This window comes from Paenimyroides tangerinum, from assembly GCF_003865405.1.
GTDB lineage: Bacteria > Bacteroidota > Bacteroidia > Flavobacteriales > Flavobacteriaceae > Flavobacterium > Flavobacterium tangerinum.
Genome location: NZ_RQVQ01000019.1, coordinates 1 through 57671 on the forward strand (window position 1 = coordinate 1; position 57671 = coordinate 57671).

General features: G+C 28.9%; 46 protein-coding genes and 1 pseudogene (1 of these 47 running past the window's edge). 19 read left to right on the forward strand and 28 right to left on the reverse strand.

Going from position 1 to position 57671, the window contains the following annotated elements:
• The first annotated feature begins 454 nt into the window (after positions 1-454).
• Positions 455-1159 carry a LuxR C-terminal-related transcriptional regulator gene (locus EG240_RS09515; protein WP_125019164.1) on the forward strand — a complete coding sequence of 235 codons (705 nt, stop codon included), beginning with the start codon at positions 455-457 and terminating at the stop codon, positions 1157-1159.
• Positions 1160-1171: 12 nt separating this feature from the next.
• Here EG240_RS09515 and EG240_RS09520 read toward each other — a convergent pair whose 3' ends face one another.
• A complete protein-coding gene (locus EG240_RS09520; protein ID WP_125019165.1) occupies positions 1172-2503 on the reverse strand; it encodes a beta-propeller fold lactonase family protein in 1332 nt (443 codons plus the stop codon).
• A gap of 472 nt (positions 2504-2975) precedes the next feature.
• Here EG240_RS09520 and EG240_RS17125 point away from each other — a divergent pair.
• From EG240_RS17125 to EG240_RS09535, 4 genes and pseudogenes are all read left to right on the forward strand, one after another.
• Positions 2976-3313: pseudogene (locus EG240_RS17125) on the forward strand (IS982 family transposase); the annotation flags it as partial.
• Positions 3314-3597: 284 nt separating this feature from the next.
• Entirely contained in the window at positions 3598-3930 is a 333-nt protein-coding gene (locus EG240_RS09525; protein WP_125019166.1) for a YARHG domain-containing protein, read from the forward strand.
• A gap of 10 nt (positions 3931-3940) precedes the next feature.
• Positions 3941-4603: an N-acetylmuramoyl-L-alanine amidase gene (locus EG240_RS09530; protein ID WP_125019167.1), complete on the forward strand. Its 663-nt coding sequence runs from the start codon at positions 3941-3943 to the stop codon at positions 4601-4603.
• 17 nt (positions 4604-4620) lie between these two features.
• The gene (locus EG240_RS09535; RefSeq protein ID WP_125019168.1) at positions 4621-4854 is read left to right on the forward strand and encodes a hypothetical protein; all 234 of its coding nucleotides are present in this window, start codon (positions 4621-4623) and stop codon (positions 4852-4854) included.
• A gap of 361 nt (positions 4855-5215) precedes the next feature.
• Here the strand turns inward: EG240_RS09535 and EG240_RS09540 are convergent, their stop codons facing one another.
• Positions 5216-6259 carry an alginate O-acetyltransferase AlgX-related protein gene (locus tag EG240_RS09540; RefSeq protein WP_125019169.1) on the reverse strand — a complete coding sequence of 348 codons (1044 nt, stop codon included), beginning with the start codon at positions 6257-6259 and terminating at the stop codon, positions 5216-5218.
• A gap of 10 nt (positions 6260-6269) precedes the next feature.
• Positions 6270-7703, reverse strand: a complete 1434-nt coding sequence (locus EG240_RS09545) for an MBOAT family O-acyltransferase (protein WP_125019170.1) — start codon at positions 7701-7703, stop codon at positions 6270-6272.
• A gap of 150 nt (positions 7704-7853) precedes the next feature.
• Here EG240_RS09545 and EG240_RS09550 point away from each other — a divergent pair, with 150 nt between their 5' ends.
• From EG240_RS09550 to EG240_RS09580, 7 genes are all read left to right on the forward strand, one after another.
• Positions 7854-9101, forward strand: a complete 1248-nt coding sequence (locus tag EG240_RS09550) for an exonuclease SbcCD subunit D (protein ID WP_125019171.1) — start codon at positions 7854-7856, stop codon at positions 9099-9101.
• Position 9102: 1 nt separating this feature from the next.
• A complete protein-coding gene (locus tag EG240_RS09555) occupies positions 9103-12810 on the forward strand; it encodes an AAA family ATPase (protein WP_125019172.1) in 3708 nt (1235 codons plus the stop codon).
• An 84-nt stretch (positions 12811-12894) separates the two neighbouring features.
• Positions 12895-13740 carry a substrate-binding domain-containing protein gene (locus EG240_RS09560; protein ID WP_125019173.1) on the forward strand — a complete coding sequence of 282 codons (846 nt, stop codon included), beginning with the start codon at positions 12895-12897 and terminating at the stop codon, positions 13738-13740.
• Positions 13741-14673, forward strand: a complete 933-nt coding sequence (locus tag EG240_RS09565) for a transglutaminase domain-containing protein (RefSeq protein WP_125019174.1) — start codon at positions 13741-13743, stop codon at positions 14671-14673.
• A gap of 2 nt (positions 14674-14675) precedes the next feature.
• Positions 14676-15047, forward strand: coding sequence for a DUF423 domain-containing protein (locus EG240_RS09570; protein ID WP_125019175.1), 372 nt, complete (start codon positions 14676-14678; stop codon positions 15045-15047).
• Positions 15048-15116: 69 nt separating this feature from the next.
• Positions 15117-16235: a TlpA disulfide reductase family protein gene (locus EG240_RS09575; RefSeq protein ID WP_125019176.1), complete on the forward strand. Its 1119-nt coding sequence runs from the start codon at positions 15117-15119 to the stop codon at positions 16233-16235.
• Positions 16236-16309: 74 nt separating this feature from the next.
• The gene (locus EG240_RS09580; RefSeq protein ID WP_125019177.1) at positions 16310-17482 is read left to right on the forward strand and encodes a TlpA disulfide reductase family protein; all 1173 of its coding nucleotides are present in this window, start codon (positions 16310-16312) and stop codon (positions 17480-17482) included.
• A 516-nt stretch (positions 17483-17998) separates the two neighbouring features.
• Here EG240_RS09580 and EG240_RS09585 read toward each other — a convergent pair.
• The 3 genes from EG240_RS09585 to EG240_RS09595 all read right to left on the reverse strand — a co-directional run bounded on the left by EG240_RS09585 (position 17999) and on the right by EG240_RS09595 (position 24534).
• Positions 17999-20761 (reverse strand): bifunctional aconitate hydratase 2/2-methylisocitrate dehydratase, encoded by a 2763-nt coding sequence (locus EG240_RS09585; RefSeq protein ID WP_125019178.1) that lies wholly within the window; start codon positions 20759-20761, stop codon positions 17999-18001.
• 358 nt (positions 20762-21119) lie between these two features.
• Positions 21120-22487 carry a peptidylprolyl isomerase gene (locus EG240_RS09590; RefSeq protein ID WP_125019179.1) on the reverse strand — a complete coding sequence of 456 codons (1368 nt, stop codon included), beginning with the start codon at positions 22485-22487 and terminating at the stop codon, positions 21120-21122.
• Between the two features lie 91 nt (positions 22488-22578).
• Positions 22579-24534, reverse strand: a complete 1956-nt coding sequence (locus EG240_RS09595; protein ID WP_125019180.1) for a peptidylprolyl isomerase — start codon at positions 24532-24534, stop codon at positions 22579-22581.
• A 180-nt stretch (positions 24535-24714) separates the two neighbouring features.
• Between EG240_RS09595 and EG240_RS09600 the strand changes: the two genes are divergently transcribed.
• Positions 24715-26307, forward strand: coding sequence for a peptide chain release factor 3 (locus EG240_RS09600; protein ID WP_125019181.1), 1593 nt, complete (start codon positions 24715-24717; stop codon positions 26305-26307).
• A gap of 14 nt (positions 26308-26321) precedes the next feature.
• Positions 26322-26897 (forward strand): hypothetical protein, encoded by a 576-nt coding sequence (locus EG240_RS09605; protein ID WP_125019182.1) that lies wholly within the window; start codon positions 26322-26324, stop codon positions 26895-26897.
• Between the two features lie 161 nt (positions 26898-27058).
• Here EG240_RS09605 and EG240_RS09610 read toward each other — a convergent pair whose 3' ends face one another.
• From EG240_RS09610 to EG240_RS09635, 6 genes are all read right to left on the reverse strand, one after another.
• Positions 27059-27430, reverse strand: coding sequence for a hypothetical protein (locus EG240_RS09610; protein ID WP_125019183.1), 372 nt, complete (start codon positions 27428-27430; stop codon positions 27059-27061).
• Positions 27431-27492: 62 nt separating this feature from the next.
• On the reverse strand, positions 27493-27945 hold the full coding sequence (locus EG240_RS09615) for a PepSY-like domain-containing protein (protein ID WP_125019184.1): 453 nt from the start codon (positions 27943-27945) through the stop codon (positions 27493-27495).
• A gap of 55 nt (positions 27946-28000) precedes the next feature.
• Entirely contained in the window at positions 28001-29284 is a 1284-nt protein-coding gene (locus tag EG240_RS09620) for a sensor histidine kinase (protein ID WP_125019185.1), read from the reverse strand.
• A gap of 1 nt (position 29285) precedes the next feature.
• Positions 29286-29957, reverse strand: coding sequence for a response regulator transcription factor (locus tag EG240_RS09625; RefSeq protein ID WP_125019186.1), 672 nt, complete (start codon positions 29955-29957; stop codon positions 29286-29288).
• An 86-nt stretch (positions 29958-30043) separates the two neighbouring features.
• Entirely contained in the window at positions 30044-31804 is a 1761-nt protein-coding gene (locus tag EG240_RS09630) for an AMP-dependent synthetase/ligase (RefSeq protein ID WP_125019187.1), read from the reverse strand.
• Between the two features lie 90 nt (positions 31805-31894).
• On the reverse strand, positions 31895-32479 hold the full coding sequence (locus tag EG240_RS09635; protein WP_125019188.1) for an NUDIX hydrolase: 585 nt from the start codon (positions 32477-32479) through the stop codon (positions 31895-31897).
• A gap of 949 nt (positions 32480-33428) precedes the next feature.
• Here EG240_RS09635 and pyrE point away from each other — a divergent pair.
• Both pyrE and EG240_RS09645 read left to right on the forward strand, forming a co-directional pair.
• Entirely contained in the window at positions 33429-34070 is a 642-nt protein-coding gene (gene pyrE, locus EG240_RS09640; RefSeq protein ID WP_125019189.1) for an orotate phosphoribosyltransferase, read from the forward strand.
• An 18-nt stretch (positions 34071-34088) separates the two neighbouring features.
• A complete protein-coding gene (locus EG240_RS09645; RefSeq protein WP_125019190.1) occupies positions 34089-34481 on the forward strand; it encodes an SRPBCC family protein in 393 nt (130 codons plus the stop codon).
• 111 nt (positions 34482-34592) lie between these two features.
• Here the strand turns inward: EG240_RS09645 and EG240_RS09650 are convergent, their stop codons facing one another.
• Both EG240_RS09650 and EG240_RS09655 read right to left on the reverse strand, forming a co-directional pair.
• Positions 34593-35006 carry a DUF6691 family protein gene (locus tag EG240_RS09650; RefSeq protein WP_125019191.1) on the reverse strand — a complete coding sequence of 138 codons (414 nt, stop codon included), beginning with the start codon at positions 35004-35006 and terminating at the stop codon, positions 34593-34595.
• A gap of 3 nt (positions 35007-35009) precedes the next feature.
• Positions 35010-35558 carry a YeeE/YedE family protein gene (locus EG240_RS09655; protein ID WP_125019192.1) on the reverse strand — a complete coding sequence of 183 codons (549 nt, stop codon included), beginning with the start codon at positions 35556-35558 and terminating at the stop codon, positions 35010-35012.
• A gap of 125 nt (positions 35559-35683) precedes the next feature.
• Here EG240_RS09655 and EG240_RS09660 point away from each other — a divergent pair, with 125 nt between their 5' ends.
• Positions 35684-36550 (forward strand): esterase-like activity of phytase family protein, encoded by an 867-nt coding sequence (locus EG240_RS09660; RefSeq protein WP_125019193.1) that lies wholly within the window; start codon positions 35684-35686, stop codon positions 36548-36550.
• Here the strand turns inward: EG240_RS09660 and EG240_RS09665 are convergent.
• Positions 36547-40233 carry a metallophosphoesterase gene (locus EG240_RS09665; protein ID WP_125019194.1) on the reverse strand — a complete coding sequence of 1229 codons (3687 nt, stop codon included), beginning with the start codon at positions 40231-40233 and terminating at the stop codon, positions 36547-36549. The two genes, EG240_RS09660 and EG240_RS09665, sit on opposite strands and share 4 nt — an antisense overlap.
• A gap of 26 nt (positions 40234-40259) precedes the next feature.
• Between EG240_RS09665 and EG240_RS09670 the strand changes: the two genes are divergently transcribed.
• Entirely contained in the window at positions 40260-41441 is a 1182-nt protein-coding gene (locus EG240_RS09670; protein WP_125019195.1) for a Pycsar system effector family protein, read from the forward strand.
• 5 nt (positions 41442-41446) lie between these two features.
• Here the strand turns inward: EG240_RS09670 and EG240_RS09675 are convergent, their stop codons facing one another.
• A complete protein-coding gene (locus EG240_RS09675) occupies positions 41447-43798 on the reverse strand; it encodes a GAF domain-containing protein (RefSeq protein ID WP_125019196.1) in 2352 nt (783 codons plus the stop codon).
• 928 nt (positions 43799-44726) lie between these two features.
• Between EG240_RS09675 and EG240_RS09680 the strand changes: the two genes are divergently transcribed.
• Complete coding sequence (locus EG240_RS09680; RefSeq protein ID WP_125019197.1) at positions 44727-45155, forward strand: c-type cytochrome; 429 nt, start codon at positions 44727-44729, stop codon at positions 45153-45155.
• A gap of 292 nt (positions 45156-45447) precedes the next feature.
• On the opposite strand, the gene EG240_RS09685 is transcribed toward EG240_RS09680, so the two are convergent.
• From EG240_RS09685 to mbhE, 12 genes are all read right to left on the reverse strand, one after another.
• The gene (locus tag EG240_RS09685; protein WP_125019198.1) at positions 45448-48177 is read right to left on the reverse strand and encodes a TrlF family AAA-like ATPase; all 2730 of its coding nucleotides are present in this window, start codon (positions 48175-48177) and stop codon (positions 45448-45450) included.
• A 150-nt stretch (positions 48178-48327) separates the two neighbouring features.
• On the reverse strand, positions 48328-48960 hold the full coding sequence (locus EG240_RS09690) for a nitroreductase family protein (RefSeq protein ID WP_125019199.1): 633 nt from the start codon (positions 48958-48960) through the stop codon (positions 48328-48330).
• Positions 48961-48969: 9 nt separating this feature from the next.
• Entirely contained in the window at positions 48970-49926 is a 957-nt protein-coding gene (locus tag EG240_RS09695) for a phosphoribosylaminoimidazolesuccinocarboxamide synthase (RefSeq protein WP_125019200.1), read from the reverse strand.
• A 17-nt stretch (positions 49927-49943) separates the two neighbouring features.
• Positions 49944-51929 carry an alpha-ketoacid dehydrogenase subunit alpha/beta gene (locus EG240_RS09700; protein WP_125019201.1) on the reverse strand — a complete coding sequence of 662 codons (1986 nt, stop codon included), beginning with the start codon at positions 51927-51929 and terminating at the stop codon, positions 49944-49946.
• A gap of 145 nt (positions 51930-52074) precedes the next feature.
• Positions 52075-52857, reverse strand: coding sequence for a glycerophosphodiester phosphodiesterase (locus EG240_RS09705; RefSeq protein ID WP_125019202.1), 783 nt, complete (start codon positions 52855-52857; stop codon positions 52075-52077).
• Positions 52858-52959: 102 nt separating this feature from the next.
• Positions 52960-53349, reverse strand: a complete 390-nt coding sequence (gene mnhG / locus EG240_RS09710; protein WP_125019203.1) for a monovalent cation/H(+) antiporter subunit G — start codon at positions 53347-53349, stop codon at positions 52960-52962.
• On the reverse strand, positions 53342-53617 hold the full coding sequence (locus tag EG240_RS09715) for a monovalent cation/H+ antiporter complex subunit F (RefSeq protein WP_125019204.1): 276 nt from the start codon (positions 53615-53617) through the stop codon (positions 53342-53344). The genes mnhG and EG240_RS09715 overlap by 8 nt, the downstream gene beginning before the upstream one ends.
• Positions 53617-54096, reverse strand: coding sequence for a Na+/H+ antiporter subunit E (locus tag EG240_RS09720; protein WP_125019205.1), 480 nt, complete (start codon positions 54094-54096; stop codon positions 53617-53619). The genes EG240_RS09715 and EG240_RS09720 overlap by 1 nt, the downstream gene beginning before the upstream one ends.
• Positions 54096-55607, reverse strand: a complete 1512-nt coding sequence (locus EG240_RS09725) for a proton-conducting transporter transmembrane domain-containing protein (RefSeq protein WP_125019206.1) — start codon at positions 55605-55607, stop codon at positions 54096-54098. Before EG240_RS09725 ends, EG240_RS09720 begins: the two co-directional genes overlap by 1 nt.
• Positions 55604-55957, reverse strand: coding sequence for a Na+/H+ antiporter subunit C (locus EG240_RS09730; protein ID WP_125019207.1), 354 nt, complete (start codon positions 55955-55957; stop codon positions 55604-55606). Before EG240_RS09730 ends, EG240_RS09725 begins: the two co-directional genes overlap by 4 nt.
• 3 nt (positions 55958-55960) lie before the next feature.
• Entirely contained in the window at positions 55961-56404 is a 444-nt protein-coding gene (locus tag EG240_RS09735; RefSeq protein ID WP_125019208.1) for a Na+/H+ antiporter subunit B, read from the reverse strand.
• A protein-coding gene (gene mbhE / locus EG240_RS09740) for a hydrogen gas-evolving membrane-bound hydrogenase subunit E (RefSeq protein WP_125019209.1) crosses the window boundary here: on the reverse strand, positions 56385-57671 show its 3' portion. Its footprint extends 1038 nt past the window's final position; the window shows 1287 of its 2325 coding nt (coding positions 1039-2325); its start codon lies off the right edge, out of view; it ends in the stop codon at positions 56385-56387. Before mbhE ends, EG240_RS09735 begins: the two co-directional genes overlap by 20 nt.

Here is a 57671-nt window from a genome sequence, read left to right on the forward strand (position 1 = left end):
CGTTGATTTTAAAACTTAAGGTGTAATGTCGTTGACTACGTTTTACATAATTGTTTGATTCTTTCATAACGACTCTTTTTTTTTGTATCGTTATTTCAGGACGGGACATAGAAATAAAAAAAGAAATCTCAATTTAATGAAATTTCTTCTTTTAGTCTCTCTAACAACATTGTTAATGCTCAAAATAATTTTCAAAAGTGTTTTTTTTGGTTAACTTCTTTAAAAATACAATGCTTTTGTAGGTTAGAAAAACTTATTTATTATATATTTGTAAAAAGGCAATGTTTTTTATTTAAAATATCAAAAAATCATTACAAAACATCTTTATTTACTTGAACAAATATCCTGCCTTTTTGCTAAATTTGAAATACCCTATTTGTGGTATTTTTAGAAAAATTTTCACTAACTCTAAGTAACTTATTTATTTTAAATAAATTCAGATAAAAAAAATAAATTGAAAGAAATAGATGTAAAAAAATGGGATAAATTAGTAAAATCCCAAAAATCTCAATCAGAAATCGATAATCAAATCCAAATTCCTGAACAAATTCACAGTTATTTTTTTATTTTTGACTGTTTTCAAAACACTATTTTATTTACAAATTCTGCATTTGAGACAGTAACAGGATATAAATTTGATGAATTGAATTTGGAGTTTTTATTGAAAATTATTCATCCTGATGATTTAGATTATTTTTTAGAATCCGAAGAAAGGTTTTTAAACTTCACTAACAAACTTTCTTTTAATGAACATTTTAAATATACGCATTCATATACCTACAGAATAAAAACAAAATCTGGAGATTATATTAGAGTTTTTCAAGAATGTCAAGCTTTAGAAGTAAACAATAGTGGACATCTTACTAAAACATTGGTAAATCATAAGAAAATTGAATACACTGAAAACGTATCTGTAACAGATTTTAAAATTTATGACAAATCTCAAAATTCATATATCGATGCTGAAAATAGATATAATCTTACAAAACGTGAATTGGAAATTCTAAATTTAATCAAAAATGGTATGAATAGTCAACAAATATCTGATGAACTTACAATCAGCAAGAATACAATTTTGACTCATCGAAAAAATATTTTGAACAAAAGTAATAGCTCAAGTTTTATAGAATTAATTAAAAAATTGAGTTACGTTCATTAAAATAAATTCACATTAATGATATACTACTTCATAAACAGTTATAGTATTTCCTGAATTTGGTGTAGAGCTTTTTCCTTGTGAAGTTACAATTAATTGAGTTTCATCAGGAGAAAGCGACATTCCAACAGGAAAAGAAGCAACATCAATTTCGCTAATTTTTGTCATGGAATTGGCGTCAACGACTGAAATTTTACTTTCGTTATTCACACATGCAAAAATATATTTTCCATTTTTTGTGACGTCAATAGTTCTTACTCCAGGACCTAACTTAACTGATTTCCAATTTGAAAACTCATTAATTTTATTTTCATCAAAATCCTTAGAATTAATTTCATCTAAATTTCCTTTTTGAACGACTCCAAATTTATTAGAACTTAAAATCAAATCGTTATTATTAATTAAAAGATGACGAATATTCAACGAAGATCCAGTAATTGTACCTTCCATTTCTTTAGTCGGAACATCTATTACTGCAATTCCATTTCCTCCCATTTTTGCAACAAATAGTTTTTTGCTATCTGGTGTAAATATCGTTCCTCTTAAACAATTTCCACATTCTGAATCTCGATTTACATTTGAATTGAAATCCATTTTCAAACGATAATCAACTACAATATGAGCAACATATTTAAAATCGAAAGGATTATTACTAGAAACATCAATTAATCCAACCGTATTATCTCCCCAATGTGTAACCGCAACAAATTTATTATCATTTGAACAAGCAATCATTTTAGGCAATGGTCCAGAAGGAATTACTCGAACTATTTCGTCAGTTTTTGTATCGATAATAGCAATTGCGGAAGGAGATTCAGCTTTCGGATCAAAATCTCTTCGATAATAAGTAACCCATAAATATTTACCGTCATGAGATAAACAACTTTCAACTGGTTTTCCTAAAAAATGATTATAATCTTCTTTTTTTTGTTTGAATTTATAGTCAAATACAGAATTTTCATTGTTTTTAAATAGATTATTATTTTTATGAGTGAATTCATGACGAATTTCTTTCAACTTTTCTAAGGTTTTAGAATCAAAAACTATTGTTGTGTAACCTTCTAATGAGTTGACATAAATTTTTTTCCCATCTTTAGAATATGTTGCAGACTTTGGAGAATTTACTGCAGATTCATAAACTGAAAGTTCAGATTTAGGATTTTTTACTTTACTTTGAATTACTTTGATTAATCTTAATTCTTTGAATGAATCTCTTTTGATTTGAGCATTTTTATTCACCGCAGAATCTTGATTTGTAACATTAACAATATCAGGAATCTTCTTGACTCCATCAGAAAAACATGAAGAACAAATTGTGAAAACGCAGAATGCAAAAATGAATATCATATTTCTTTTTTTTAATCTAAGTGTTGGTTTTGGTTTTAATTTCATGTAAACAATAATTAAAATAAATTGAATTAAACGCGTTTAAAATCAATATCTTATTTCGTTTTATAATATAAACTCGTTGCGCATTATAAAAAAATAAACATATTGCTAAAACTAGCAATCAAATACAATTATGAGCAAGTTACAAATTAAATTTAAGAGAATTATGTAAAATATAAGAAATTGAAAATATGTATTTCAAAGCAATAAAACAAAATTATCTGATTTTGAACCAATTAACTTAATACGAATACTGTTAGAGGGTTGTGAAATTTCCGCTCAACAAGTAATAAAATATATAAAGAAACAGAGTTTGTACTTCACAAAACTTCCATTTTACGGGTAAAAATTAAAAGCACTTTGTTTATAAATAGTGTTTTAAAAGTTTTGATTTGTTGGCTACTTCGGTTCAATAATATCCCTTATTTAAAAAACACAAACGTCAGATTATATCTTACTTAAAAACAAAAATATTTTTCTCATATTATTCAGCTCGAATTTTTTAATGGAGTAAATATACAAATGAAAACTCCAAAATATAAAAATCAGAAAGATATCAAACCGTAGTTTTATCCATTCAAAAAATAAATAAAAAGAATTGAAACTTTGTTTGATCAACTTTGTGATCAGTTTTTGATAAGAAGAAAATATACCAAAACTTTTCAGGGATTTAAAACAAGAATTTTGACTAAAATTACAGTTCTTACATCTATTCAATTTATTGATGAATTTGTCTTTTATAGAAATATAAACAATCTAAAAAATTAATCTGGTTGGATAACACAATATTGATAACTTTTATTTCTATCAAAAAAAATTGTGAGAAATCAATATTTCTTTTGCCTGTTGTGTAATTCAAAACGACAATGGTGATAATTAATCATATCAACAATACTTATTAGTTTTTAAAAATTTTAAATTACCAAAAATAATTTAACATAATTATCAAATCAAAAATATAATCTTAAAATATTATTTTTTTAATAATAAATATTTAAATGTATTTGTATTTTTTATAAATTAGCTAAACCAACTTATAAAATCATATTCGAATGAAAAAAATATTCATCTTATTAGTGTTATTTATCATAACTCCTCTTGTTACGCATTCTCAAGTTCATGCGCAAAAACCAAACAAACAATCTCAATATCTACCAGGTTTATACCCAGAAGCATCAAAACGAATTTTGAAAGCAAATGACTTGAAAGGATTAAATAGTTTTGATCTTAAAGTGATGCGGAATGAAATTTATGCTCGTCATGGGTATATTTTTAAAACTCAAGAAATGAAAGATTATTTTAACGAACAAGATTGGTATAATGGTAAATATAAAAATGTTGATAAATTTTTAACTGAAACTGAAAGAAAAACATTGAATTTATAAAAAAGTTTGAATGAAAAATCTAATACTAATGTTATGTTTTATTGGATTTTCAAGTTCTTTACATGCTCAAAAAAATGAAGCCTTTGAAATAATTACAAAACCTATAACTTATGATTCAGAACGAAAACAACTTAGTTTGGAATACTTGAAAAATCATCATGGTTTGATACAAAAAGAACCAACGATTATTCCAAAAATCATTGTTTTACATTATACTGCTGGTGGAACTTTGAGTAGTAATTTTAATTATTTTAACAATACTTATATTGAAAATTCAAGAACATTTAATAAAAAACAAAGTAAATTAAATGTATCATCTCATTATTTGGTTGATAGAGATGGAACTATTTATCAAATAATTCCTGATACATTATTTGCAAGACATACCATCGATTTAAATTATTGTGCCATTGGTGTCGAAAATATTGGAAGTAAAAAACAACCATTAACTAAAAAACAAGTAGAAGCTAATGCTTTTTTAATTCGAAAACTTACTAAAGAATATAATATTGAATATGTTATTGGACATAGTGAATATGGTAAATTTAGAAAAACAAAATTATGGAAAGAATTAGATTCGAAATATTTCACAGGAAAAGAAGATCCTGGTGAAAATTTTATGATTAAAGTACGTGAATTAATTTCTGATTTAAATCTTAAGAAAGAACTTTAACCAAATACTTATAAATTATGACTGATCAAGAATTATTTAAAACCTTAAAAAAATATGTTAGACAAGAAGAACATTTTTCAACTAATATCTTAGAAGTTTTAAAAACATACAAAAATGCAGGAGGAAAAAGAAAAACAGCCGAAAAATTTATACATAAATTATCAGCTGCATATCAAGACGACGAAACAATAAACCAAAGAACTCTTAAAATTAGAGAAATAGTTACAGATTGGAAAAAAACAAAAATGTAAATAAAAAAACAATACCGTTTTCAATAGTATAATTAACTTACTTTTGAAAACGGTTTTTTAAAACACTTAAATTCATTAAAATATAAAATTTAAAAAATCTTAACTTTCATTTTTTTAATCGAAAATATCAATTGTAAAGAATCCTCCGATAAATATTGAAAAAGAAAATTTAATTGTTAATAATGATCAATTTTAAAAAACATTTTAAAATTAAAGCTTCTCTATTATTAGATTTTTGCAAAAAAAATAATTTATTAAGACAGAATCCTTTATTCTAATACATATAAGCATTCATTCTGGAAAACTGAAATATTCACTTTAAGTATAACATAATAATTATAAATGATTTCTAGATTTTAATCTATTTGGTTTCTAAAATTATCTGTTCAGCGACAGCTTTTGAGCCTGAAAATCCCCAATGTGTATCGTCATAAAAATAAAAATCTTTTTTTCCGTTTTTAATAAACTCATTAATACTTTTAATAGGATTTACATAAATGTATTTTTTAGGCGTATTTTCTATTTCTTCTAAAATTACTGATTTTTCAATTGGAGTCTTAGCAACTATCTGATCATAATAAGCGGTAAATTTATTAGGTGCTGGTAAAAAAACTAATTTTACATTTTGCTTTTCTAATTCAATTTGAAGTTCATTTAAAGCATTTTTTAAATTTTGTATATTATTCGGCCAATTCAAATCTGGAATTAAATCAACATCTTCAAAATAACAAAAAACTTCATTTTTATCAACTGAAAACATTTTTTCAGAACTATCGAAACGATAAACTTGTCCAAAATCTTCAGCTCCATTAAAATATCTAAACGTATTGTACGGCAAGGTAAAAATTGATTTATTCGGAAATTCTTTATCTGTTAGTTGAAAATGATAATCTGTTCTTGATTCAGAAATCGGTAATTCAATTTTAGTTTTCGTAAATTCTAAATTCTTATCGACATTATTTCCTCTATATGCTAGATAACGTTCAACACTTTCAACAATAACAAATTCGATTTTATTATTTTTGAAAAAATCTGTTTTTGTTAGTGAATAAAGTGTTTGAAAAGGATTATCATTAATCAAAAGATTTATGTTTAACGAACTAACCTGTCCATCACTTAAATATCCTAAGAAATTTTTATATCCGTTTTTATCATTGGTAAATGAATCTCCTACTAAAAAATATTTAATTGTTTTCCCTTTTACGTTTATATCATCAATAACTTCAAAATGAGTTTGATTAGCAATTTCATTATTTAAATTTTCTCGATAAGATGGAAATCTTTCAAACATCTGTCCAACACGAACCAAATCACCATTTTGCGTATTATATAAAAAAAGTGCAACTAATTGTAAAACTATAAATGGAGACAAAAACAAAGTTGTTTTAAATATAAATTTTTTCATTTGTTTTTAATTAAAATTGGAAATAAATAAATTGCTGTTTATCAGTTCCGAACCAAAAAACTAGAAAAATAATCAAATAAAAAAAGCTATAACGCAACAATTTGTTATTTAAAAAGAATTTGTCAATTGCATAATCTTGTTCTCTACCAAACCATTCAACTACCATAAAAAATAAAATCAAAACACTTATGATTTTAAAATCAAATTCTGGAATTAAGAAAAAACTTTTATTAAATATTCCTTTAATATAATCTATCGCGTGTGACAAATTTTCTGACCTGAAAAAAATCCAAGCAAAAACAGTTAAAGTAAAAGTTATTATCAACTGAAAAATTTCTTTTAATGTAGGAAAAATCTTTCCTTGAGCAACAACATCCAAATAATGTCTGTTTGTTCCAGAAATCATAGCTGGCATCATAAAAACAGCGTTTAAAGCTCCCCAAACAATAAAAGTCCAATTGGCACCATGCCAAAATCCGCTAACAATAAAGATAATAAATGTATTCCGAACTTTCATCCAAGTTCCTCCTCTACTTCCACCTAACGGAATGTATAAATAATCTCTAAACCAGGAAGATAATGAAATGTGCCAACGTCTCCAAAATTCAGAAATATCACGAGAAAAATAAGGGAAATTAAAGTTTTTTAATAAATTAATTCCAAACAATTTCGATGTTCCAATTGCAATATCCGAATAGCCAGAAAAATCTCCATAAATCTGAAAAGCAAACAAAACGGCACCAAGAAATAAAGTACTTCCATTTTGTTCAGCCGAATTGTTAAAAATTTGATTTACAAAAAAAGCACAATTATCAGCAATAACAACTTTTTTGAAAAACCCCCAAAGAATTTGTTTCAAACCAGCTACTGATTGTTCTCGATTAAAAAAGCGAGGTTTCTTAATTTGAGGTAGTAAATGTGTTGCCCGTTCAATTGGACCAGCAACTAATAATGGAAAATAACTGACAAAAAGGGAATATTCAATAAAATTTCGTTCTGAAGAAATTCGACGATAATAAATATCAATTACATAAGACAAACCGTGAAATGTATAAAACGAAATTCCGACTGGTAAGATAATTTGTAAAGAAGAAATGTGAGCTTGAAATCCTAAAGATTCTATCAATGCAACAAAATTTTCAATGAAGAAATTGTAGTATTTAAAAAATCCTAAAAATCCCAAATTGATTCCAACACAGAGAAAAAGCCAGAGTTTTCTTTTAATTTGATTTTGTTCTTTATCGATTTGAATTCCAGAAAAATAATCTAGAAATGTTGAAAACATCAATAAAAATAAAAAACGCCAATCCCAACAAGCATAAAAAATATAACTCGAAACAAGCAATAAAATATTTTGTAAACCTAGTTTTTTGTTTGTAAAACACCAATAAAGAAGATAAACTATTGGTAGAAAAAACATAAATTCAAGGGAATTGAAAAGCATATTTTGTATTTAAAATCTAATTTCAAATGTAACAAAATTAAAATAAGAATATTTCTAAACTATATAAGAAATTAACTTAAAACAAAATCTTTCAATGTCACAACTTGTCGCTAATTAATTTAAATTTGCTTAGCTTAAAAAACAAAGTTGATGAGATTTTTACATACTTCAGATTGGCATATTGGACAAACATTTTATGATTTTGACAGACATCAAGAACATAAATCTTTTTTGGATTGGTTGAATGAAACTCTAAAAAATAAACAAATTGATGTATTGTTAGTTGCGGGCGATATTTTTGATACAGCTAATCCTTCTGGAAGTTCAATTACTTTGTTTTATTCGTTTTTAAGTCAAATCACCAATAATTATCCGAATTTACAAGTTGTTATTATCGCAGGAAATCACGATTCTGCAATTCGTTTAGAAATGCCGATTCCGTTACTTCAAAATACAAAAGTTTCTATCATCGGAAGTGTAAAAAAACGAGAAGATAAATCTATTGATTACGATGCGTTAACCATTCCATTATTCAATTCAAACAATGAAATTGAAGTTTTCTGTTTGGCGATTCCATTCTTACGAATTGGTGATTATCCAAAAACAGAAGAAGGAAATTATGAATATAATTATGGTGTTTCCAAGTTTTATGCAGAAGCTTTTAAAAATATAAATTCAAAAAAAACTGCCAATCAAAGTGTGATTGCAATGGGACATTTACACGCAATGGGAGTTGAAACAGACCCTGAAGATACAGCAGAACGTCCGATTATTGGTGGCGTTGAAAATATCAATACATCAAGTTTTCCAACGGATTTGAAATATGTTGCTTTAGGTCATATTCACAAACCACAACGACTTTCTGCAAACGATTCTATTCGTTATTCAGGAAGTCCGATTCCGCTTTCTTTTTCAGAAAAAACGTATAAACATCAAGTGGTTGTTTTTGAAATTAATAATGGGAATTTTGAACATTTAGAAATCATTGAGATTCCAATTCATACACCACTTTTGAGCGTTCCAAAACAGAATAAAATTTTAGAAGAAGTATTTTTTGAATTAGAAAATCTTCCTTTAAAAGATGAAAATGATAAGAATCAACCTTATTTAGAAGTAAAAGTACTTTTGAATGAGCCAATTCCTGATTTAAAAAATAGAATTCAAGAAATTGTACAAACAAAAAATGTACGTTTGGCTCGAATCGATACGAAATTTCCAAAAATCAATGCAAAAACAAACGAAACGGAACTTCAAAATGAAATTGAACTACACGATTTACAACCGATTCACGTTTTAAACCGTATTTATTCTGAAAAATACAATGAAGAAATTCCAAATGAATTAGACGTTTTGTTTGAGGATGTTTTAACCGAATTAAATCACGATAATCAAAATTAATATGAAAATTACAGCTTTAGAAATAAATAATATTGCTTCGATTGATGGTTGTTATCAAATTGATTTTGAAAGTGAACCTCTGAATTCCATCGGATTATTTGCAATTACTGGCGCAACTGGTGCAGGAAAATCTACTATTTTAGATGCAATTTGTTTGGCTTTATATAATAAAACGCCACGTTTGGCTCCGTTAACTTCGACGGTGCAAATTTTTGATACAAAAGACAAAACCATTTCTAACAAAGACGTGAAAACACTTTTACGCAAAGGAGCGATTCAAGGTCACGTAAAACTGACTTTTATTGGAGTTGATGGTAAATATTACCGTTCAGAATGGAACATTCGTAGAGCAAATAATCGGTTAACTGGTGCGATTCAAAATGAGATAATTTTATTACATAATATTACTGATGATGTTGCTTTTCCAGAAAATAGAAAAACTCTTGTTTTAGCTGAAATTGAACGTTTAGTTGGATTAAAATACGAACAATTTACCAAATCGGTTATTTTGGCTCAAGGCGAATTTACTTCGTTTTTAAAAGCCGATGATAATAACCGTGCTGATATTTTAGAAAAACTTACGGGAACAGATATTTATAGCAAAATATCGAGAAAGGTTTTTGAAAAATATCGATTTCATAAATCAGAAGTTGATGTTTTAAATACGAAATTAGAAATGTTTCAATTGTTCACAGATGAAGAAATTGAAGCATTGAACAATGAAATTACTTTTTTAGAAACAAGAATTAAGGATTTAAGTTCAGATTTAATTAGTTCAAAAAATATTCAGAATTGGTATAAAACGGAAAAGGAAATTCAACAAGAAATTTTGATTGCTCAAAATGTATTAACAGAAAAACGTGAAAAATTAATATCAGAAAGTTCAAGAATTGAACGTTTTAAAAACATTGAAAAATTTCAAGAAATTAAAGATGTTGTTGTTGCCTTCGAAAAGAATAAAGAAGATAAAAAACAACAGTTTGAATTATTAGAAAATAATATCCAAACAACTAAAATACAATCAGATAAGTTAAATGATTTAAATAATGAATTAAATATATTTCGAGAACAATTTAATAACAAGAAAATTGAATTCGAAAAAAACATTCCTTTATATAAAGATGCAAGAAACTTAGATTTACGTATCGAAATTGAACATAAAAATCTTAATGAAAAAGAATCCAAAAAATCGGAATTAGAAAACAATTGGATTAAAATAAATTCAGAATTATCTTCAAAGAAAATAAACGAAAACGAAATCAATCAACATAAAATTCAAATCAATCAATGGTTTGAACAGAATCGAATTTATGAAACATTTATTGCTAATGAAAATTTGGTTTTAGCTTATTTGAATGATATTCAAGAAAATAATCAAGGGATTCCTGAAGAAGAACAAAAGATTCAACAATTTGTAGCGAAAAGAAATAGTTTCGGTCCAATTTTGGAAACTAAAATTGCAGAAGAAATCGAAAAAACATCGTCAGAAATCGAGCTTACAAAATCGATTGCTGAATTAGATTCTATTCTGAAAAATAAGAATTTACCTGAACTTGAAAACGCTTTAAAAGAACTTAATTCAATACAAAATTCTAAAAAAAATGATTTAGAAAATCTGCAAAATATCATTCAAAAAAAAGAACATTTAGAGAAAATCGAATCAAAAATTACAGATTTCGAACAAAAAAGCATCGAAATCAAATCAGATTTATCGAAAATCGAGCTAAAAAAGAATGAAACTACGATTCAAAAAAATACTTTGCAAAATGTTTTGAATCGAATGTTATTAGAAAAATCAAAAGACGTTATTGAACTTAGAGCGAATTTGATAAATGATCAAGCTTGTCCAGTTTGCGGTTCGTTAGAACATCCGTACGCAAAGTACAATTCGTTAGATAAAATTACTGACGAAACTAAAATTGAATTCGAAAATTTAGAAAAGAAACTTCAAAATTTAACTTCAGAATCAGCAAGTTTAAGTCAACAATTAATTCAGATTACAACAACTATTTCAGATTACAAAGAAGAAAAAAACAAAATCCAAATTGAAATCGATAAACTTAATTTCACGGTTAAATTGATTTCTAATTATGATTTTAATTTCAATGAAACAGAAAATTTTGGTCTTATTTCAGAAGCATTAAAAACAATTTCTGAAAATATAAATTCGTTAGAAACTGATTTAGGATATTTGAAAAGACATTGGTTTCAAAGAGAAGAATTTCAGCAAAAACTTTATTTCTTACATCAAGAAAAAGTAAAATTAAATCAAGAAATAAATGAATTAAAACAAGAAATTTCTGATTTAAATTATAAATTAGAATTACATTCTAATCAAATTCATACAAAAAAAGAAAATTATAATCGATTAATTGAGGAAGTTTCAAGAGTTTTAGATAACAATCTTTGGTTAGATTTTTGGCAACAAAATGAAAATGAATTTATTAGAATTCATAAACAAATGGCAGACGATTGGAGAAAACATCAATCTGAATTAGAAAATCTTTCGGAAAAAAGAATTAAAATTCAAACTGAAATTCAAGAAATCGAAAAAGCTTTGTATTTAAAAAATGAAGAAGTTCAAAAATCAAAAATTGAATTATTCGATTTACAATCAGACTTTGAAAAGATTAAATCTAAACGTTTACAATTTTTCAATGGAGAATCAATTGATTTTGTTGAAAATAAATTGAATTCTGAAATACAAAATTTAAATCAAACTATTGAAAGTAAAAATTTAGAAAAGCTAGAAATCAACAATAAAATTATTGAACTGAATTCTCAAAAAAATGGTTTCGAAGATTATTTAAAAAAACTAGATTCGACTTTAAATCAATATCAAACGGAAATAAATAATTGGTCTGAAACCAACGAAATTTCTCTTGAAAATGTATCCGTTTATTTACAATTTAATGCCGAATGGATTCAAAATGAAAGAAATTACATTCAACAAATTCATACCGAAATTGATAAGCAATTAGCTTTATTTGAAGATAAAAAACATACTTTAGAAAAACATTCTAAAAACAATAAACCGGAAATTTATGAAGAAGAAATAATACTTAAAATTAACGAAATTGAAATACAAATAAATGAATTAAAAGAAAAAGCACTTTCAAATAAACATCATCTGCAAACCGATTTTGACCAAAGAAAAACACAAAGTAGTTTGATTGAAAAAAGAATTCAATTAGGCAATATTGCGACAAAATGGAATCAGCTTAATGATTTAATTGGTAGTGCAGATGGCGCAAAATTCAAGAAAATCGCACAAGAATATACGTTGGATATTTTATTGCGTTATGCAAATATTCATCTTAAAAAAATCAATCGACGTTATGTTTTAGAACGAATTCCAAACACTTTGAGTTTACAAGTAATTGACAACGATATGGCGTGTGAAATTCGTTCGGTACATTCATTATCTGGAGGCGAATCATTCTTAGTTTCATTGGCTTTAGCTTTGGCTTTATCATCGCTTTCATCATCAAAAATGAATATCGAATCCTTGTTTATTGATGAAGGTTTTGGAACATTAGATGCTCAAACATTAGCAATTGCAATGGATGCTTTGGAAAGTTTACAAAATCAAGGTAAAAAAGTGGGTGTAATTTCTCACGTTTCTGAAATGACAGAACGAATACCAGTGCAAATTCACGTTGAAAAACACGGAAACGGACGAAGTTCAATCGAAATTATATCTTTTTAAAATATCGCTCGATGAGCGATATTTTTATTTCTATTTTAATGAAAAAACACGGAAGCTTTACTATCTTAGCATAAAATTTTTAGAATGAAAACGGTTAAAATCGTAGGTGTTCCTGAACACTTTAATTTACCTTGGCAACTTTGCCTTGAAAATGGAGAATTTAGCGAAATCGGAATCGATTTAGAATGGACAGATATTCCTGAAGGAACTGGGAAAATGTGTCAAATGTTACGCAATAACGAAACTGATTTGGCGGTTATCTTGACCGAAGGAATTCTTAAAGATATTTCTAACGGAAATGAATCTGTTGTGCTTCAACAATACGTTTCTTCACCTTTGCAATGGGGAATTCACGTTGCAGCATCTAGCCCATTTCAAAACATTTCTGAACTTCAAAACAAAAAAGTTGCAATTAGCAGAAACGGTTCTGGTTCTCAACTTATGGCTATTGTAAATGCAAAAAATGAAGGTTGGAAAAGTGATGATTTGAATTTTGAAATCGTAAATACTTTAGATGGCGCGGTTGTTGCTTTAACAGAAAACAAAGCCGATTATTTTATGTGGGACCGTTTTATGACGCAACCTGTAGTTGACAAAGGAATTTTTAGAAGAATTGGTGTTTGTCCTACTCCTTGGCCTTGTTTTGTGATTGTTGCTAGGAAAGAATTCTATGAAAATAACAAAGCAATGATTAATAATCTTTTGGAAGTTATAAATAATACAACTATTGAATTCAAACAAATTCCAAGTATTGATAAAACATTAGCTTCTCGTTATGAACAAAAGTTAGAAGATATTCAAGAATGGTTAAAAATTACCAAATGGTCACAAAAACAATTGACTGAAAAACAATTTGAAACGATTCAAATACAATTACAAGATTTAGGAATAATCGAAAATAAATTAAACTATTCTGAAGTTATTAAATAAATGACCAATCCAACAATAGTAAAGGCTAAAGCCACCATTCGCAAGTTTAGGATACCTAAGCCTTGGGATTCTATTGTTATTTTTGTACTGAATATTCTGATATTAATTCCTGTTTTTATTATTCTACATCAAGTTTTAATTGACCCAGATTGGCCGATTCATTTAGATAGAATTTTGCTTTTTTTGGCGATTATTATTGGAATGCAATTTCTATTAAGTTATTTTAAGAAGTTTATTTTCTTTATTTTAATTATTTATTTAGGAACTTTAATTTGGGGAACATTGTTTCAAGGATATGGTTTTAATTCCGTTTACGAAGATTATCGCGCAATGATTTTTGCGATGTCAGCAGATCCGAATCCACAAGATGTGATTGTATCAAAATTACTCCCATTTCCAAATAAATCAAAAATTGAAGCTGCTGTTGAATATAACAATCCGAAAGTAAGAAATTACGCATTAATGGCAACGACGAAACATTTTAGAGATGTAAAAGGTTTTCACGATTATAGACAAATTATTCAATGTTTTGCTATTTTCAAAGAAGTTCAAAGTCGTTGGAATTATGTAAACGATCCGAAAAATAGAGAATACATTGCTAAAGCTACAGAATCTTTAGAACATTTTTCAGGAGATTGTGATGATCATGCAATTTTAATGGCATCTTTAATTCGTGCAGTTGGCGGAACACCTAGAATTATTCATACGCAAGCACATATGTATCCTGAAATGTTGATTGGTGATGAATCTAATCTTGAAAATATTATTTACTTGATTCAAGAAGTTTTATTTAAAGATGAAAGTAAAGGAAAACAAATTTTTTATCACATTGATGAACGTGGAAAGGTTTGGTTAAATCTAGATTATACAGCAAAATATCCTGGTGGCCCATTTATGTCTGAGGAAATTTTAGGACAATTAACTTTTGAATAAAAATGAATACAACAATCATAATTGTAGGGGCAATTTTTGGAGCTCTTTCCGTAATTTTAGGTGCATTTGGAGCACATGCTTTTAAAAAATTCATGAATGAAGAACAATTAAAAAACTACGAAACAGGAATAAAATATCAAATGTATCACGCTATTTTATTGATCGTTATTGGATTTAATGCAGATTTATTTCAAAATGCACAAATCATATTAATCTTACTGTCTTTAGGAATATTGTTATTCTCTTTTAGTATTTATGGCTTAACTATTACAAGTGCTTTAAACAAAAAATGGAGAATCTTAGGTCCAATTACACCAATTGGTGGTTTATTACTTGTAAGTGGCTGGCTTTCAATAATTATAAATTTTATATAATTTTATTAAAGTTGATTACTTATTTATTACTTTTGCGAAATAATATTTAAAATAAATAACAAATTATAAATGAAAAAAATTTTCACTTTAGCGTGTGCAGTTGCTGTACTTGCTTCTTGTAACAATTCAGCAGATAGTTACATAATAAATGGTACTATACAAGGTTTTGAAGATGGTACAAAAGTTTACATTAACGAACAAGGTGAACAAGGTTTCGTAAAAATCGATTCTACGGAAATTAAAGGAGGAATGTTCGAATTTAAAGGATCTGCAACTGAACCAGACATCAAATTTTTAGAATTAGGAACAACTGAAGAATTTGTAGTTCCATTTATTTTAGAAAATGGTGAAATTAAAGTAACTTACGATAAAGCTAAACCAGAAGATTCAAAGGTTGTTGGTACTAAAAACAATGATTATTTAGCAGCTTACAATACTGAAGCTTTTAAATTACAAAAAGCTGCTCGTGATTTTCAAGAACAGAATAACGAAAAAATGATGCAAGCTCAACAAACTCAAGATATGGCTACTATGGAGAGTTTGATGGCTGAATACAATAAATTTGGAGAAGAAATTAAAAAACAAAATAAAGATTATGTAAGTAAAAATAAAGATGCTTATATTTCTCTTTTATTATTAGAACAATTAACAGCTTCTCAAGCAATCACTAGTGAAGAATTCAAGACATATTACGATGCTTTAGATTCTACTTTAAAAACTACTAAAAAAGGTAAAGAGCTTGCTGAAAAATTAGCTACAATGGAAAAAGTGGCAGTAGGAAAAATGGCACCAGATTTCTCTGCACCAAATCCTGAAGGAAAAATGGTTTCTTTAAAAGAAAGTTTAGGAAAAGTTACAATTATTGATTTTTGGGCTGCTTGGTGCGGACCATGTCGTCAAGAAAACCCAAATATTGTTGCGTTATACAACAAATACAAAGATCAAGGTTTAGCAATTATTGGAGTATCTTTAGATAAAGATGCTGAATCTTGGAAAAAAGCAATTGCAGATGATAATTTAACTTGGACTCAGGTTTCTAACATCAAACATTGGCAAGATCCAATTGCTAAAGAATACAATGTACAAAGTATTCCTGCAATGTTTGTTTTAGATGCTTCTGGAAAAATCGTAGCTAAAGATTTAAGAGGTGCAGAATTAGATGCTAAAATTGCTGAGTTATTAAAATAATATCCAATTTTATACTATATTTAAAGTCGATACGTTTATATGTATCGACTTTTTTATTAAAAAACATTTTAATCATGAAAAACATAAAATTCTTTTTAATTGCTTCTTTATTTGCATTTAGTTCACAAACACAAGCAAAAATATCAATTCTTAATAAAACTTTAAAAGTCAATTCTTTTGATCAAAAAAAAAATAAATTCACGATTAAAGGAAATGTTCAAGGTTTTGAAGATGGTACAAAAGTTTACATTAACGAACAAGGTGAACAAGGTTTCATTAAAATCGATTCTACAGTAATAAAAAACAATACTTTTATTATCAATGGAATTGTAAATGAATTAGAACTCGCATTTATAGAAATTGGTAATACACAAGAATATATTGTACCGTTTGTAATTGAAAAAGGTGAAATTAAAGTAACTTATGATAAAGCTAATCCAGATAATGCTAAAGTAATTGGAACAAAAAACAATGACTATTTAGCAGTTTATAACACCGAATCAAATAAAATACAAAGAGAAATTCGAGATTTTCAAGAGTTAAATAATGAAAAAATGATGAATGCCCAACAAAGTCAAGATAAACAAACTATCGATGATTTAATGGCAGAATATCAAAAAATCAACTCGAAATTAGTCAATCAAAATATAGATTTAATCAAAAAAAATAAAGACGCCTATATTTCATTAATAATTATAGAACAATTAATGAATGGCGAAACTATTACTTTTGAAGAATATAAATCCTATTTTGAAGCTTTTGATTCAAAATTAAAAAATACTAAAAAAGGAAAAGAAATCAACCAAAGAATAGAAAGTTTAGAAAAAGTTGCCATAGGTCAAATAGCTCCAGATTTCTCAGCACCAAATCCTGAAGGAAAAATGATTTCTTTAAAAGAAAGTTTAGGAAAAGTTACCATTATTGATTTTTGGGCTGCTTGGTGTGGACCATGTCGTCAAGAAAATCCGAATTTTGTTGCGTTATATAATAAATACAAAAACAAAGGATTACAAATAATTGGTGTTTCTTTAGACAGAGATGCTGAAGCTTGGAAAAATGCCATTGCTAAAGATCAATTGACTTGGATTCAGATTTCTAACATCAAGCATTGGCAGGATCCTATTGCACAATTGTACCAAGTTAGCTCAATACCAAAAACGTTTATTTTAGATTCTTCAGGTAAAATTATAGCTAAAGATTTAAGAGGTGCTGAATTGGATACTAAGATTGCAGAATTATTAAAATAAATTTAAAATGAAAAACTACCTCTAAAATTTGTTGGAGGTAGTTTTTTATAACATAGATTCAAAAAACAAAACGAAAATAAACTATCTTAAAAATGTAGATTTTTTTGAACAATAAAAATATAATCTTACATCAATCAAGTACGCAGCAGCGATGGTAGTGGTTAGCCCACAGTGTGTTTTTTTTCAAAAAACACACGAGGACTAGAAACGAACAGCGCGGTGCTTTAGCAGCTGCCCAAAGAAGTCGAAAAGTCTGAAAGTCTGAAAGTCTGAAAGTTCTGAAGTCGTAATATTTAAAAATCATCTGTGCATCTGTGGTATAAAAGAAAATTTTGAAAGCTTTTCATTAGAAAACTTTTAGGCAAGAGTTGAACAACTCCTAAGCAAGAGTTAGTCAACTTATGCGCAAGAGTTAAACAACTCCTAAGCAAGTGTTTGATAACTTTTAGTTTGTATAAATAAAAACGAGGTAACCTTTGCAGATTACCTCGTTTGGTATTTATGAATTTCTAGAAATTACTTTGTAGAAATCGGTTTGAATTTTGTTAAGTTGATTCCTTCAACTGCTGCTTTGTATTCTTCGATAGAAGGCATACGTCCTAAGATTGCAGAAAGTACAACTACTGGAGTTGATGCTAATAAAGACTCACCTTTTTTACCATCTCTGTCCTCTACTACACGTCCTTGGAATAAACGAGTTGATGTAGCTAAAACAGTATCTCCTTTTTCTGCTTTCTCTTGGTTACCCATACATAAGTTACAACCAGGGCGCTCTAAGTACATGATGTTTTCATATTCTGTACGAGCTGTAGATTTTGGTAACGCATCAGAAAACTCAAATCCTGAGTATTTTTGTAAGTATTCCCAATCTCCTTCTGCTTTTAACTCATCGATGATGTTGTAAGTTGGTGCAGCAACAACTAATGGTGCGTTGAATTTAACTTCACCTTGTTGTTTTTCGATGTTTTTCAACATTTGAGAAACGATTTTTAAATCGTCTTTGTGAACCATACAAGAACCTACGAATCCTAAATCTACTTTTTTATCGTTTCCGTAGAAAGATAATTCACGGATTGTATCGTGTGTATAACGTTTAGAAACATCAGCATTGTTTACGTCTGGATCTGCGATCATTGGCTCTTCAATTAAATCTAAATCGATAACTACCTCAGCGTAATATTTAGCATTTGCATCTGGAGTTAAAGCTGGTTTCTCACCTGATTTAATTTCCTCGATACGTTTGTTAGCTTTGTTGATTAATCCTTGTAAAACCGCATTTTTGTTATCCATACCTTTATCAATCATGATTTGGATACGAGATTTAGCAATTTCTAAAGATTCGATTAAAGTATCGTCTTGAGAAATACAGATAGATGCTTTTGCTTTCATTTCTGCAGTCCAATCCGTAAATGTAAACGCTTGATCTGCTAATAAAGTTCCGATATGAACTTCGATAATACGACCTTGGAATACGTTTTCTCCGTCAAATTGTTTCAACATTTGAGATTGCGTTGCATGAACTACATCACGGAAATCCATGTGTTGTTTCATTTCTCCTTTGAAGGTAACTTTTACAGATTCTGGAATTGGCATAGAAGCTTCACCAGTTGCTAAAGCTAAAGCTACAGTTCCTGAATCGGCACCGAAAGCAACACCTTTAGACATACGTGTATGTGAATCACCACCAATGATGATTGCCCACTCATCAATTGTGATATCGTTTAATACTTTGTGGATAACGTCAGTCATTGAATGATATTCCCCTTTAGGGTCACGTGCAGTAATTACACCGAAATCATTCATAAACTTCATTAATTTAGGGATGTTAGCTTGCGCTTTTTTGTCCCAAACTGAAGCAGTGTGACATCCTGATTGGTAAGCTCCGTCAACGATTGGAGAAATAACAGTAGCTGCCATAGATTCTAATTCTTGCGCTGTCATTAATCCTGTTGTATCTTGAGATCCAACGATGTTTACTTCTACACGAACGTCTGAACCTGCATGTAAAACTTTTCCTTCTGCAACACCAACTGCATTTTTGTTGAAGATTTTTTCAACAGCAGTTAATCCTTGTCCTTCGATAGAAACTTCTTTTGAAGGAGCGAAAACTACAGGAGCCGTAACACCTAAAGTTTTAGCTGCAAATGTTTGAATTTTTTTACCAAAAACGATAGCGTAAGAACCACCCGCTTTGATAAATTCCATTTTTTGTGGAGTTAAAGCCTTAGAGATATCGATTAATTCTTGATCTCCGTTGTATAACTTTTTCTCTCTTGTATTGATAGTTAAAACAGTTCCTGTTGCAACTGAATAAACTTCTTCTAAGATTGGGTCACCAGCTTCGTTACGAACAACGTTTCCGTTTTCGTCCGTTTTCTTAACCCAGTTTTTTAAATCAATTCCAATACCTCCAGTTACATCAACTGTAGTTAAGAAGATAGGAGAAATTCCGTTTGTACCTGCTACGATTGGAGCGATGTTTACGAATGGAATATATGGAGAAGCTTGTTTACCTGTCCATAAAGCCACATTATTAACACCTGACATACGAGAAGATCCAACTCCCATTGTTCCTTTTTCTGCGATTAACATTACAGAAGCTTCTGGATGTTTAGCTTGTAAAGCTTTAATCTCTTCTTGAGCTGCTGGAGTAATCATACATTTTCCGTGTAATTCACGGTCAGAACGAGAGTGTGCTTGGTTTCCAGGAGAAAGTAAATCTGTAGAAATATCACCTTCAGCAGCGATATAAGTAACTACTTTGATTTCTTCTGCAACAGCTGGTAATTCAGTAAAGAATTCTGCTTTAGCATAACTTTCTAAGATTTCTTTTGCTGTTTCGTTACCTGCGTGGAAAGCCACTTTTAAACGATCCATATCTGCATCATACAAGAAAACCTGAGTTTTTAAAACTTTAGCTGCTTGTTTAGCGATTTCTACATCATTACCTAAAGCTAAATCTAAAAGAACTTCAATAGAAGGTCCACCTTTCATATGAGATAATAACTCAAAAGCGAAAGTTGGTGTAATTTCAGCAACCGTTTCTTGCCCTAAAATAATTTCTTTTAAAAATTCAGCTTTAACACCAGCTGCAGGTGTTGTACCAGGCAAAGTGTTGTAAACAAAAAACTGAATTGAATCTGTTCTGTTTGGATTTGCTGTATCTTTAATTTGAGCGATAATTTCGCTTAATAATTCGGCACCGTCAATTGGTTTAGGGTGTAACCCTTGCCCTTTTCTTTCTTCGATTTCGTTAAGATAATCCGTGTAAAGGTTCATAGTTTTGTTTATTGTTTATTTTGGTCAAATATAAATTCTAAACGACCGTTAGTTTATTTATTTTATTTTCTATAAATCAAAATAACACATAAATAGAATAAGTTGTTTTTATGTATTTATTTTGATTGGACAAAATTATAAAAAGTAATTGAGATTTAAAAATTTTTAATAAAACCTTAATTTAAAAGAATTATTATTTGTATTCATTCTATTTCAATAGTTTTAATTCAATATTTTCAGAACCTTAATTATCGAAAATTAAAAATTTTATTGTTTTTTTATCTATTAGACATTTAAATCATATTCAAACTGATAATATAAAAAAAGTCACCATAATTAAATGATGACTTTTCTGTATTTATTTTATCCAATTTGCTGATAATTCACAATTTTGATAAAAATCTGCAATTTTAACATAGGTATCTTTAATACTATTTTTAATCCATTTATCAACCGCTTCTTTCTTTTTATTTCTCAAAGCTACTTCACGGATTTTCATGTAATCTAAATTGTAATCCGCTGGATGTTCGTCATACATTGATGTTACTTGAATCATTCTGTAATATTCTCCAGGAGCACCCGGACGATCTGCGACAAACTTCGGAAGTGAAACTTCATTAAGTTCTAAATTAGAAACCATTGAATAAAATACTGGATCTTCAATTCTGTTAATTTCAAATTTAGTATCTCCAGTAGAAGGATTAGTAACCAAACCTCCATTTAACTTATTTTCCTTTCTATCTGTAACAGCTAAAGCAGCTTCAGCAAATGTCATTTCTTTATTTAGGATACTAAGTCTAATTTTATCTATTTTCTCTTTAGCTTCAACTACAGCTTCAGCACTTGGTTTTGGAGAAATCAGAATGTGACGAAGAGTTAATTTTGGTCCTTCGATTTTTTCCAAAAATATAATATGGTATCCATACTCAGTTTCAAATGGCATCGAAATCTCACCTTCTCTTAAACTGAAAGCCATTTCTTTAAATTCCTTCACAAATGGATCTTTCTTTGTCATTGTCATTAAACCTCCAGTAGCTAAAGAACCTGTATCTTCTGAATAAGCTATGGCTTTGTTATGAAAACTTGAACCGTATTGGATTACATCATTTCTGATTTCGTTTAAACGATCAATTACTTTTTGTTTTTCTGCTTTCGATATTTCTGGTTTAACAATAATCTCTGCTAACTCAACTTCTTTTCCAACAACTGGTAAATCATCTTTTGGAATAGCATTATAAAAACGTTTAACTTCTTCTGGAGAGATTTGAATATCTTTTACAATTTCATTTTGCATCGCATCTCCAAGCTTATTGGTCTTAACGATATCGAAAAAGAATGCTCTAAATTCTTCATACGATTTTTTGTTATATGCTTTCAATGTGTTATCCAAAGTCCCATATTGTTCAACCATTCGATCTACTTGAGTATCAATAAAAGTATTTACCTCAACATCGGTAACAACCAAACTATCTTGTATAGCTTGATGTGCCATTAACTTACTATCTAAAAGAATATTAAGAAAATAGCATTTAGATTTATCAGAAACGTCAACTCCATTTGCTTTAGCTTGAATATAACCTTGCGCAATATCAGATTCCAAAATAAAATGTTCTCCAACAACTGCAATTACACCATCAACACGTTTTTTTTCTTGAGCGGAAAGTGTATTTGTCACTAACCCAAAGAATACTGCAATAAGAGCAGTATTTTTATTAATTAAATTCATATTCTATTTCTTAATTCTTTTTCAGTTTGAATAATGTACAAAGATACACGAGGATTTGGTTTCTTAACTTGTTTTTTGATTTTATTAAGAATTAATTCTGCTTATATTTTGATTTTAGTTGATTTAATATAGGTTTATTAATTTCAATCTTTGCATTTTCTTTTAAATCGTTTATCCATTGATTCTCAAAAACTTGCTGATATTCATAAATCACATTTTGTTTTGCATCTTCTAATTCCAAGGTTTTTTCTGGGAAATATGCATCTGCAACTACAAAATAATACTTACCATCTTGTTCAAAGATTTCAGAAACACCTTCTCTTAAAACATAATTTTGCGGAAGATTTTTATTATTCTTTTCGAATTTACCTTTTCTAGAAACTAATAAATTCACATCAAGCATTCCGTTAATTTCTTCAGGTTTTTTACCTAAATTTTTAGAAATAAATTTCTGAGCTTTCTTAATATCAGCTTTCTTTTCAGCTTCATAAACGGTTCCATTTATAGCTTCGTTTTGATAAAATTTATTCAAGTTTGTTTTATAGAAATCTGTGTAACCAAGTGTATCGTTCTTTACTTTTTGCCAGATTTCAGTTTCCATTAAATCAAACAAAAGCAATCCTTCCTTAAACTCTTTAGTTGTATTTTTAAATTCTGGAAATTCATTTTCTAAATTATTATTGTAATAATCTAATATTTTTTCAGAAACAAAATCATTATAAACATGATCAATTCCATTTACAATTGGAGTAATTGCAGCAAAATTAACGCCTTTCTTAGTTATAAATTCAGAGAAATCTTTTTCAGATATTTTTTGATCTGCGAATTTTGCTAACTCATTATTCGTTTTTAATCCTTTTAGGTATTCAGGCTTAGTAACATTCTTTTCTACAAATTTCACAAAACCAGAATAGTTTTTATTATTCTCCTTGTAATTATATTTCTTTTTTAAATGTGCAACCAATTGTTCATTTATAATTCGAGAACGAGAATCTGATTGTACTTTTTGTTTGTAAAAAAACTTTCTTTCATCGAATGTTGGTATCTTTTCTTCAGAAACCAATTTTACAATATGCCATCCATGCTGACTTTTGAATGGTTTTGAATAATCTTCAGCTTTCTTCAATTTATAAACTTCATCATCTAAATTATCAATTGAAATAACTCCTGGATCATAATTTCCGAATTTTCCACCATTTGCTTTACTGGTCGTATCATCGGAAAATTGCATAACTAAATCTTCGAATTTTTCACCATTCTGAAGTTTTGCATAAATATCGTCCATGATTAACTTGTTCGGGTCAACCAAAGCTACATCTTCTTTATTTTGAATAAAAATCTGAGCAACAGTTTGTTTTCCTCGACGCAAACGTTTGTCATCAACCTTTATTAAATGATATCCAAATTGCGAACGAATTGGCATTGAAACTTGACCAACCGGCGTGTTGTAAGCTCCTGTTTCAAAAGGATAAACCATTCTCAAAACAGAAAAATATCCTAAATCACCTTTATTTGTCTTTGCAGAAGGATCTTCAGAAAATTCGACAGCAGCTTCACCAAAATCTTTTCCGTTTACAATTTGGTTTCGAATATCCATCGCTTTATTATAAGCTTTTAAAGAATCTGCTGGAGTTACAAATTCATCAGCTAAAACGATAATATGAGAAGCCTTAATTTCATACAAAGAACGCTCATAAGCTTCTTTTGCCAAACGCTCAAGTGTTTCTTCATTAGTTAAATATTGTTCAGCTAATTGTTTACGATGTGAATCAAACTCATTAATATGAGCAGCTCTTTTATCTAAACCCAAATCATAAGCTTTAGCTACTTTTAATTTATAAAGAACAAATAAGTCTAAATAATTTTCGATATTTTTTTGTTGATCATCCTTTATAAGATCTAAATTTTTGGTATATATACGTTCAAACTCACCAACTGTAAAAGGTACACCGTTAATTTTTAAAAGTTCGTCAGAAGCATTTTGTGCATTTCCGTTAAAAGAAACAAATCCGAATAACGAAAAATATACAAGTGATTTTAAGTTCATAATTCTTTATTTTAAAAAACTAAATTAATTATTCTTAACAAAAATAACAATTTCAAAATTCTATTTCTACCCAAAAAACATACTTAACAAAATATTATCGCTTTTTTATCCAAATCTGCTTTGAAAGTGTTTATTATCTGAAATAAAAAGTACTATTTTTGCAGTCCTAATTACAAGATAATGAGTTTTAAAAACGAAATATTACGCAGAAGAACTTTTGGAGTTATTGCCCATCCAGATGCTGGTAAAACTACTTTGACAGAAAAATTATTATTATTTGGTGGAGCAATTCAAGAAGCTGGAGCCGTTAAAAGTAATAAAATTAAAAAGGGAGCAACTTCCGATTTCATGGAAATTGAGCGTCAAAGAGGAATTTCTGTTGCAACTTCTGTTTTAGCTTTTAATTATAAAGATAAGAAAATAAACATTTTAGACACACCTGGTCACAAGGATTTTGCTGAAGATACTTTTAGAACTTTAACTGCTGTAGATTCGGTTATTGTTGTAGTTGACGTTGCAAAAGGTGTTGAGGAACAAACTGAAAAACTAGTTGAAGTTTGTAGAATGCGTAACATCCCGATGATTGTTTTCATTAACAAATTAGATCGTGAAGGAAAAGATGCTTTTGAATTACTTGATGAAGTTGAACAAAAATTAGGTTTGCGAGTAGCTCCACTTTCTTTCCCAATCGGAATGGGATACGATTTTAAAGGAATTTATAATATTTGGGAAAAGAATATTAACCTTTTTTCTGATGATAGTCGTAAAAATATTGAAGATGTAATCACGGTTTCTGATTTACAATCTGAAGAATTAGATCAGTTGATTGGTGAAAAACCAGCAAATCGTTTACGTGAAGAATTAGAATTATTAGAAGAGGTTTATCCAGCTTTTAATAGAGATGAATATATCAATGGAGATTTACAGCCTGTTTTCTTTGGATCTGCCTTAAATAACTTTGGTGTTCGAGAGCTTTTAGATTGTTTTATTGAAATTGCACCTTCACCTCGTGCTAAAGAATCTGACACACGTTTGGTTCAACCAGATGAAACTAAATTTTCTGGATTTGTATTTAAGATTCACGCAAACATGGATCCAAAACACCGTGATCGTTTAGCGTTTATCAAAATTGTTTCTGGAACATTTGAAAGAAACAAACCTTATATGCACGTTCGTTTAGGAAAGAATTTAAAATTCTCTTCTCCAAATGCATTCTTTGCTGAGAAAAAAGAAATTGTAGATATTTCTTATGCAGGAGATATTGTTGGATTACATGATACTGGAAACTTTAAAATTGGAGATACTTTAACTGAAGGAGAAATTATGAATTACAAAGGAATTCCGAGTTTCTCTCCAGAACATTTCCGTTATGTTAATAATGCCGATCCAATGAAATCTAAACAATTAGAAAAAGGTGTTGATCAATTAATGGATGAAGGAGTTGCTCAGTTATTTACTTTGGAGATGAATGGTCGTAAAATCATCGGAACTGTTGGAGCTCTACAATACGAAGTTATTCAATATCGTTTGGAACATGAATATGGTGCTAAATGTACTTATGAAAATTTTCCAGCTTTTAAAGCTTGTTGGGTTCGACCAGAAGATCCAAAAAATGAAGAATTTGCCGAATTTAAGCGTGTAAAACAAAAATTCTTAGCTAAAGATAAATCAGGACAATTGGTTTTCTTAGCAGATTCAGAGTTTTCGATTCAAATGACGCAGAGTAAATATCCTTCAGTTAAGTTAGATTACGTTTCTGAACGAATTTTATAAATATTGTTATTTAAATGAAATATATATCAATTTTATTTTTGTTTTTTATAACAATTCAAAATCCAATCTATTCTCAAGAAAAAGGAGACAAAGCTAGACTTGTTTTATACAGTTCATTAACAGACACTTTAAAGGTAAATGTTAAAAATGCGTATCCGTTCGGATTAAATTTTGATGCAGCTAGTTCATATGCTGGCGGAAAAGTTTATTTTTTTGAAAACGCAAAACGTATAAAACGTAAAGCAAATGAAATTAAATATTTAGAATTTAAAGATCGACAAGGAAAACTGAGAAGATATACTTTCAATCCGAGATTAGAAATGTCTAATGTTTCTGAAATATTAGTTTCTGGGAAAATTAATTTGTTTTTAAACGTAAGTTTGGTAGGAATTTCAAATCGAAGCGCCATTCGTTTTCTTGAGAAAGAAGATGAAATAATTCCTTTTAATGGTTTTAATAAACCTAAGAAATTAAGAGAAAATCTAATCAGAATGATGTCTGATGAACCTGAACTTCAAAAAAGGTTGGAAAATTCTAAACTTGAAGATCACGAAATCCTTGCAATCATAAAAGAATACAATAGTTTATAAACAAAAAACGACCATAAGGTCGTTTTTTGTTTACTATAAATAATAGAGTTTAATTTTTTATAAGTTTTTCGGTATGCGTTTTCCCGTATGAATAAAAAATAACAAAACACATCTTTCTACTATTAATAATCGTTTAGAAATAGTAACTTCAATTCAAAAATTTAATTCAAAAACAGAGGGAAATCACCAAATAAATCTTCATTTTCATCATCATCATAATCATTAATGGAAACATCGGAACTAGCAAAATAGTGATCTAGTTCTTCTTCTGTTATCTTATTAATTTCAATAATATTTAATCGTTCGTTTTCTATTTTTGTGTACAATTCAATTAATTTTAAAACATTCACATCTTTAGTATTTTCGAACATTCTTATATTAAAATTAAAAATTTCTCCCGATTCAAAATTCTCGCGAAGCATTGGAAATTCGTTATGTGAAGCTAAATTCAAAATTTGAGCGAATAAATTCCCCGAAGCTTCTTCTAAAAACAAAACCGTTTTGATTAGAAATTCTCTATATGAATCGTCCATTTTTTTATTTTCAAGATACAAAAAAAGCAGACATATAAAAGTCTGCTTAAAAATTATTTATTTTAATCGTCAATTCGTTTAAAATTTCCATCAGAATCAAATTCTAAATCTAAATCGTTCGAAAGTTCTACATCGTATTTCCATCTACTTTTTTCAATTTTTTTGATGCTTGTATTTGGAAAACTTTTAGTGCAATAATTTAAAATTTTGTTAGGAATAACTGATGATTTAATTCCTTTAGTTTTATTCGAAATTTCTTTCCAATTTCCGTTTTTATTAAACTCAATTTCAGTTCCGTCAGATAAAGCAACTTTATATTCATCAATTACTAGAAATTCTTCTTCTTTAATTACATAGCTAACGGTTTCGTTTTTGAAATGCTGTTTGATGAATGAGTTGGCATTTTCTGGTAATTCATTCACTTGAATTGTAGTCTTTTGAGCTGAAGCAGAAATCGAAAATCCGAAGATACAAATCAATAATAAAACGGTGTTTTTTAAATTTAAAGTTTTCATATTTTCTCTTTTTAAAAATTTATACTACAAAATTCTATAATGATTTTGGAAAGATTTAGGAATTTGAAGAAACTACTTTAAATTGGTGAAAATTCTTACTAAAGTGATATTGGATTTGCAAATCAGGATGTTGTTTTACAATTGATTGAACAATAGAAAGTCCAAGTCCGGTTGAAGTTTCATCTGCTCCTGATTTATAAAATCGATTGAAAATATAATTTGGATTCAAAGCAATATGATTTCCTGAATTTGAAATTTGAAAGGCATTTTCTGAAATGATTACAACAATTTTCTTTTCATTTCCAATATACTTAATGGCATTTCGAAGCAAATTAGAAATCAAAATTTCAATCAAATATAAATTTGCATTAGTTTCAAATTGCGCTTTTTCATCGACTGAAACATTAATATCTTTATACGAAAGAATATCTTCAAAATCTTGAAGAACGGTTTTAAAAACAACGTTCCAATTTACCAAAACTTTTTCATCAAACTGATTATTATCAATTTTAGAAAGCATTAAAAGTGACTTATTTAAACTTTTCATTCGTTTTAAAGAACTTTTTATTTCTATAAATTGCTTTTGAGTTTTATTGTCCAAATCTTCATTTTCCAGTAGAAAATCAATTTTACTCAACGAAATCGCTAACGGTGTTTGCAATTCGTGAGAAGCATTTTCGATAAAATTTTTCTGAGTCAAAAAAGTATGTTCATTACGTTCAACCAAGGTTTGAATTTCATTTTGTAACTCATAAAATTCCATTATTTTCTGATTATTTTCAACAAGCGTTCGCTTATTTCCAAATTGGTATTGATTCATTCGTTTTAAAATATCATAAAACGGAGACCAAGCTCTATCCAAAACAATTTTGTTTATGAAGAAAATCCCAACAATAATAAAAACGTAAAGTACAAAAAGTGCAATTAACAAATTGATTCCAAAATCATCTTCTTCAACAGTTGATGTCCGAATTTCGAGTTTTCTAAAACCTCCATCTTTATCAATAAAACCAGTAGTTAAAATACGATAAGGTTCATTTTCACCATCGTATTCCATAAAAAACATTTTGTTTTCAAATTTATTCAATGGTTGATATTGAATTGAATCTACTTGAGTAATTCGAAATTGATTTAAACCAAATTCAGTAGTATTTAAAACCGATTCATCAATAAAAGCTTGTCGAATGATTTGAATTTTTTGATCTTTTAATCCATCATCAATATTGTCATTAACCTCATCCAAAATGAAAGCATAAAAAATTCCAGACCAAATAGCGATTACACCCAAAAGTGCAATAATTAAATATTTTAAGGTGTAATATTTTAATGAAATACGCATTTTAAACTAATTTATATCCTATACCGTAAACTGCCTGAAAATCTATTTCAGCATTACTTTGCTTTAATTTTTTTCGCAAATTTTTAATTTGAGAATAAATAAAATCAAAACTATCCGCATCTTCAATATGGTCGCCCCAAATACTTTCTGCAAGTGTTGTTTTTTGAAGGGTTTTCCCAGGTCGAATCATAAAATAATACAACATATCATATTCTTTACGATTTAAATTTATCAGAACATCGTTTACAAAAACATTTCGGTCTTCAGGATTAATTTTCACATTCTTAAAAATAATATATTTTTCACCGTGTTGATTATTTCTTCGAATTGCAGAATTGATTCTTGCGTGTAATTCTGCCAAATGGAAAGGTTTTGCTAAATAATCATCAGCACCTAAATTCAAACCTTCAACTTTATCATCGACAGAATCCTTTGCAGAAACAATAATCACAGCATCTTGTTTATGAAGTTTTTTAATTTCACGAAGCAAATCCATTCCACTTCCATCAGGTAAATTTATATCTAACAAAATACAATCATAATCAAACCCGATAATTTTATCTAAAGCAGAAGCATAATTATTCGCAAATTCTACCAAATATTTTTCCTTTTCTAACGATTGTTGAACCACTTTTTGTAATTCAATTTCATCTTCAACAATTAATATTTTCATCTTAATGGAGTTTAGATAACAAACTTATCTTTAAAATTAGGAATGATTTGGGAATAAAAAAACCTTTCTTTTCAGAAAGGCAATTTTTAAGCATATATTTTATTATATAGTGATTTATATTTTTCTAAAATCACTTTTCGTTTCATTTTCAAAGTTGGCGTTAATTCGCCTGTTTCAATCGAAAATTCATTCAAAACAAGTTCAAAACGTTTGATTTGTTCCCAATTACCGAAATAAACATTCATTTTATTTACTTCTTCCTGAATTTTATTTATAACAATTTCATTAGCAAAAAAAGCTTCCTTTTCTAAATTATAAAAATCAAATCCATTTGTTTTTGCCCAATCTTTCAAATTAATAAACGAAGGAACAATTAAAGCGGCAGGAAACTTCTGCCCGTCGCCAATTACCATCATTTGTTCAATAAAAGGAGATTCGACAAACTTACTTTCAATTTGTTGCGGTACAACATATTTACCACCAGATGTTTTGAACATTTCTTTTTTACGATCAATAATTTTCAAATATTTACCATCAATCCATTGTCCAATATCACCTGTAGAAAGCCAGCCATCTTTTAAAACTTGGGCTGTTGCTACAGGATTTTTGTAATAACCTTGCATAATATTATCTCCTTTTGCAAGAATTTCTCCGTCTTCAGCAAGTTTAATTTCAATATTAATTAACGGAACACCAACCGTTCCAATTTTCATTCCACGTTTGTAACAATTTACAGACAAACAAGGTCCTGCTTCGGTTAATCCATAACCTTCAAAAATTGGAATTCCCGCAGCTAAATACAATCGAATTAACTTTTGTTGAAGTGCAGCACTTCCAGATGCGATTCCTAAAATTTCTCCGCCAATTGCATCCTTCCATTTAGAAAAAATCAATTTACGAGCAATGCTCAATTTAAAATCGTACCAAGCCGAGCGATTTTCAAGTTCATAAGTTTCACCAAGTGCAACGGCCCAAAAAAACAATTTTCTTTTAATACCGGTTAATTGTTCACCAGCAGCCATAATTTTTTCATAAACTTTTTCCAATACACGAGGAACAGCTGAGAAAATATGAGGTTTTACTTCTTTCATATCTGCACCAATCGTATCTAAAGAACCCGCAAAATAAATCGTTAAACCTTTAAACATATAAACGTAATGAAAAACACGTTCGTAAGCGTGACAAACTGGTAAAAATGTCAAGGCACGTTGTCCCTCACCTACCGGAAATGAATATTCGCTACTCATTACATCGGCTAATAAATTTTTATGCGAAAGCATTACACCTTTTGGATTTCCGGTTGTACCCGAAGTATAAATCAATGTTGCTAAATCATCCGTTTGAACAGCATTTACTCTTTGTTCAACTTCGGTTTGATTTGAATTAGATTCTAATTTTAAAAATGAATTCCAACTTGGAATATTTGAGTATTCATTTATGGTGAAAATATCTTTTAATTCAGGTGTTTCACTTTTAATATTAGATATTTTTTCAAAAAGAACATCTGAACTTACAAAACATAGTTTTATTGAAGCGTCATCGAATATAAACTTATAATCCTTTTCAGAAATATTCGGATAAATTGCCACAACCACCGCTCCTACTTGCTGAATCGCAAAATCAAGTGCGTTCCATTCCCAACGATTTTCAGAAATCAATCCGATTTTATCGTCTGGCTGAACTCCATAAGCAATTAAAGCACGAGAAATCTGATTTACTTTTTCAATAAATTCAAGTGTTGGAAGCGTGTTCCAATTATCTTCAAATTTTAATCCGAAAATATCTATGTGCGGATATTTTGCATTTTGATAATACAGTAAATCAAAAACTCTTAAAGGCTTATTCATTTATCGATGATTTTATTTTTACAAATTTCAAGTGTTTCAACTACTAAAAGTATGATATTTATCTTGAAATTACATTTAATTACTTGTTAATTATTCAAAAAGCAATTTTATATTTTCATAAGAATTTTCTAAAACAGCAGGAATTTCTTCTGGTTTCAACCAAACCACTTTTTCAATTCCTTCTTCAAGCTGACCTGCTAACGGACCTTCATAATCCGTAAACATTTCAAACCAATGGCTGATTTTTAATTTATATTCGCCATTGCGCTTAAAAATATGATATGTTTTCTGAAGCTTTTGAACAATTTTCAGATTTTTACATCCAGTTTCTTCTTCAACTTCACGAATCGAAGTTTCTTCAATCGTTTCATTTTTTTCGATTCCGCCTTTAGGTAAATCCCATTTTCCGTTTCTATAAATAAAAAGAATTTCACCTTTAGCGTTTTTTACTAAACCACCACCAGCTTTATTTACAGGGATTTTTTCTTTTAGTTTCTTTAAAATTTCTTTTTCATCAGGATGATACAAGATGGCTTTATCAATTTTATTTTGATAGTATTTAAGAATAATTTTATTGATGTCAGCACTTTCTAACAAGAAAAGTTGAAAATCGGTTTCTTTTTCAATCTCATTTGTCAAAAAAAGTGGTTTGTCGTTGATAAAAACTTTATACATTTTTTATATTGATTTTCAATCATTAAAACAATAAAAAACAACTCTTTATAAACTAATGTAAAAAAGCAATTGAGTTTAGAATTATAACAATTACGGCATTTATTTAAAGACCGCAAGTTGCAAAAAGTATTTTAAATATAAATAAATTTAATGATTTTAAATCGAAAATTATCAAATGTATAAATCCTATTTCATTTCACTTTTTATTGATAAATATATAGATTGTGATTTGGAGACTTCTAAAAAAAAAAACGGAATTCAGTATTGAACTCCGTATAACATATCAAATTATAAATTTATTCTTCAATAAGATCAAATAAATTTTTTAACGAATTAAGATTAAATAACCTTTTTACATAATAAATAATCTTGAGACAATTCGCTAAGTTACTTAAAGAGATCTTTAAATTTTTTTTAAAAAAAACAATTACAGATTTAATAAAATTTAATTTTAATAATTTAAGAAGTAATTCATTTCTTTGGAATTCATTTTTCATTATAATTAATGTTAACCTTATCGGTAACACTAATGTACAAAAAATTTAAACACAATAAAACAATCGCTTTTAATAGTTTACAAAAGAAATAATTTAATACAATAACAATCAACTACTTGGTGTTTTTTAAAATTTATAAAAGCTTACAAAATTTTTACACCAAAAGCTTTAATAAATAAATATTTTATGCAATACTAACAGTTAAAATCCTTTAAAAAAACAACACTTTAGACAAATTCGATTTAAAATTATTAAGAAGTATTTTAAATGTTATTTTTATATTTATAGACAATAAAAATTGGAAAGAAATTAAATTAAATATGTTTTTCAGTTCTTAGTTGCATTAAATAACGAAAATGTGCTATTTTTGAATAATCAAATAATATTCTGTAAAAACAAACAATAATCAATTAATTGATTGGTTTTAATTAATTGAAATAGAAATAAAATAAATGATTTTTAACAACAACACAGCACAGAAAACAGCCGAATTGCTTTTAGAAATAAACGCAATTAAATTAAATCCTAAAAGTCCTTTTACTTGGGCTTCTGGATGGAAATCGCCAATATATTGCGACAATCGCATAACACTTTCATTTCCAGAAGTTAGAAAATTTCTTAAAGATGAATTCGCTACAAATATAGTTGAGAAATTTGGTAAACCAGATGTAATCGCTGGAGTTGCTACCGGGGCCATCGGAATTGGTTTGTTGGTTGCAGAAGCTCTTGATTTACCTTTTGTTTATGTGAGACCAGAAGCTAAAAAGCACGGTCGTCAAAACCAAATTGAAGGTTATTTTGAAGCAGGTCAATCAGTTGTAGTAGTTGAAGATTTAATTAGTACCGGAAAAAGTAGTTTACAAGCTGTTGAAGCTTTAAATGCTGGTGGCGCTAATATTTTAGGAATGGCAGCAATTTTCACTTACGGATTTGATGTTGCTTCTGAAAACTTCAAAAATGCTGGAATTGAATTGATGACTTTAAGTAATTATCCTACTTTGTTAAAAACAGCAATTGCTAAAAATTACATTGCAGAAGAAGATCACGAAACTTTGAAAATTTGGAGTTCGAATCCTTCTGAATGGGGAATTTAATCAACAAAACAATAAATTATGAATTTAGAAAGTTCTAAAGTTACCGTTTCAAAATCGGCAGAATATCTTTTCAATGCCTTATTAGATATCAAAAATTTTGAAAAATTAATGCCAGAAAATATCGCTAAATTTGAAGTAATTGATGACAACTGCTTTATGTTTGCTTTATCTGGAATGCCAGAAATTAAATTAGTGAAAAAAGAATCACATCCAAATTCTAAAGTAGTTTTAGGTGCTGCAAGTAGTAAGTTACCTTTTACTTTAACTGCTAATATTGGAGAAATTTCTGAGAATGAAAGCTCTGTAAAATTAGATTTCGAAGGTGAATTTAACGCTATGATGGCAATGATGATCAAAGGTCCAATCAGTAAATTTATTGAGACTTTAGCAACTAATATGAACAAATTATAATACTAAAAAAGCTTTTCTTTCGAAAAGCTTTTTTAGTATATTTTTATTATTGGAAAACTGTAACTATTTTACAGAAATAGTTAATTTCATTAAAATGATAGTTAAAATCAATTAATGAGGTAATTTATTTCTTATTTTTCCATAAATAAAAGTTCCTAAAATTGCACCAATAATTACAATCAACATTGGGAAAATTCCAGCACCAACAAGAACAAACATTGGACCAGGACAAGCACCAACCAAAGCCCAACCTAATCCAAAGAAAATACCTCCAATTAGATATCGAGCAATAGATTTCTCTTTAGGAGCAATTACAATTTTATTTCCGTCAATATCTTTTTTTTCTGAACGTTTTATCCATTGCATTCCAATTAATCCAACGGCTAAAGCACTTCCTATAAATCCGTACATATGGAAAGATTGGAAATGGAACATTTCATAAATTCGAAACCAAGAAGCGGCTTCTGCTTTATACATTGTAATTCCGAATACAATTCCGATTGCGATATAAATGATATTTCTCATAGCTTAAAAAATTAAAGGATAAATTAAAAACGACATAATCAAACCACCAATAAAAAATCCTACAACAGCGATTAAAGAAGGTAATTGCAAATCACTTAATCCAGAAATAGCGTGACCTGAAGTACAACCGCCTGCATAACGTGTTCCAAATCCTGCTAGAATTCCACCAATCAACAAAAGCGTGAAATTTTTAAAATTCCAAACATCAAATAATTCTGTTGGTGCATAAGCTTTTCCGGCGCTTTCAAATCCTAAAGCATTTAAATCAGTAATCGTTTGCGAAGAAATTGCAGGAATTTGGTCATTGGATAAATAATGAGCTGCAATAAAGCCACCAATCATTGCTCCTACTAAAACCAAAAGATTCCAGCGTTGGGCTTTCCAATTGAAATCAAAAAACTCACAATTTTTTCCAGCTCCTAGGGCAGAACACATCGTTCTGAAATTAGACGAAACTCCAAAACTTTTTCCTAATAAAATTAGTAAAATCATTAACAAGGCAACAATTGGTCCACCAACGTACCAGGGCCAAGCTTGATAAATCATATCCATATTCAAATAAATTTTGAGCAAATATCAAACAATAAACTGTATAACTGTGTTACCAAAGTTACATTGACAAATAGTTAACACAGAAATTGATACATTTTAGTTAACTTTGATAGAAAATACACATTATGTTTAAATATTATTCATTCATCGGATTATTTTTGGTTTTATCTTGTCAGACCAAATCACAAGATTTAAATGTTTTATTTTCCTTTCCAGAAGACAATAAAGAAGTTTCGGGTTTGGTTTATCATCCAACGAATCAATTGCTTTATGCCTTAGAGGATAAAGGAAATTCAAACGAAATTTATACTTTTGATTTGAATGGTAATCTGACTCAAACAGTTACTATTAATGAAGTTGAAAATACCGATTGGGAAGATTTATCAATGGACAGCGAAGGGAATTTATATATTGGAAATTTTGGAAATAATGATAATACAAGGAAAGATCTGGCAATCTATAAATTAGATATTTCCGACTTAAAAAATAATGCTGTAATTCCTTCTCAAATAACTTACTTTTCGTATCCTGAGCAAATTGATTTTCCACCTAAGAAGAAAGAATTATTTTTTGATTGTGAGGCATTTGTAGCAATTGATGATTCGTTTTATCTTTTTACAAAAAACAGATCAAAAGGATTTGATGGTCGTTTTTATGTTTACAAAATTCCAAATAAACCTGTCACTTTTGTAGCGGAAAAAATTGCTGAATTAAACAGTGGAAATTCTTATGATAAAGCAGCTATCACTGGCGCAGCTTATCATCAAGAAAGTAAACAAATTGCTTTAACTACGCATACAAATGTAATTATGATTCCATTTGAAAATGAGAATTCTTTTAAACAAGAAAATCTAAAATTTGTAGATTATAATCATAACTCACAAAAAGAATCGCTTACTTTTAAAGACAAAAACACCTTGTACATTGCAGATGAAAAAAATAAGAAAAAAGATAATGGAGGGAACGTTTACGAATTTAAAATCTTGAATTAAATTCCAACTTTAAATCCAAATGTAAACATCATTTCCTCATCACTTTTATATACATTAACTTTTAATCTCAAGGTTTCTAAAACATTGAACCAAATTCCACCACCATAACTGATGTGCCATTTATCGGATTTTTCAAAATCTTGCCAAATTTTACCATAATCAAAACCTGTTGACAAACCAATAGAAAGAGGGAAAAGACCTTTATTGATTTCAGCTATTTTAAAATTAAAATCTGATGATTGAGCAAAAGCTGCTCGTCCAATAAAACGATTTTCTCTAAATCCACGTAAATAATTATTGCTCCCTAAATCAGCAGCTTGATAAAAATGATAATTATTTCCAATCATGGTTTTACCATACAAATTAGTTTCAAATGTAATACTTTCAGACTGATTGATTGGAACTATAAAACCTAATGAACTTGCAATAAACGAATGATTTTCACTGAATTTTTGCGTAAATGCTCTAAATCCATAATGCATCATAAAATGTAAACCTAAAGTTGGATTACTTTTACTGTTAAAATTTTCAAACTCATATTTTGCTTGAAAACCGTAATATTTTTGAGTTTTATAATCATCATTTTCAGGACTAGAATCTATAAATCGATCATAGGTATCAATAATTTTTGTTGATTCAAAAGTAGGACCAACTAAAAAAGAACCTCCATTTCTGCCTGCATAAGCGTAGGATGGTTTAACAAAAAATTGTTCGGTTCTTACTCTGTTATAATTGGTTTTAAATAATTTTTCATTGTAATCGCTATTGTTTCCAAAACCAAAGAAATTTTGTGTATAATTAGAAGTAGTTGCAGTTAAATCGAATTGATAAAACCAACGTCTCGAATTATCTTTATACTTTCCTAAATATTCAAGTGTAGCTCCACTTGTAGCAAAATCGAATTTTGCACGAATCTGATGATCGTGTGAAAAAGGTTGATGATAATATTTCTGTTTTTTAATTCTAAAATTTACACCAACCATGATTCCATTATCTTTATTATAGCCTACATCAGGCATAAAAGTCATAATATCCAAAGGAACATTTCGATAATCATATTGATTTAATTCATAGTTATTACGTAAAATCTTATCAGTGTTTAAAGAAGTTTGAATCGTATTTAAATCTGATTTATAATCATGTATTTTTATTCTGTTTTTAGATTGAATATCATAAGTATCGTGATCTTCTCCACCCATTAAGCGAATTAAAATAGGAGATTTATCACCTGTAGCAACAAATAAATCTTCATTATCTAAACCATAAATCCAAATTTCTTTAGTTACATTAGGATCGTAATTATAGCTTTTAATTATTTCATTATTCTGACTTTTCAATTTTGAAATAACAACTTGAACATTGTCTTTAGTTGAATTTATCTGAATTTTATTTTTCTTATTCGTACCGTGAACAATAGCGAATTTCATTAATTCATAATAATATTTTTCTGAAAAATCAACTAATTTTGAACGTCGTTCTTTTAGGACTTCTTGAATTTTATGAGATTCTTTATTTTGAACCTCAATAGGTAATTTTGAAAATGTTTCCAAAATCAATTCATCAGAAATTCCTTCAACCACTTCTTGTGCAACTTTTTTCCATTGCTCAACAGAAGTTCCTTGAAGAAAAGCTTTGTCCAATGGAAAAGCAGTTTTTGTTATCCAACGTGGATGACCGAAATTTTTACGAAAACTTTGCATATGACGTAAAGCAGGAGTTTGTTTCAATAAAAACAATAAATTTCCGTCAATTTTAGCAAACGCTTGATCTCGATCACGAGGAATTGGTTTATAGATTATCTTCCCTTCTTCTTCATATACGCTCCAACGCCATTGATCTGCATGTCGATCCCAATCGCCAATTAAAAAATCAAAAATTCGAGCACGTAAATACATTTCTGTATCTACTGAATATTTATCATCAGACTCTAAATTAAACAAAACATCTTGAGTACTAACAATATCATCTGGTTTTCCGAAAGATTCAAGTTCCAATTGCGTATCTCCAGGTCGTTCTTCAACCATATACATTTGATCTCCAAAAGATTCATTGTATTTTCCTAAAACATTTTGTTTAGGAATGTAATACAATTTAGCATTAGAATGATTAATACCTAAAGCATTGGTGAAATTCCCAATAATAAATGGTGTATATGGATGTCCGGTTGTATAAAAATCATTTATAAAAGGAATAATGTAGGTATTTTTTACTTTGTCTTTTACATATATATCTTTGAAAACTGCCGATTGCAAAAATTGTGTTGGACTTTTTCTCAAACCTCTCATCACAAATTCTTTACCTTCTTTATCTACTAATCTCAATGATAATGATTGATTTCCACCTCCCGAAATAGTTGGTGTTAATCCTCCATAAAGTGTATCTAAATATGCAACAGGAACTTCAATTTTAGTACTGTAAACATCTCTAAAATGTTTTCCAAATAAAAACTTATATATTTCTCCTTTACTAGTTTCGCTTTCTGAATAAATTGAGGTCGAAATTGTATCTTGATTTAACCTTGGATATATCTCTGAATAACTTTTTTCTTTATAAATTGAACGACGAAAAGCTAATTCTTCTTTTTTATTTTCAGTAGTATAAAAATTAATTTCCGTTTCTTTATCTTCATAGACATTCAAAACTCCATAGCCAAATTTTCCGACAGAGAAACTCAATGGTTCAACTGCGCGAGCTTCTTCAATTTTAGAGGCTGAACCACTAATAATTTGTTTTATTCCATCTTTTTCAATGTATTGTAAATTGTGATCATGACCTGATAAAAAGATAACCTGATCTTGATTTGTAGCAATTGTTTTCAATCGATTTATTAAAGATTGATATACTTTATATTGCGTATCAGCTGGACTTCCACCAGTTGTTTTACGAAGATAATTGATAACTGAACCAAAAACTGGTAGAGGTATGTTTTTATATGGAAAAAGATGTTTTCTCAAAGAAAAATATCCGCCATGAGCTCCACCTGTAAACAAAGGGTGATGAATTGCTACTAACGTTATTTTATTCTGATTTTTATTAATTAAACTACGAAATTCTTCAAAAAAATCTTCTCGTGAACGAAATTCACTACCATGATTCATTTTGTTATATTTATTCCAATCTTGAATAAACCATTCGCTATCAATCGTAATTAGAGTTATTTCGTCGTTAATTTCAACTTTATCAATCGATTCATAGTTTCTAGGCATGAATCCTTTTTTACTATTTAAAGCTGAAGCAACGTAATTTTTCTGTTCAATTAATCCATCTAATCCACTATACCAATCGTGATTTCCAGCTAAAAAAAAAGTTTGTCCTTTAAAATCTTTAACTAAATCTAATTGTTTATTTAAAATTTCTATAGCTTCATTTCTATTTACGTTTAAACTATCTGGTAAACCTTTTGGGTAAATATTATCACCAAGAAAAAGAACTGTTGTATTTTCATTCGAATTAGAAATTCGTTCTTTTAAAAATTTAAAATTAGGTTCTGAAATTGTATCATTTGCATTTCCACCATCACCAATTAAAATAAATTTATGATTCAATTTTTTGTTTTCAATCTCATCTGAAATCGAATTGGTCATATCTTTACCTTTTTGTTCATGAAATGTTGCACAAGAATTCAATAAAAATAATCCAAAACATAAAATTGGAAGTTGATAAACTTTAGTATTAAATTTCATAAATTTATATCTTAAAGAAAATTATAATGGAAATACTTTTAAATGCGGAACAATTTGTTTTTAATTTATTCAAAGATAAACTATCTTCTGAATATCTGTATCATAATTTTACGCATACTTTAAATGTGGTTTTAGCTGTAGATGAACTAATTAAAGGTGAAAACATCAATGACAATGATGCAACACATTTAAAAATGGCAGCTTGGTTTCATGATACGGGTTACATTATGGGAAATGCTAATCATGAAGAAAATAGTATTTCTGTTTTAAGAGATTTCTTAAATCAAATTCCGAATCACGGTTTAAATATCGAAATTATTGCATCTATTATACGTGCAACTAAATTAGAAAATGTACCACAAACGCATTTAGAAATGTGTTTACGAGATGCTGATTATTATCATTTTACAAAAGAAAACTATTGCGAAACAAATATTCTACTTAAAAAAGAAATCGAGCAAACTTGTAAAGTAGAAATTACTGATGAAAAATGGTGTTTCGAAAATTTTGAAATGCTTTCAAAAAAGCATTTATTTTATACAAATTATGCAAAAATTCATTGGCAACCTAAAAAGGAAAAAACCATTTTTGAAATTTATAAACAATTAGAAAATACCAAAAAAAAAGATAAAGGAACCAATAAAGAAATTAAAAAAAAGAAGTTAGAAAAACTTGAACGACCAGAACGTGGCATTGATACTTTGTTTCGAACTACATTAAACAATCACACACAATTAAGTGCAATTGCTGACAGTAAAGCTAATATTTTACTTTCTGTAAATGCGATTATCATTTCGATTGCATTAACTGCAATTATTCCAAAATTGGACAGCGCCAGAAATGCTCATTTGATAATCCCAACTTTTATTTTATTAATTTTCAGCGTTGTAACGATTGTTTGCACGATTTTGTCTACCAAACCCAAAGTTACAAGTGGAACTTTCACAGACGAGGATGTAAAAAAGAAATCGGTAAATCTATTATTCTTCGGAAATTTTTACAAAATGCCTTTAGAAACTTACACTAAAGCAATGAATGATTTGATGATTGACCGTGATTATTTATACGATACTTTGATTAAAGATTTATATTATCTAGGTTTAGTTTTAGACCGAAAATATAAAATTTTACGAATTGCTTATACGGTATTTATGATTGGAATTATCGTTTCTGTCTCGGCATTTATCATAGCTTTTGTAAGATTGTAGCAATTTTAAGATAAATCTGAATAAGAATAATACGTTTTGTTTTCAATATTTTCTTCAATATTTATTTGAATACGTAAAGCTCGTAATCTTGAAATATCTTGAAGATCTTCAATTTCAATATCAGCAATTTCTCCAATAAAAAGTTGCTTTTGAATTAGAAATTTCAAATAACGTAGATATTCCAATTTATCATTTTCGTTCAAATACACAATTGTCAAAAATCGAGGTTTAACAATTCGTTCATCTTTATCTTTAATATTTGCTTTATCAATTCGTTTCTTAATCATCTGAAAACGAACATCACTACTAGAAGCTACATCAAATCGTTTTTCATCAAATCGAAAACGAATATTTATCGGATAATTATAAACTAAAATCAAAGAAGTTAATTCAATTTCTAATTCAGCATTTAACGTATAATGATTACGTACCATTTCACACATAGTCTGAATTTGCCACAAACGTAAATTATATAAATACAAATTATCGTAAATCAAATCTGGACTAATACTCGAACCTATATACGCATTATGCTCGATTCCATCCGATTTGAATCGTTCAAAATAATGTGGAAAAACGTGTTGTATTTTGTTTTGTGAAGCATCAATTACTTCAGCTAAATTTTTATTTATTTTAATAATTGCAGCATCGTATTTACTTCTTGATGGACAATATTTAGTCAACGTTTGGTCAAGTTTTTTTGCATAGGATAGTACCAAAGGTTGCATTAATTCATATTCATCAAACTTTTTCAGAACGGGATGAATGTTCTGATTTATATAATTTTGAATTTGAAATTCGGTATAAGTATTTAAATCATCTAGAAAATCATTTTTGTAAGAATTTAATTCTGTAAAACGTTGTTCAAACAATAAATTTGAGCTCAATTTTCGAGCATAATCAAACATATTAATCAATTCGTTCAATTGATTTTCAATATCATTTCTGGTAGCGATATTTCTAAGATAAGTCGAACCTTTGATATCCGTTTCTCCAAATAAAGGGTAAACTGAATCAAATTCGATTTCGTTAAAAACATAATTGGTATTTTCGGTTGCAAAACGAAAATAATTTTTAGCTTCTTCAAGAAATTTCCAATAAACACTCGGATGAATCGTAGTAAATTCCCGCTGGATAATTGCTTCAAATTGATATTTAATATCGCTATCAATACGGTCAACAGTATCATTTATAAAAGGTAAAACTGAATTTATTTTTTTAGAATTAACTGAATGAAGTCCATATTTTTTATCACTAACAACTTCGATAAAACCTTGAAAAGTATCAACTTTATTAAGTTTTGCCAAGATAAAACTTTCTATATTTTTACTTTTCAATAATGATGCGTATAAACTAAATTCAGGATTTGCAATTAAATCATCAATATCAGAAACACAATAAAATTCTGGAGCCTTAATTGCTTCTTTAAATAACAGAATACTTTGCAATTTTAGCTTAGGATTTTCATCTAATTCTGGATAATTAAAAAAGCTTGAAATATTGACGTTTCTACTCATTTCAAAAAAACCATCAATCGAATTGTTCAAAAAAACAATACCTACTTTAAGATTCGAAATTTTGAAAATAGATTGAAAAGAACGTTGAATAATTTCCATTAAATTATTTTCTGAATCTGATTTAATCAAATTACTTTTCAGAATAGAAATCGAGTTTTCAATCGTAACATCAAAGAGAGTAATAATACCAAAACCTTTTAAAATCCAGCTGTGTTTTGGAAACTTCTCTTTCCAGATTTGTATATTATCGTAATTATTTTTTAAGAGTTTGATATCATCTTCCGTAATAGGAATTGCATTTTCTGTTGGAATAATCTCAACAAAATCGGCATTATAGGTAATTCGATAATGTTTAAGAATTCCATCCTTATCTGGAATGTCATAAAAAAGTGGACGAGAAATGTCTAAATTTTCATTGTAATGCGAATTTAAAATTAAGCAACAACTTAATATATAAAAATCATCTGAATCAAAATCACGAATATTTACCTCAAAGGATTCTCCGGCATTAGCTAAAATCTGTTGAAAACGCTTGGTAAAATTGAAATTGAAATTATGAAAAGGTAAACTGACCGCTTTGATTTCGTTATTTGTTAAAACAGTCGGAAACAAATCTGCCAACAAATTATGTATCAAATCAGCATTTTCGTTGATTGTTTTTTTTGAAGTAATTCCCGAATATAATTCAGGAACTTTTGCAACTTCTTCTAATAAAGATTTTGCATATTCAACTCTATATTTAGCGCCATCTTCATTTGCAATTTCTTGTAAAGCCTCGATAACTTTATGAAAAGAAATCACTGAATAATATGGACTTTCTTCAAAATAATCAACGTTCATTTTCTCATTTTTTAAGATTCACTAAGATAGAGCTTTTATTAATAAGCTCACTTTTTAATTATAATACTAAATCTATAAAAATTGCTAATACACTACAAAATATTAATACATTACAGTTTAGGTTGTAAATTCTAATGTACAAAAGCTTTAAAAAATAATCGATATCTGAATAAATCATTAACCTTATTTTCTTGCTTTAATAATCTAAAACTTCATTTTTCTATCTTTAAAGTTTTCATACCAGAAAATATCATTATTAATCCTGTATTTGTAAAATCTAGTAGTAAAGTTTCAGTTGACTTCATTTTAATTAATTGAATACACGTCAATTTGGAATATAAATCTGTCTTCGCGAAACATAAAATTTAAAAACATTACTTATTTTGTTGTGATTCGAGATTCACTTAGATAAAATAAACTTTCTCTTTTTATCAATCATTTTCAGCACTAAAGAAAAAGCTAAGTACTTCTTACTTACCACTATTCTAAAAAAAAATAATATTTTTTCTCCTAACTTCTAGTTTTTCTAATCCAGAACTAAAATCACAGATTTATTTTCTGAAAGCAAATTGAAAATAAGTTAATCAAACCAATTCATTGGTAATTCTACATTAGCAATAAAGCGTTTGATTCTTCAATAATTTCTTCCAGATGAGAATTTATTATCAGCACCAAGCATTTATTAATAAACAAATTAAGTGATTTCTTACTAAATTAAGAAGTACTGTAAAATGTTCTTAAAGGAAGTCTAATAATTGTGTATCTTCGTGTATAGAGTTGGTTTCTTTTTTTATAAATATTACTTAGAAATAATACTTTAATATAAATAAAAACAACTTTTAAACAAGACAAAATTCATTAATTTATTGAAATTTAATTAATTATATTTTACATCAATGTATTAATATTATCATTAAAAAAACTTGTTATGAAAAAAATCTTATTAATAATATTAATCATTTTAGGGCTTTTGATTGTATATGAACTTTTCAAAGAAGAAATTTCTAATAAGCTAAATCAAAATCATACAGAATACATCGACACCATTGAAGTAAATCCTGTAGAACCGAGAACGAACCAAGTTACAAATCAAATTAGCACAACAGATACTTCTTTAGGAAAATCGATATTCAGAGAGAATTGTGCGCCTTGCCATAAGTTAGATGAGGATATGATTGGTCCAAAATTGTCAAAAATAGATTCACTTACCTATTTCAATTGGTTGACAAATGAAGATTTTGAAAAAAGTAATCAAGGCAAAGGTCTTTCTATGACAAAACATCATTTCAATTATTCATCCAATTTAACTAAAGAAGAAATAAATTCGATTTATACTTATCTTAAACAAAATGAATAAAAACAGAAAAACTCAGATTTAGTCTGAGTTTTTTGTATCAATTACTAGTAAAATATTGTAGTTTTTCGAGTATTTTTTATACCTCTCAGAACCCCAGTAAATACTGGACTTAAAAAAGGTCTCGATGATTTACTAAAAAGATACCTATCTTTTGCACAAAAGGTCTAGACAGTTTTATTAAAAGGTCTAGACGAATTGGTAAAAAGGTCTAGACGGTTTACTGAAAAGGTTTCGACGGTTTGGTGAAAAGATTTAAAAAAACATTACTTTTATGTAATTTACATAAAAATTACTATTTAATGTCGTACTTTTTCTCACGTTGTTTAAATGCTTCATTACCTCCTTCAAGTATTTCGCAGACGTGTTCTTTAATACCTTGTCTCTCAAGGATAATTTCAACTTTTTCATCAGTTTCTTTCGTATTTTCCAAACTACCTGTGACATATTGAAATTTAGTTCCATTTCTATTTTTAGTGTCAACTCCATTTTGATTTGCTACAATTACTTGCTCTGAATCAGCACCTACAACGATATTAGGATTATGCGTCACAACAATTATTTGTCTCTCTTTTTTCTTCTTTTTAAGATACTTAACCAACTCTTTGTAAATCGCCCTATTATCTAAATCGTCTTCTGGTTGGTCAATTAAAATTGGACAATCTTTATCACTAAAATCTAATAGCAACATTAGAACAACAAAAGCTTTTTTACCTTCCGACATTTGATTAAATGTATCTTCATATAGTATGTTGTAGGATATTTGAAAGTAATTTGTAGCCATTAATTTTAATGCTAATCCCAAATGTTCATTTCCGCCCTTTAATGTAATGTTGCCATTTAAGAGTTTCTCAAAAATCTCATTTGTTAGTTTAAAATAGTCTTCTACTTTATTGTCAATGGGAGTATTCACTATTCTTTTACCTTCGTCACTTTGTTGATTGATACTCCAATTAAGAAGTTCCTTAAACTCATTTGTTTTTAGTTTTGGAAAAGCTAATATTTCTAATTTACCTTCTGAAATTTTAAGGCTTTCTTTTATTTCTTCAATTTTGATATAGAAGTTCCTATGTGCTTGTTTTATTGAAGTTTTAAAACTGTCAATTTGTAATACAAACTCTTCTATTTCCTTTTTAATTAATGTTATGTCGGCAAGTTTGTCTCTTTGTATTTTGAGCTTCTCTTCAACTTCTATGTATTGTTTATTATTCTTGAAAGCTTCAATTCCTTTTATGTAATTTGGATTTTTCTCAATCTCGATAATTATTTCGCTATTTGCTTTTACAATTACAGAGTTCTTTAAAGAAATTTTATCGACTTCAGAATCCCACTCGTTTTGAAATTTTTCTTTGAGTTTCTCAAAAGAAGATTTAATATCGATTCTGTTTGAGTCTGAAAGTGAAACTATATCAAAGTCTATGTCTTTATTAAGGAAAAACTTTTCCTTTAAGGCTTGTATTTTAGAGATTTGAGTATTATAAATTTCATTTGCTTTTGTAAGCTCCTCTAGTTTTAATTTTAACTTGTTATATTCTTCAAGCTCTTGTTCAGTTATTTGAATTTTTTGTTTTAATTCCGAAAGTTCTTTAGTCAGTTTATCTATTTCACTTCTAATTCCTTTTTCATCTCCCTTTTCCTTCAGTTTTAGCTTACGCTTGATTAGTTCTTCTTGTAATTGAAAAAGCTTGTTGATTTTTGTTGTTATATCAGAGTTGTTTTCGCTTGAAAAGGAATCGTAATTTGTTATTAACTGGTTTTTTACAGTATCCTGTTTAATAATTTCCTCGACTAATTTATCCAGTTCACCATCCTTGTTTTTAGCTAACTGATACATATAGCTTTGAGGGAAATATTCGATATTTCTATCATTGTTTTCAACACTATCTTTCCAAGTAATAGAAAGGCCTGAAACTATTGCGTTTACAAAGTCGGTGTATTCTTGATTTCCGAATTTTACAGGTTTGTCGCAATTTAATTTCTTTGCAATCGCACCAAGCAAAACGGATTTACCAGTTGACCTTCCACCTATTATACAATTAAGATTTTGATTTAAGTGTAATGTCTGATGTGTAAAATCGCTATGAGTTATGGTTACAGAATCGATTGCTTGATAACCTGCTTTTTCCTGTGGTTTAATTTGCTCTATTGAAACTCTCTCATCAGGTTCGTAATCAATTTGTTTTATACCATTAAATGTTGGATCTGCTTTTATCCACGTATGGCAATGATAATTATCTATTGGCTTTTTATTTCCATTTTCTTCAAATTCATATGTATCTAAATCTTTGAATGAATGTATGTCTAGTGAGTGAAGTAGTTTTTTATTTCCAAACTCGTTCAGCCAATTTTGATTTTTCTCATTGGATTCAATATTATTACTAAAAAAAGCCTTTACCTGTGAATACAATTGGTCTTTTAAGGGTTTGAGCTGTTGGTTTTTTTCAAGATTGCTCCATTCTTTATATCCAAGAAATAGAAAAGTTTTGTCTTTCCAAGTAGTTGAATTTACAAGCACTAAAACTTCTTCTGTGGATGGAATTAGTGATTCAAATCCGTCTTTTAATGTACCTCCAATTTCAGAAAAATTTTCTTTTGAGAGTTTTTTGGTTTTATGAGCTTCTATTTTTGAAATTTTTATGTTGTCGATAAACTCTTCACGAATTTTCTTTATTTCAGTCTCTAGTTTGGCTTCATCTATATCGAATAGAATATGTAAGTTAATTTTTTGAAGCCTGTTTTCATTTCCACTTCCAAAGGTGTCAATCCGAAACTCAAGAATTGGAAATATTTTTTCAAGGTTTTTCAATCTTCCTTTGGCTTTATAAGCCATTACTTTTTCATACCCATCAATGAAATAATAATCAGTTATACCAATCACTTTCACATCTTCTGGTAGGTTTTCTAAGCAGTTTATAAACTTATCCCAATTTTCAGGAGTATTTTTATAGTCTTGACATATTGATTCAGGAGTATGGATATGTAAATCCCATATTCTCCATTCTGAACCTCTTACTATTTTTGTCATAATTTATTTTCTTAGTTAATTTAAACGTAAAACTTAACATTAGTAAACGCAATATACCAAAAAAGCCTTTACCTCAACCTTTTACTTTCTAAGGGTTTACCCTGATTTTAAAACAAAAAAAGCTCAGATTATTCATCTGAGCTTTTGCTTTTATTTTATGTAATGCACCATGTGATTGGTGTGTTTACGCACTTTTTTAAGATGTACTTGCCAATCGTTCGTTTCATCTCTGTAACCAACCGGAAGCAATAAAACGCTACGCAAACCTTGTGCCTTAAAGTTTAATAATTCATCTAATTCGTTAGGTAAAAAACCTTCCATTGGCGATGAATCTACTCGTAAAGCCGCGGCTTCTGCCATCGCAAAAGCAAAGGCAATATACACTTGACGTGCGGCGTGTTCAAATTGTTGTTCTGTTGTCAAAGCGGTTAAGTGCTTGCTAACACCATTTTTATATCCATCAGAAAAACCTTTTTCAAGTTTGCGTTCGGTTTCGTAATGATCGAAATAATGATTGATACGATCTAACGAATAATGGTCCCAAGCTGCAAAAACAATCAAATGCGAACAGTCTAAAACCTGCGATTGATTAAACGAAAGTTTATGAATCTTTTCTTTTAATTCTTGATTGGTTATCACAACCATTTCAAAAGGTTGTAAACCTGATGATGTGGGTGCCAAACGAGCAGCTTCGATTATTTTAGATACATTTTCATCGGAAACTTTTTCGCCGTTTAATTTCTTTGCGGCGTATCTCCAATTTAATGATTCGATGATTGACATATTTTATTCTTATTTAGTGTAAGATGCTAAAAACGCATTTACATTTTCAGCAATACGATTTTCAATGTGCGAAACATCTGCTTTTACAAACTTTTCACCCATAATTTTTTCGTATAACTCAATATAACGTTCTGAAACTGAATAGATATAATCATCTGTCATTTCTGGAACTACTTGTCCTTCTTTACCTTGGAAATCGTTTAAGATTAACCATTGACGAACAAACTCTTTTGACAATTGTTTTTGTTGTTCGTTATTATCTTGACGCATTTGGTAACCATCTGCATAGAAATAACGAGAAGAATCTGGTGTATGAATTTCGTCTATCAAAACAATAACTCCGTCTTTTGTTTTACCAAATTCGTATTTCGTATCCACTAAAATCAATCCGCGTGAAGCAGCGATTTCAGTTCCACGTTGAAATAAATCTCTGGTGTATTTTTCTAAAACTAAATAATCTTCTTCTGATACAATTCCGTTTGCTAAAATAGCTTCACGCGAAATATCTTCGTCATGAGTTCCTAGATCAGCTTTTGTTGTTGGTGTGATAATTGGGGTTGGAAACTTATCATTTTCTTTTAATCCTTCTGGAAGTTCAACTCCACAAAGCATTCTTTTACCAGCTGCATATTCACGAGCAGCATGACCAGAAAGATAACCACGAATTACCATTTCAACTTTAAACGGTTCACATAAATGACCAACGGCAACGTTAGCATCTGGTGTAGCAATTAACCAGTTTGGAACGATATCTGAAGTCAAATCCATAAACTTAGTTGCGATTTGATTTAAGATTTGTCCTTTGTAAGGAATTCCTTTAGGCATAACTACATCAAAAGCAGATAAACGATCTGTAGCGATCATTACCAATAAATCGTCGTTGATGTTGTAAACTTCACGAACTTTACCTTTGTAAACCGACTTTTGCCCTGGAAAGTTAAAGTTTGATGATGTGATTGTATTCATATTTTAGTTGTGTGTTATTAATAGTCCAAAAGTACTAATAATTCTTTTTCAAATCTAGCTTTTGGTAAATATTGGTCTTCTAAATTTTTCATGAAAGGAATTGGCGATTCCAAACTCGCCACACGTTTTACAGGTGCATCTAAAGACTCAAAACAAGTTTCCATAATTGTAGCCGATAAATCACTTGCAATACCACCAAACATCGTATCTTCTTGAAGAATGATTACTTTTCCTGTTTTCTTTACCGAAGCAAAAATCGTTTCGTAATCTAAAGGTTGTAATGATCGTAAATCGATTAAATCTGCAGAAATCTCTGGATGGTTCGATAAGATTTCCATTGCCCAATGCACTCCTGCACCGAATGAAATAACAGTTACATCATTTCCTTCTTTTATCATTGCTGCTTTTCCGAATGGAATCGTGTAATAATCAACAGGAACTTCTTGTTGGATTGAACGATATAAGGCTTTATGTTCGAAATAAATTACCGGATTTGGATCGTTGATTGCTGTATTCAATAAACCTTTCGCGTCATAAGGAAACGCAGGATAAACTACTTTTAAACCTGGAGTTTTAGTAAACCAAGCTTCGTTAGTTTGCGAATGGAAAGGACCTGCTTGAGTTCCACCGCCACAAGGCATACGAACCACTACATCGGCATGTTCTAACCAACGGTAATGTGATTTTGCTAATAAGTTAACAATTGGATTGAAACCTGTTGAAACGAAATCAGCGAACTGCATTTCAACAACTGCTTTGTATTTGTTAATTGAAAGTCCCATTGCAGTAGAAACAATAATGCTTTCGCAAATTGGTGTATTACGAACGCGCTCTTTACCAAATTCTTCAACAAAACCTTGGGTGATTTTGAAAGCACCTCCGTATTCTGCAATATCCTGCCCCATGATGACCATGTTTGGATATTTTTCCATGGATTGCTTTAACGACTGAGAAATAGCATCGATAAAACGGATATTTTCTTTTGTTTCTGAAGGTTTGTAATCTTCAAAAGTATAAGGTTTGTACACATCGTTAAGTTCTTCTTCTAAACTTGCTTCAATAGCAGGTTCTTCTTGAACTTTTTGCCAATCGGTATCAATTTCATTTTTAATTTCGGCACGGAAAGCTTCGTCTAATTCTGTAGTTAAGATACCGTTTTCTAAAAGATATTCTTTGTAGTTTTCTACCGGATCTTTAACTTTCCACATATCGAATAACTCTTGCGGAATATATTTGGTACCACTCGCCTCTTCGTGTCCACGCATTCTAAACGTTTTCATCTCAATTAAAACCGGACGTGGATTTTCACGCATTGAAATGGCTAATTCGTTCAATTTGTTGTACACTTCAAGAATGTTATTTCCGTCAATGATGTAACTTTCCATTCCGTAACCTGCACCACGATCTGCAAGATTTTCACAACGATATTGCTCGTTTGTAGGTGTTGAAAGTCCGTACCCATTATTCTCAATGATGAACATCACAGGCAGATCCCAAACTGAAGCCACGTTTAATGCTTCGTGAAAATCTCCTTCAGAAGTTGCACCTTCACCAGTAAATACAGCAGTAATTTTATTTTCTTTACGAAGTTTATGAGCTAAAGCAATCCCGTCTGCAATCCCTAATTGCGGACCTAAATGCGAAATCATTCCAATGATTTTATATTCTTGAGTTCCGAAGTGAAACGAACGATCGCGTCCTTTTGTAAACCCGTTAGCTTTTCCTTGCCATTGCGAAAATAAACGGTGTAAAGGAATGTTTCTTGAAGTAAAAACTCCTAAGTTACGGTGCATTGGTAATATGTATTCATCGTTTTCTAAAACCGATGTTACACCAACAGCAATTGCTTCTTGTCCGATTCCTGAGAACCATTTTGAAACCTTTCCTTGACGAATTAAAATAAGCATTTTTTCTTCAATCATTCTTGGTTTCAACAATTTCTTATATAAATCTAAAAGCACTTCGTTTGAAAGGCTTTTCTTGTCATAATTTAAAGTTTCCATATTAGAATTTTAGCGCTCTAAAATTAATATTTTTAAACGTAAAAAAACATATTTCACAAAAAACATTACAATTAATTATTCTAATTTATATAATCATCAAAATCAACTTTGTTTATACTGAAATTAAAGCAAAGAATAGATGCGTTTACGGTTTTAAGTCTGAATAGATTTCAAGAAATTTTGCTGGATAATCAGTCGTAATTACATCTATTTTTTCGTCAAGTAATTTCAAAAACAAATCTTCTTTATTAACGGTCCAAGAATTGGTAATCAATCCTAATTTTCGAGCGTCTTTTAAGTAGTTTTTATTTTCTTTATAAACTTTATGATTGTAATCAATTCCGTCTAATCCAACTTGTTTGATTTCTTGCGGCGTTTTATCACCTTCTAAGTACGAAATTTTATAATTAGGTAATTGCTTTTTGATATAAATCGAAGCATCGAAACTAAAAAGAATAAATTCAATCTGGTTTTCTAAATTTTTATCTTCTAAATAATCTTTAATCAAATCAATCATCAAATACGTTCTAGAAATAGAAACGTTAGAAGTTTTGATTTCAAATATTAATTTGGTTTTGGTTTGTTTCAATCCTTCAGCAAGATATTCTTCAACAGTTGGTAATTTTTCTCCGTTAGGATGTTTCCTTGAATTTAATTCTTCATACGTATGCGTTTCAATATCCAAACCATAAAAATCGTGATCGTGAGTGACAACCATTTTTGCATCTTTGGTTAAATGTACATCAAACTCAGTTCCGAAACATTTTAGTTCGATTGCTTTTTTTAAAGATGCAATTGAATTTTGCGGAAGATTAAATTCTTTCCAAGCACCACGATGTGCAATTACAGGATTTTTGATTTGAGCCATACAATTAAATTGAATTAGCGTTAATAAAATAAATGTTGTTTTTGATACTAGTGAATTCATTTTGTTGTTTTATAATTTCAAATTAACAAAACGAATATTAATTAAACATCAACTCTAATTTAAATAAAAAACACATTTAGAAAAAACTAAATGTGCTTAAAATTATTTTTTGGATTCAGATTTAGGAAGTACTTCCTCTTCTTTTTCTTTAACTTGTGTACAAAAACTATCAGGATCATCTTTCATTTCATCGATTATAGAATGTTTCCATAATTTGGTTCCGTTTACATAAGCTACTTTTCCAATCAAATAACCAGCAACTGGAGCGGTCAAAAACAAGAAAAATATAATGGAAATGGTTTTGGTTGTAACAGAAAACTCTGCGAAAAATAAAGCGGAAGCTATCAAAATAGCACCAATACCTAAAGTTGCAGCCTTAATGGTTACAGAAAGGCGTGAATAAAAATCAGGCATTTTGTATATTCCAACAGAAGCAACTAGTATAAATAAAGCACCTAAAGTGCTTAATATCATAATTAAAATATCAGTCATTTTTCTTACTTTTATATAAATAATAGGCAAAAGCTACCGTGCTCAAAAAGGCAATAAGTGCAAGAATCATTGCAACATCTAAGAAGTTATAATTGTTTGTGATAATACTAAAAACCGCAATAAACCCAACTCCAATTGTGATTAATAAATCCAAAGCAATTACACGATCGACAATTTGTGGACCTTTGATTAAGCGAGCTAAAACAATTATCATTGATAAACATATAATTGGCATTACCACATATACTAAATACGTTTCTACATCCATTATCTAATTATTTCTAGTAATTTTTTCTCAGTTCTATCTTTCAGATTTCTTTTAAAACCTTCAATATCTTTTAAATACATTGCGTGAATAAACATATATCGTTTGTCTTTAGAAATATCAATTACAACCGTTCCTGGTGTTAAGGCAATCATATTTGCTAACATTGTAATTTCGAAATCAGATTTTGCATCCATTTCATATTTTACAATTCCGGGTTTCATATTGTAATTTGGCGTAATAACATCTATTGTAACTTCGATATTCGCTCTTATCATATCGTACAAAAAGTTAAACATAAAAGCGAAAATTTTTGGCACACGCAAGAAATAATCGTGATTTGAAGTTCTTCTACGATTTAAAAACCATAATAGTAAAAATCCAACAGTAAAACCAAAACCAAAATTGGTATAGTTCAGCTCACCTGTTAAGGCAACCCAAACTAAAGTTAGTAATATGTTTAATAAAAAATTCTGTAACATTATGTATTCGTTTTCATTACGGCATCGATATAAATTTCTTTATGTTTCAGTTCATAAGCGGCTTTTTCGGATATTTTAAAAATGCTGTTTGCACCAAATCCGATGAATAAAGATACAACTGTTAGAAATACAATCGGAGCAATTAGAGCAAATTTTCCTGATTTTGGCATTGGAGCAAAATGGTCCATTTCTTCAGTTAATGGCTTTGGAGATTCTTTCCAGAAAATTTCAATCCACATTCTGATAATTACAAAAAGAGTTACAAAACTTGCTAATATTAAGGTTAAAAGCAGAACGTAATTTCCTTGTACAAAAGATTCTTTCAGCAATAAAATTTTAGGCCAAAACCCAGATAATGGTGGAATTCCTACAAGTGATAAAAACACCAAAGCTGCAAGCATTGAAAATTTTGGATAATCTTTTAATAAACTCCCCAAACGAGTCATATCAACCGATTCACGAATTTTCACAATTACTCCTGTAATCATAAACATATTACTTTTTACGATAACATCGTGAATCAGATAGAAAATAATTGCAGTGAAAGCCAATTCGGTATATAAACCAACTCCAGCAATTAAATATCCAATATGACAAACGATTAAATAAGATAAAATCCTACGAATATTCTTTTTGTTTAATGTTCCTAAAGCTCCAGTTAACATCGTAAGTACAGCAATAACGATGAATAAAATTGTAGTAAAATTATCAGGAACAAAAATTATTGTAAAAACACGAATCATTGCATAAACTCCCATTTTAGTTAACAATCCACCAAAGATTGCGGCAATAGCTGATGGTGTTGTATGGTAAGATGATGGTAGCCAAAAATAAAGTGGAAATATGGCAGATTTAATTCCGAAACCTACAAAAAACAATAATGATGTAACGGTAACTAATCCTTTATTTTCAACTTCTTGTATTTTAAGAGCAATATCTGCAATGTTTAAACTTCCTGTAATTCCGTATAAAATTCCAATCGCAGTTAAGAAAATTGACGAAGCTAAAATGTTCATTGTTACGTATTTTATCGCACCTTCCATCTGCATTTTTTTACCGCCAACGGTCATTAAAATAAAAGACGAAATAATTACGACTTCAAACCAAACGTATAAATTGAAAATATCACCGGTCAGAAAAGCGCCTAAAAGTCCCATTATCAATAAATGAAACGTAAAGAAATAGCCAAATCGAATACGACTAACATTCAGAGCTGAAGTAGAATAAATTCCAACAGCCAAAGAAACAATTCCGGTTAACAAAACCATAATCGCACTTAAAGTATCCGAAATAAACGTGATTCCAAAAGGCGCTTTCCAGTTTCCTGTTTGTAAAACTAGATAATCATTTGTTAATGTTAACTCGAATAATTTTACACATAAAATAAAAGCAATGCTATTACCAATTACGCTAATTATTTTTTGAGCCAAAACCTTCTTCCAGAAACATAATAAAATTATGGCTGTTATAAAATGAACGATTATTGGAGCAAGTATAAAATTTGTTGTCATATATCTAAATCTTGAATATTTAGCGAATCAAGGTCGTCTGTTCCTGTTAATGTGTAAGCTTTTTTCAATAATACCAAAGCAAAGGCAGTTAATGCAAAACTAATAACAATAGCTGTTAAGATTAAAGCTTGTGGAATTGGATCGGCATAAGCTCCCATAAATCCAGTTTGGTCTGCAGGAATAATTGGTGCTTTTCCTTTTGTTATTCCGCTCATTAAGAAAATTAAGATGTTAACTCCGTTTCCAAGCAAAATAATTCCGATTAATAATTTAACCATACTTCTTCTCAACATCATATAAATACCTGAAGAATAAAGTACACCAACTAATATTACTAATAATAATTCCATAAATTAAACGTTTTCAGAGATTGTGAATATTATCGTTAAAACCACTCCAATTACTACAAGATAAACTCCGAGGTCAAATAATAAAGCAGAACCAAATGCGCCAATTACTGCAACCGAATCTAAGAACCAAATACTTGTCATAAATGGTTTTGAAATCAAAAAAGGTAATAAACCGCTAAATAAAGACAAGCTTAAACCCATTGGAATCAAATAAAGCGGACGAAATCTGAATAATGAAATCGTACGTTTGGTATTATACGCAAATGAATGTAAAACAAATGCAATCGACGCGATTAAACCTCCAACGAATCCACCTCCTGACAAATAATGTCCTCGAATTAAAACAAAAAGCGAAAACATAATTAATAAAGGCAAAAGATAATTCGTTGCCGTTTTTAAGATAATCGTATCTAGTTTAGGTCTTATATTATTCTCTCGTTTCTTCATCTTCTGATTTATATTTTAAGATACTTAAAACTCCAACTGCTGCAATTGAAAGCACAACCGTTTCAATCATTGTATCAATTCCGCGATAATCAACTAGAATAACGTTTACCACATTTTTCCCTTTTGCAAGTAAATATGCATTCTCTGCATAAAATTTACTCACTTCTTTATTAGAAGGATAAAATAAGGCTTGTAAAGTTATTAATGCGATTAAGATTCCAAATGAAATGGAAACTATTCCATCACGAATTTTATTTTTTGTATTACTAAATTTCAAAAAAGACGGAAGTTTGAATAATACTAAAACAAATAAGACAACGGTTAAAGTATCAATAGCAAACTGCGTCATTGCTAAATCTGGTGCACCGTAAACAACAAAAATCAAACAAATTGATAAACCAACAACTCCTAAAGAAACGATTGCTGTTAACCTAGATTGCGTAAATGTGATTACAATAATTGCAGATATAATTAATACAAATATGACAAACTCATAAATTCTAAATGGCGATAAATCGTTTGTATTAATTTTTAAAGTAACATCATTAAAAAATTTATATCCTACAATTCCAATGATAAAAACAATAATGAAAAGAATATAACTTCTTAAATACCCATTATGAAAAAAACGGGTGTATTTGAATGCAAATAATTTAATATTCTCTGCGATAACTGAGATTATATTTTGTGGTCCGATTCGATTTAAACTATCAAATTTTTCAACGGTTTTATGCGATGGCTTAATTATAAAATATAAAATAAATCCTAAAACAATGGTTGCACCACTTAAAAGTAAAATAGTATTCCAACCGTGCCATAAATGTAATTCTTGAGTTATTTGACTTCTATAAATAGACGTTGTAACTGCAGAAATGATTCCTTGATCGGCAATAAACGGGAATGCTCCGAAAAGCAAGGTAAATACTGATAAAATTACAATTGGTAACCAAAGTTTATAATCTGGTTTATGGATATTCTCAAATTTTTCGGGTAGTTTTCCAAAGAATGGACGAATTCCAACTAAAAGACCTGCACTGGTTAAGAAAACATTTGTAATCAAAACTAAAGCGGTCAAAATCAAAACGCTATTATACGTCCAAAAATCAAAGTCGAAAGTTGAACCGTAAATAATTTCTTTACTAATAAACCCAAAAGTTAAAGGAACACCTGCGCTAGATAAAGCTGCAATTACAGCACAAATTGCTACAATTGGCAATTTCTTTTTTAGACCAGACAAAACCGTTAAATCTCTTGTATGCGTTTCGTG

What these genes read in the sequence shown, in the direction of transcription:
- EG240_RS09520 (WP_125019165.1), bottom strand. Translation starts at nt 2,503, where the DNA reads ATGATATTCATTTTTGCATTCTGCGTTTTCACAATTTGTTCTTCATGT.
- EG240_RS09525 (WP_125019166.1), top strand. Translation starts at nt 3,598, where the DNA reads ATGAAAAAAATATTCATCTTATTAGTGTTATTTATCATAACTCCTCTT.
- EG240_RS09530 (WP_125019167.1), top strand. Translation starts at nt 3,941, where the DNA reads ATGAAAAATCTAATACTAATGTTATGTTTTATTGGATTTTCAAGTTCT.
- EG240_RS09535 (WP_125019168.1), top strand. Translation starts at nt 4,621, where the DNA reads ATGACTGATCAAGAATTATTTAAAACCTTAAAAAAATATGTTAGACAA.
- EG240_RS09540 (WP_125019169.1), bottom strand. Translation starts at nt 6,259, where the DNA reads ATGAAAAAATTTATATTTAAAACAACTTTGTTTTTGTCTCCATTTATA.
- EG240_RS09545 (WP_125019170.1), bottom strand. Translation starts at nt 7,703, where the DNA reads ATGCTTTTCAATTCCCTTGAATTTATGTTTTTTCTACCAATAGTTTAT.
- EG240_RS09550 (WP_125019171.1), top strand. Translation starts at nt 7,854, where the DNA reads ATGAGATTTTTACATACTTCAGATTGGCATATTGGACAAACATTTTAT.
- EG240_RS09555 (WP_125019172.1), top strand. Translation starts at nt 9,103, where the DNA reads ATGAAAATTACAGCTTTAGAAATAAATAATATTGCTTCGATTGATGGT.
- EG240_RS09560 (WP_125019173.1), top strand. Translation starts at nt 12,895, where the DNA reads ATGAAAACGGTTAAAATCGTAGGTGTTCCTGAACACTTTAATTTACCT.
- EG240_RS09565 (WP_125019174.1), top strand. Translation starts at nt 13,741, where the DNA reads ATGACCAATCCAACAATAGTAAAGGCTAAAGCCACCATTCGCAAGTTT.
- EG240_RS09570 (WP_125019175.1), top strand. Translation starts at nt 14,676, where the DNA reads ATGAATACAACAATCATAATTGTAGGGGCAATTTTTGGAGCTCTTTCC.
- EG240_RS09575 (WP_125019176.1), top strand. Translation starts at nt 15,117, where the DNA reads ATGAAAAAAATTTTCACTTTAGCGTGTGCAGTTGCTGTACTTGCTTCT.
- EG240_RS09580 (WP_125019177.1), top strand. Translation starts at nt 16,310, where the DNA reads ATGAAAAACATAAAATTCTTTTTAATTGCTTCTTTATTTGCATTTAGT.
- EG240_RS09585 (WP_125019178.1), bottom strand. Translation starts at nt 20,761, where the DNA reads ATGAACCTTTACACGGATTATCTTAACGAAATCGAAGAAAGAAAAGGG.
- EG240_RS09590 (WP_125019179.1), bottom strand. Translation starts at nt 22,487, where the DNA reads ATGAATTTAATTAATAAAAATACTGCTCTTATTGCAGTATTCTTTGGG.
- EG240_RS09595 (WP_125019180.1), bottom strand. Translation starts at nt 24,534, where the DNA reads ATGAACTTAAAATCACTTGTATATTTTTCGTTATTCGGATTTGTTTCT.
- EG240_RS09600 (WP_125019181.1), top strand. Translation starts at nt 24,715, where the DNA reads ATGAGTTTTAAAAACGAAATATTACGCAGAAGAACTTTTGGAGTTATT.
- EG240_RS09605 (WP_125019182.1), top strand. Translation starts at nt 26,322, where the DNA reads ATGAAATATATATCAATTTTATTTTTGTTTTTTATAACAATTCAAAAT.
- EG240_RS09610 (WP_125019183.1), bottom strand. Translation starts at nt 27,430, where the DNA reads ATGGACGATTCATATAGAGAATTTCTAATCAAAACGGTTTTGTTTTTA.
- EG240_RS09615 (WP_125019184.1), bottom strand. Translation starts at nt 27,945, where the DNA reads ATGAAAACTTTAAATTTAAAAAACACCGTTTTATTATTGATTTGTATC.
- EG240_RS09620 (WP_125019185.1), bottom strand. Translation starts at nt 29,284, where the DNA reads ATGCGTATTTCATTAAAATATTACACCTTAAAATATTTAATTATTGCA.
- EG240_RS09625 (WP_125019186.1), bottom strand. Translation starts at nt 29,957, where the DNA reads ATGAAAATATTAATTGTTGAAGATGAAATTGAATTACAAAAAGTGGTT.
- EG240_RS09630 (WP_125019187.1), bottom strand. Translation starts at nt 31,804, where the DNA reads ATGAATAAGCCTTTAAGAGTTTTTGATTTACTGTATTATCAAAATGCA.
- EG240_RS09635 (WP_125019188.1), bottom strand. Translation starts at nt 32,479, where the DNA reads ATGTATAAAGTTTTTATCAACGACAAACCACTTTTTTTGACAAATGAG.
- pyrE (WP_125019189.1), top strand. Translation starts at nt 33,429, where the DNA reads ATGATTTTTAACAACAACACAGCACAGAAAACAGCCGAATTGCTTTTA.
- EG240_RS09645 (WP_125019190.1), top strand. Translation starts at nt 34,089, where the DNA reads ATGAATTTAGAAAGTTCTAAAGTTACCGTTTCAAAATCGGCAGAATAT.
- EG240_RS09650 (WP_125019191.1), bottom strand. Translation starts at nt 35,006, where the DNA reads ATGAGAAATATCATTTATATCGCAATCGGAATTGTATTCGGAATTACA.
- EG240_RS09655 (WP_125019192.1), bottom strand. Translation starts at nt 35,558, where the DNA reads ATGGATATGATTTATCAAGCTTGGCCCTGGTACGTTGGTGGACCAATT.
- EG240_RS09660 (WP_125019193.1), top strand. Translation starts at nt 35,684, where the DNA reads ATGTTTAAATATTATTCATTCATCGGATTATTTTTGGTTTTATCTTGT.
- EG240_RS09665 (WP_125019194.1), bottom strand. Translation starts at nt 40,233, where the DNA reads ATGAAATTTAATACTAAAGTTTATCAACTTCCAATTTTATGTTTTGGA.
- EG240_RS09670 (WP_125019195.1), top strand. Translation starts at nt 40,260, where the DNA reads ATGGAAATACTTTTAAATGCGGAACAATTTGTTTTTAATTTATTCAAA.
- EG240_RS09675 (WP_125019196.1), bottom strand. Translation starts at nt 43,798, where the DNA reads ATGAACGTTGATTATTTTGAAGAAAGTCCATATTATTCAGTGATTTCT.
- EG240_RS09680 (WP_125019197.1), top strand. Translation starts at nt 44,727, where the DNA reads ATGAAAAAAATCTTATTAATAATATTAATCATTTTAGGGCTTTTGATT.
- EG240_RS09685 (WP_125019198.1), bottom strand. Translation starts at nt 48,177, where the DNA reads ATGACAAAAATAGTAAGAGGTTCAGAATGGAGAATATGGGATTTACAT.
- EG240_RS09690 (WP_125019199.1), bottom strand. Translation starts at nt 48,960, where the DNA reads ATGTCAATCATCGAATCATTAAATTGGAGATACGCCGCAAAGAAATTA.
- EG240_RS09695 (WP_125019200.1), bottom strand. Translation starts at nt 49,926, where the DNA reads ATGAATACAATCACATCATCAAACTTTAACTTTCCAGGGCAAAAGTCG.
- EG240_RS09700 (WP_125019201.1), bottom strand. Translation starts at nt 51,929, where the DNA reads ATGGAAACTTTAAATTATGACAAGAAAAGCCTTTCAAACGAAGTGCTT.
- EG240_RS09705 (WP_125019202.1), bottom strand. Translation starts at nt 52,857, where the DNA reads ATGAATTCACTAGTATCAAAAACAACATTTATTTTATTAACGCTAATT.
- mnhG (WP_125019203.1), bottom strand. Translation starts at nt 53,349, where the DNA reads ATGACTGATATTTTAATTATGATATTAAGCACTTTAGGTGCTTTATTT.
- EG240_RS09715 (WP_125019204.1), bottom strand. Translation starts at nt 53,617, where the DNA reads ATGGATGTAGAAACGTATTTAGTATATGTGGTAATGCCAATTATATGT.
- EG240_RS09720 (WP_125019205.1), bottom strand. Translation starts at nt 54,096, where the DNA reads ATGTTACAGAATTTTTTATTAAACATATTACTAACTTTAGTTTGGGTT.
- EG240_RS09725 (WP_125019206.1), bottom strand. Translation starts at nt 55,607, where the DNA reads ATGACAACAAATTTTATACTTGCTCCAATAATCGTTCATTTTATAACA.
- EG240_RS09730 (WP_125019207.1), bottom strand. Translation starts at nt 55,957, where the DNA reads ATGGAATTATTATTAGTAATATTAGTTGGTGTACTTTATTCTTCAGGT.
- EG240_RS09735 (WP_125019208.1), bottom strand. Translation starts at nt 56,404, where the DNA reads ATGAAGAAACGAGAGAATAATATAAGACCTAAACTAGATACGATTATC.